A 57,671-nucleotide genomic window follows, 5' to 3' on the forward strand; every position below is an offset into this window, starting at 1 on the left:
AAGTAATGCTCGGTAGTTAACTTCTTTCTGTTATTCTCCAGGGCATAACTGCCCTCCGATATGCACGTTAATATATCATAAGCTTCATAATCAGATCTATTTGAAAAAAACACATCATTCGTTGCCACTAGTGGTATATTGCGCTGATAAGCAAAATCTATTAAAGCTTCTTCAAGCTCTAGCTCTTTATTCAGCCCATGACGCTGCAATTCAACATATAAATGACCATCGAATGCTGAAAGCAGTTTTTCAACCGTTTCTTTGTCTTGCTCCAATAACAGTTGAGCCAAACATCCACCAGTTAAGGCGATTAGACCTGTATTAAAACTTAATAGCTCATCAAAATCAACGTAGGGAATATCGCTGCTATTTTTGCGCTTTTTAAAAGACTCACTCACCAAGGTGACTAAATTAGTGTAGCCTTGTTCATTTTTTGCAAGTAGCAATATTGGTAAATTTTGTTCTGAATGTTTAACTATAATATTGCATCCTACTATTAGCTGTATTCCCTTATTTGCTGCATATTCTGCAAATTCAAGTGAGCCAAATAAGTTGCCTGAATCAGTAACTGCAACTGCCGGCATTTTGTTCTGCAAACAAAGACCAATCAGCTCCTCAATTTTAACCGAACTCTCAAGCAGAGAATAAACGCTATGAACACGTAAGTGTATGAACATAAAAAATTTTAGATTAGCAATAGTTAAGGATAACATTAATTTACTTATAAGGATATGCAATAGAGTCAACTTGACAAACCTCATCAATCTTCTTATCATGACAATAAGAGTGTTTATCCTTGTTTTTAATCTCTGCAGATTTAACAACAAAATTCAGTAAAAAACTCAGGTATATATTGGCAGATTACATAAAATTATAGCGGCTGCATGTCTTTTTTATTTTTTCTACATTCAGCCAAAACGCGCTTTAAATAAGCGTTAGCACATTATTACAATGCCGATTTACATTATTATAGGGTTAAAACTCACTACTGGGGGATTCTTTTGCCTTTTTTTTGCTTGGTAAATTTCTTAATATTTTTGATTGGTTAGGAGTTCTATAGAGATGTCATTTCAGTGCTTCTTATTACCTGTTCTGGATCCCAGTGTCAGCTACTTGGATGACACTGAAGGGGTTACTCGAATGACAAGAATAAGGAGTACTGGGATGACAAGAAAGCACTGGTTTCATATGCACCTGATAAAAAAGATGATGTCATGCAAGTAGCTGACACTGGCATCCAGTTTTTTTGTGCAATTCCGTCAAAAAAAGCGCTTTCGTGTTTACCAACTTAGTTAGATTCCAGTGTCAAGCTACTCGGATGACACCAAAGAGGCTATTTGAATCTAATTTACTATTCACAATCCCGGTTATTAGCTTATTTGAGTTGACTTTTCATCATAATTATGTAATAATTAAACATATTGTTTAATATTGAAGGTAGAATTATGACAGGAAGATATGAGTCACTGGAAAAAGTACTAAAGACGATTGAGGCTGAGAAAGATTTAAATCTCAATAATATAATTGAGAAAATAAAAACAGAACTAGAAAAACAGGATCAAGGTCTATATCAAGAGTGGAAGAAAGGTAAATTTGATGTAAATTATGTATCTTATATTCCCGCATATGAAAAATTGACGTTATTAATGATAGCTGCTAGGAATGGTCACGCAAGTGTAGTAGAGGTTTTACTAGCAAAAGGAGCAAATGTTGATGAGAAAGGTTGGCGTGATGCGACTCCTTTGCATTTCGCTGCTAGGAATGGTCACGCAAGTGTAGTAGAGGTTTTACTCAAAGCAGAAGCAAATGTTAATGCAGTAGATATTGAAGGGTGGACTCCTTTACATTTCGCTGCTCTTCATGGTCGAGCAAATATAGTAGAGGTTTTACTCAAAGAAGAAGAAGCAAATGTTAATGCAGTAAATAGTGAAAGGAGGACTCCTTTACATTTAGCTGCTAAGAATGGTTACGTAGATGTAGTAAAGGTTTTACTCAAAGAAGAAGAAGCAAATGTTAATGCAGTAGATATTGAAGGGTGGACTGTTTTGCATTTAGCTGCTAAGAATGGTTACGTAGATGTAGTAAAGGTTTTACTCGAAAAAGGAGCAAATGTTAATGAGAAAGGTTGGCGTGATGCGACTCCTTTGCATTTCGCTGCTAGGAATGGTCACGCAAGTGTAGTAGAGGTTTTACTCAAAGCAGAAGCAAATGTTAATGCAGTAGGTATTGAAGGGTGGACTCCTTTACATTTCGCTGCTGGGAATGGTCACGTAGATATAGTAAACCTTTTACTAGAAAAAGGAGCAAATGTTAACGCAGTAGATCGATATGGAAAGACTCCTTTAGATTATGCTGAAGGTTATGCTAAGAATCAAGACGTAGTAAAAGCTCTATTAGACGCAAGAGGAGGTTCTTTTGTGAAAGCACGTAATAAGGCAATGATTGCTGGTGGAGTGAATACATTATTAGGCACTGCTATAGCAGTGGCACTTTTTACAACTGGAACAATTACAGCTCAGTTGATACCTATCGTTATAGCAGTGGTTGCAGTTACAGCAGCAGCACTGGTAGTTGGTTGTGCTACATATGAATTACTAAAGCCTAGTACTAAAGTTGATGGAGCAGAAAAACCAATTGTCAACTCAATAAATGAACAGCAGAGAGTTACTAGCATTTCTTCATATTAGAGCGCGTGACGCAGGTTCCTGGATCCCAGTACTGGGATGACAATGAAGGGGCTGCTTGAATAACAACGAAGGGTTATTTGGATAATAGCCGTACTTGATCTGGATCCCAGTGTCTAGGAACTGGGATGACAAGGGGGGATACTAGGATGACAACGAAGGTGCTGGAATGAAAGGAGTGTGAGATAAAGCTACTTGTATAACTGTTGCACATCCATAAACTCTTTCTCGTCTTGCATGCTGATGATAGTGTGAGTGTTGAGAGGTAAAGGGTCATTTCTATGTCCATGTCCTACCCCTTTTATTGTAAATACTGGAAAGTTAACACTTTTTGCAAACCTTTCTTTTACAATTTCAACAAGATTATCATTATAACAGTTAACAAAGTCACCGAATATTACTGCATCTACTCCATCAAAAATATGAGCTTGTTTTAGGTGATCTAGACTTCGCTCAATTGAATATGGATAAACTTTTATGTCTTCTAAAAATAGAATTTTGTTTTTTGCGTTTATTTGCCAAGCAGTTCCTATGCTATTTTCAACCAAAGTCATATTACCACCGATGATTTTAGACTCTAATTTGCCATTTTTTAGTCTAATGCCATTGTCGATCATTTTTAGGTTATCAAATCTGATAGAGTTGCGTTGCTTAAGAATTAACTCTTTTAATTTTTCAACAGAGGTTTCAGCAACAGAGTTATTTACTATCATTTCCAACATGGTACCGTGAAGAGTTTGCCAGTCATATTTAACTTGCAGATAAATATGTAAAGCAGTGATATCACTATAGCCTATAAGAATTTTTTTGTTTTGAGCAATTCTTTCTTTTTTATCATTGGGTAACTTTTCTAGATAGGGAATTAGCCGAGAAGCCCCTTCTCCTCCTCTGATACACCAAATTATTTTGCTATCATCAGTGAGCGCATTAACCAAATCATTCGCTCTAAACTCATCAGAGTTAGAATAAAATGGGTTGTCATTACTGTATATTTTCTCCGAAATGTGAGGATTAAAACCCAAAGTTTTTACGGATTCTTTTATAGTGGGCAGATCCGATTCTTTTCCCTTCGAAGAAGGAGCAATAATATCAACTTGATTTGCAGGATTAGTGAGTAAAAGGCATAGAAAATAAAGAATAAAGGAATACATTAAAATATCTTATGAAACTCTTGCTTTAATATATCATCTAATTCGCAAAGAGAAACTTTTACTCCTAGTTTTTCCATTGATGTAACGCCGTAATCTTTTAGTCCACAAGGAATAATACCCTCATAGTGGGAAAGGTTTGGAGAGACATTAAGCGCTATGCCGTGATAAGTTACCCATTTTCTCAAGCGAATGCCAAAAGCTGCTATTTTTTCTTCTACTCCGTTGTTGTTCACCCAAATGCCTATTCTATCTTCCTTAAATTCCCCAAGTATATTAAAGTGTTTTAAAACATTTATGATCCAATTACTTAGGTCTCTGATATATAGTTTTATGTCACATTTGTTTCTTTTTTTAAGATTTAGCATTAAATATATAATGCGCTGCCCTGGTCCGTGATATGTATATTTACCACCCCTACCTGTTTTATATATAGGAAATAATTTTTCAATAATGTCATCATCTGTTGCACCGATTCCTGCTGTGTAAAGTGGAGGGTGCTGGAGCAGCCATACTAGCTCATCAGACAAATTATTGTAAATTTGTTGAATTTTTGCTTCCATGAATTTTATAGCATGGTTATAATCAGTAAATTGGTTAGAGATTAGCCATTCTGTCATGTTCTATTTCTTTAGGTCTATCAATGTCATTCCAGCGCTTGACACTGGAATCCAGAAATTTAATTGTAGATAGCACACTGAACTGGTGAGCATAGTTGCTTTACGCTAAAAGGAACGTATTTGACTAAATTGTATAAAAAGATGGATCCTAGTGTCAAGCTACTTGGATGACAAATATGGGCTACTTGAATGGCACTATCGCAAACGAACTAGTGTCAGCTACTCAGATGATATCATTCTTGTAACACCAATTGATATAATTCAACTATAATTTTAATCTTTTAACAAATTTAATTTTTCAGGAGGCACATATGAATTTTAACATTTTTCAAAGAAAGAAAAGCAGTGAATACTCTGCTTTGCAACTAATGATGGAACCAAGTTGGAGTAGGCGTGATTATGTAAGTTTTGCTGAGGAAGGTTACATAAAAAATGTTATTGCCTTTCGAGCAATTAATATGATCGCAAGTGCTGCATCTTCGGTACCTTTTATTCTCTGCCAGCTTACTGACCAGGGAAAATCACAACTAAAAGCACATCCGTTACTGAAGTTACTTTATTCTCCTAATCCAATGACATCAAAATCAGAATTTATTGAGGGGATTGTAACTTATCGGTTAGTTAACGGCAATTCTTATATATTGATGATTGAGCTGCAGAACAAACCAACAGAGCTTTATCTTCTGCGCCCTGATAGAGTTGAAATTGTTCCGGGGAGAAGTAACGTTCCTTATGCCTATCGTTATACCGTAAATAACAACAGTTATGACTTTAAAGTTGATAAATTGACTGGGCGTTCAACAGTACTGCATCTTAAAACCTTTAACCCTTTGAATGATTGGTATGGACTTTCACCAATTGAGGCAGCTGCATATAGTATAGATCAGCATAATCAGGCTGGTGCTTGGAATCAGGCAATGCTGCAAAATGGAGCAAGACCAAGTGGTGCAATAGTTGTGAAATCAGAAAAGGATGGAAGCGTTGGAAACTTAAGTCAAGAGCAGTACCAACGCTTAAAAGCGCAGATAAATGATCATTACTCAGGTCCTGTCAACGCTGGAAGACCGATATTACTTGAAGGAGGTTTAGAGTGGAAGGAAATGAGCTTATCACCGAGGGATATGGATTTTATTGAGTCAAAACATAGCTCAGCTCGTGATATTGCGCTAGCTTTTGGCGTTCCGCCGCAGTTGCTTGGCATACCGGGTGATAACACTTACAGTAATTTAGTTGAAGCACGTCTTTCCCTTTGGGAACAGACGATTTTACCAACGCTAGAAAATATTATCTGTCACCTGAATTCTTGGCTAGTGCCCAAGTTTGGCAAAGATTTATGTTTGTCATATGATAAAGACGCGATAGAAATTCTAATGGAGAAAAGACAAAAGATGTGGAAATACGTGCAAAACGCAAGCTTCATGACGCTCAATGAAAAAAGAGAAGCTTTTGGCTTGCAACCGTTACCCGGTGGTGATAAGTTGAATTGATGTTTATATAGTATAGATATTTATACTAAGCTGTAAGAAATTAGAGGTATTTTATGTATCAAGAACAAGAAAATTCAGTAAGTAATTCTCGATTGACTCTTCCTCATATGGAATTATCGTTGAGAGCCAAACAAGATACTAATCCAACAGATAATGAAGGTCTTGTCCCTTTACATTATGCTGCTTGCGGAAATCGCTTAGAGCAAGTGAAATTATTGCTTAAAAACGGAGCAAATGTTAATGCATTGGATAATTATGGTTTTACTCCTTTACATTATGCTGCTTCCATAAATTGTAAAGAGGAGGTGGAATTATTGCTTAAAAACGGAGCAGATATTGATGTAAGAAATCATTTCGGTGCTACTCCTTTATATTTAGCTGTTCAGGGAGGCCATGAGAATGTGGTAAAATTATTGCTTAAAAACGGAGCAAATATTAATATAGCAGATAATTCTAGCAAGACTGTTTTACATTTATCTGTTCTCAAAGGCCACACAGAGATAACAAAGTTATTGCTTGGAGATATGGAGACTCCAAGTACAAGCTGCATCGATATAAGCATTGAAGAGTTACAAGTAACTAGTAAGTCTTATTATTAGAGGGTAGATGAAGTTTACTATCTCCTAAATCGTATCTGTTCAGATTCATGTGAAATCAGTCCTTTTTTTCTTGTCATGAAAGTAGCTGACACTGGGATCCAGTTTGACGAAAGCGCTCTACAACGTTTTTTGTGAAAAAGCCAGTGTCAGGCACTGACCATTTGTTGCTACGTTTTTGTCTATCTTATTTTGCCACCCTGCTGAACGGATACCCTAAATCATGTAGCTAAATGAGTTAACTATTTTTCTTGCTAACTAAGGTGTTGTAAATTTGGTCTACATCAAAACTCATCTTAGGGCACCAAATAGGGCCATCTAAGTGTGCCTCGATATAAAGAGGACTATTATGATTTGGTAGTATGAAAAAGAGTCTGAATATAGAAGTTAAGGAGAACTTAGATAAGATTAAATTAGAAGAGATAGAACCTGATGCTTGATCGATACTAAACTGTGAACTAGTTGAACATACACCACTGTTAATACTTACTTTTCCATTAATATTTTCAAAAAGCGTACTGCCATTATATATATCAACGTAAGCAAGCTTGGAAATTTCAGGTTTATTCTTACTGCTTAACAACTTAGTGATGAATGAATTAAAATCCACATTTGTAAACTCTATTTTCTGTGCTTGAAAGTTTACATTTCCTGATAAGTTACTAGCCCAATCATCAAAGCTTGTCCCTTGAGTTTTGATTTCACCACTTAAGCTTATCTTGCCATTTATGTTATTAACTCCTATAACTTCCTTGGTGTCCAAATTTGCAATAGAAAATTTTATGTGAATTGAGCCTGCTTTTAGATAACCCTGAAAAAACATTTGTCCATGTTCTAGTATGTAACTTATCTTTTTGATAGTGATAGTGCTGTTTCTTATCACTGTATCCAAGTTAAAATCTTTTAAGACGTTTTGCCCAATTTTAAATTCTGTAGTTTTGATTTGCACGTTTGCATCAAAATCTCCTTTCTCATCTAAAAAATTAAGCTGCTTTGTTGACCATTGAATTTGATTTATTTCATTTCTTGAGTTTCTTTTTACCTCTAATAGTTTTGGTAATTTAAAGATATTTCCATTAAATTTATTACCTGTAAGGTTTACGTCTAATAAAGGCTTAGTGTATTTTTGATCCACTAATATTTTTACACTACCGGTAATGTCGAAATTTTCTCCGAATAACTTTATTTTATCTGCAACTAGCTTGTTCTCTTGTATTTTTAATGAAAAATCCAAATCTTCAATTTTTGTACCATTGAATATAGAATCTTTAACACTAGTTCTTATATTTACATCATATTTAATATTTTTCAGCCATTGCACTTTGCTGAATAATGAATAATCATATTTATCTATATTAATGTTATGTATGCTAAATTTACTATCGATCATATTGTGTTTTTTTGTGTGATTTACCTTAATTGATCCTTGCCAAGATTCTTTGTTATTTAGCAATCTGATATCTGAAAGAGATAATATTCTAGGTGCTAAATATAGTTTAGAACTTGCTGTAAATTGACTTTTCTCTCTTTCTTGCATCTTGATAGAAGGTAAAATATGTGAAATGAACGACTCACCCTTTATCAATATATCACCATTAAATTCAGACAAGTTGCCATTGTTTGAAACTTTTCCTGATAAGCGAGATATATTATTGGTTCCAGGAAACTGAAGAAGAGTATCAACGTTTATTTCGCCATTAGCAAATTTTAGCGTAGCATGAAATTTGTCCAATATCCTGTTTTGATATTGAATATTTGAAGCTTCCATATTAAAATCCAAGCTCAGGTTCTTTGGCACAACCTCTCTAAAAGATTCTAAAAGACCCTTCATATCTGTTGTTTTGTGTGAGCCGTTTTTGAGGTCGACTTTACTAAAACTAATATTGATATTAGTATGATCACTTTTTCTATCATTTTGTATTATACCAGTGCCTTGCATGCTTTTGGACTCAATTTTTAAATCAGTTGCCGTAAACTCGCTTTCATTGAGATTGATATTGGATGATATCTCAATATTTTCGCTGGGAATCACATAAGAAAGGAAGCTAAGATTAATGATTTTTGCCAAGCCGCTCATAGAATCAGAATTATTATTAATCGTCAATACTAAATTGCCCTTGAGCTCTTCTTGATTTCTATTACCTTTAAATAGCAAATTTGCAAAATTTGAATCAACACTAATGTGTACATTATTTTTTGTGACATTAACCTTTCCAGAAAAATCGTAATTGTTGTCACCAATCTGTACTTCACCAAAAAACTGCTTATTTTTTTTTATAGCAACTTCCTTGATATTAATAGTATCGGCGTTAAAACTTATTTGGCTGTCCTTTATTAATATATCAACTATATTATCATTGGCTTTCGTATTTATAATATTAAGTAAATTTTCTTTGTTGCTTTTCATGCCCAAAAATGAGATTGACTTTGGTTGCAATGAAAATGAAAACAACGATGGCCTTATTTCAATTTTTTTTGCACTAATTAAATCTGATAATTTTTGCTCCTTGTTTTTGTTGTATTGTACATATACATTGTGAATAGTAAGTTTTGGAGTAATGAGCGAAACTTCAATTTTTCCTCCAACATGTACTTTAGCATCATACGTCTTCTCTAACTCTTTTACGATATATTCTCTGTAGCCACTCCAATCCTTAAAAGTTGCAGCAACGTGCATGAGAATTAATAGCAACGAGATTGATAATATGGCGTATAAAGAAAGTTTCATAATAGACCTCTCATTCCAGCATCCCTTCTCTTCTTGTCATCCCAGTTTGGGATCCAGGAAATTTGATTAGACATTAAGTTAATTAGCAAAAAAGTAGCTATTCTTATGTTAAAGCACAGCATTTTTACATGAGAAGCTGGTCTGATGAGCACTGGGTTCCCAGTGGAAATTGCTCTCAAACCACAACACTTATACAGTTGTGTGTGTGACACTGTGATCCAGTGTGACTTAAATAAGGTTTTCCAGATTATATAATCAACAAAATTTCTGGATCCCAGTGCTTGACACTGGGATGACAGGAATAGGTTATGGGATGAAAGAAGTGGATATTGGAATAGTAGCTGAAATGACATATAGCAATACAAAGGGTGTAATTTACACATATTTCAAATTATTCAAATTTCCTCTAAAAATCAGGTAAAGAGTGCTAGAATAAATAATAACACTCAAAGCTATTAAAGTTACTAAATAAACAATACGAGCTAGCCCTCTATCGAAAAACAACCCTGCTGATAAGTAATTAGAGAGATAAAGAACTATTGACATAACCAATGTTGCAGTGAGAATTTTTACAATATTTAGTAATAATGCTTGGCTAAGCTTATACATCTTATTTATTGTTAAATAATTAATCAATAAAATAGAATTTATCCAAGTGGAAATGGAAGTAGCAATAGCAATTCCTATATGTTGGTATTTGTTCATTAATAGGAGATTTAGTATTACGTTAATTCCAAGGCACGTTAATGAGAACATAGTTGGTATTTTTAGCTTTCCCCTAGCAAAGAATGTGGGTAGCAATACTTTATTTATAATAAATGCGGGTAAAGAAAGAGAAAATGCTACTAATGTAGGAACAGTTTGCTGCACTGCATAATAATCAAATCGGCCGTAAGAAAAAAGCGTAAGTAAAATCATGTCAGGAATAATGATAAAAGCAGCAGTTATTGGCATAATTAATATTAACCCTATATTAAGGGCCTTGTTCTGTATTTTGACTATATTCTCAGTATCATTTATTCGTTTTGAAATCATAGGAAGAAGTACTGTACCAATTGCAGTGCCAATTACTCCTTGCGGTAGTTGATTTAGTCTATCGGCATAATATATATAAGAAACTGCATTTGGTATAAAACTCGCCATGATTGTGTCAATCCATACACTTATTTGTATTACACAATTGTTGATAATTGCAGGTATTACACGCTTGAAAAACAACTTCACTTCGTTACTTAATTCTAAACTAAAAGAAAAGAAAGCCTTTAATTTGTATGCACTAAATATTATTAAAAGTAGCTGCAAAATCCCTCCAATCAGGACGGCTATAGAAAGGTTATGAGCCGGTGTTTCAATGTAAGGTAAAAACAAACTGATGATTAAACAGAGGTTCAAAATGATTGGTGAAATAGCTGTTGAAGCAAAATGCTGTTTTACTTGCAACATTCCACCAATAAGTGATGCGATTGACACGAAGATTATGTAGGGCATCATAATTTTCGACAAAGTTACAGTAAAGGTAAATTTATTTTGGTCAAATCCAGGAGTGAAGATTTTGATCATGTAAGGGAAGAAGGTTTGTGTGATAAGGCAAAAAATTACTAGAATAATAAACGTAATGGATATTACACTACTTGCGAAATTAAATGCCTTTTTATTATCATATGACTCTGCAGAGTATAATGGTATGAATGAGGTAGTAAATGCCCCCTCTGCAAAAAACGATCGAAATAAATTAGCAAAGCGAAACGAGGAAAAGAATATATCTGCAAGAGAGGTTGCACCAATAACCGTAGCAATCAATACATCTCTTATTAGCCCTGAGATTCTTGAAATAGCTGTAAAAAAACTAAATGTGAAAATACTTTTAAACATATCATGGTGTCAATACGATTGAGTATAATGATAAAAGCATGAATGAAAATATTTAAAACCCTCTGCAAAAGGAGGTAACTTAAATAATTAATTGACTATTTGTGCTCGTATGTTAAAAATTTTATATCTTGGCGGGCGTAGCTCAGTTGGTAGAGCGTCAGTTTGTGGTACTGAATGTCGCCAGTTCAATCCTGGTCGCTCGCCCCACTCAAAATTTTCACTTTACATAAATATAAACATTAGATATTTTTGCACGGCCGTTAGCATTCCTTGTTGCTCTAGTATTTAGATGGTGGAGGGGAAGTTTGCAATTTAGAGTAAAAATGATGCCTATTAATTAGTGAGAGGGATTGTATGTATATTTGTTTGTTAGCTTATAGTATAGTGTCAGCACTAGGAATATTAGCTTGGTGGTTGAGTTTTGACACTTCATCACCTTTAGCCATAGGTGCAATTGCTGGTTCTATGGCTCTAGCATTGATTGCGGTTTTGCACGTAGGATGTTTGCTATATAAGTTTTGCAAAAGAGATCCTATTGAGGAAGATCATGGAAAAATAGCAATTTTTTTGGGTATGGCTATACCTATAAGTACTATGATTGGGGCAGTGCTTAATGCAAGTGTGATTGCTGTTCTTCCTAACCCAGTAGTAACAGTGATTATCTTAGTAAGTGCAATAACAGGGCTAATAGCAACAATTATGGGGGTTTATGTAGCCACATCTTTAGTGCATTGTGCAGATGAAGCAGCAATTACATTTGCAGCAAGTGCAACTTCGATTACAGATTCTACATTTGTTAGAATATCTCAGGAAGAAGAAGTGGATGAGCGTATTACCTCTCCTACAGTTGAAAAAGTTTCTTCTGTAAAAGAGACGATAATTTGAGCTAAGTTAGTTTGTAACACTGGAATCTGTAAAATTTGACATCAATCACTGATAGTTGGAATATTATAGATTAGGAATTACTCAAGAAGATGCATAAGTACGACGTAGTGGTAGTAGGTGGCGGTCATGCCGGGTGTGAAGCAGCTACAGCTGCAGCACGTCTTGGTGCAAGCACGCTACTTATAACTCACAAAATTTCAACTATAGGAGAGATGTCTTGTAATCCAGCAATTGGAGGAGTTGCAAAGGGTGTTGTAGTTAGAGAAGTAGACGCCCTTGATGGAATAATGGGGAGAGCTATCGACCGAGCAAGCATACACTCGGTCGTTTTAAATGGCAGCAGAGGCGCAGCAGTATGGGGCCCACGTGCACAAGCAGACCGAAAATTATACAAAAAAGCAATACAGGAAATTATTCTAAATTATAACAACTTGACAGTAAAAGAAGAGTCAGTTGACGATTTTCTTATCGAAAGTGATAGCAATGGAGAATCTTATATAAAAGCTGTAATAACAGACTCAGGTGAACGTATACTGACAAGCAGAGTTGTTTTGACTACAGGGACTTTTTTACGTGGTGTGATTCATATAGGAGAGCAAACAACTCCTTCTGGAAGAATAGGAGATAAACCTGCAATAGAGCTCGCAAACACGCTAAAGAAGTATGATTTTAAACTGGGCAGGTTACGTACCGGAACTCCACCGAGGCTTGATCGTGGCACTATAAACTGGTCGGTATTACAAGAACAAGTGGGTGACAATCCACCTACACCATTTTCTTATCTTACAGAGAAAATTAACCAGCCTCAGGTTTCATGTTTTATTACTCATACTAATGAACATACACACAGAGTAATTCGAGAGAATCTTCACAGATCAGCTTCTTCATATTTAGATAACGTTATTGCACCAAGATACTGCCCATCAATTGAAACTAAAGTTAAAAAATTTGCAGAAAAAAATAATCACCAAATATTTCTAGAACCAGAAGGGATTGATGATAACACTATATATCCAAATGGAATTTCAAATTCATTGCCCATCGAAGTGCAGTATGAAATGATAAAGAGTATAAAAGGGCTTGAAAATGCAGAAATATTAAGACCTGGATATGCAGTTGAATACGATTATATCGATCCACGAGAGCTATTTCATACTCTCGAAACTAAGAAAGTTAAAGGACTATATTTTGCTGGTCAAATTAATGGTACCACTGGATATGAAGAAGCAGCTGGGCAGGGAATTATTGCCGGAATCAATGCAGCACTCTCTTTATCTCAAAAAAGTTTTGTTCTTCATCGTACAGACTCATATATCGGTGTAATGATAGACGACTTGGTCACTAAGGGAATTACCGAGCCTTACAGATTATTTACCTCGCGTGCAGAATATAGACTGGCAATCAGGTCAGATAATGCAGATAGAAGATTGACACAAAAAGGTTATGACATCTCTCTTGTGTCGCATGAGAGATACTCTGTTTTGCAGGGTAAACTTAAATCCATTAAGCAACTTGAGGAGAAATTAGAGAGCCTAACAATTACTCCTGAGCAGCTCAGGTCCTATGGCATTAAAATATCTTATGATGGAATAAGAAAAACAGCATTAGATTTGCTCGGTTATCCAAATATTGACTGGAATAAATTACGAGAAATATGGCCAGAGTTAAACATGGGTTCCAGTGTCAGCTACTTGCATAACGCCAAAGCACCTCTTCCTGTCATCCAAGTAGCTGACACTGGGATCCAGTACTTGAATGATGATGGAATGGATGCAGTTGACACTGAAAAAAATGTAGATTCCAGCGTCATGTGCTGGAATAACACTATAACTGATAGCATAGCCAAGAATGAAATATATGAAGCAGTTGCAATTGAAGCAAAATACAAGCCTTATTTAGTAAGACAAGAAGCAGATATGAAGTTTCTACAAGAGGAAGTTAATACTCAAATTCCAACTAATTTCAACTACTCACAGATTAAAGGCTTGTCAACTGAAGTGATAGAAAAGTTGCAGTCAATAAAGCCAGCAACAATTGGTATTGCGAAGCAAATACAAGGTATCACTCCAGCAGCGATAGTTAGCATATTAGTGTACCTTAGGAATAAGAAAACGAAAATAGCTGCTAATTCTGCGTAACATGTCAAAAATCGAAGAATTTCGCTCTTTTATGCACGAAATAAATGTTGATACATTTATGTTGAATACTAAAGACGAGTATTTAAATGAATATTCAAAAGAGTTAGCAGAGTTATGTGGCTTCACGGGAACAAATGGGCTACTTATCGTTACAAAGAGTAATAAGTGCCCATTTTTTACAGATGGACGCTATATCACACAAGCTCGCAGTCAGCTCGATCAGGGCAGTTTTCGAGTATATAATATACAAGAAGAGGATCCACACAAATGGGTAAAAGCAAACTTAACATTGACTACCTCACTGGGTTACTATCCGCAATATTTTACTATGAAGGACATAAGAAAATATGAAGGCATTTGTAAACTAGTACCATACTTAATTAAAAAAGATAGTAGTCATAAAGCACAAACAATAGTCTCACATGTATCTGGTGAGAGTGGTAAGGATAAATGTGAAAGAGTAGCTAAAAACATAGAGGCTGAAGCAGTGCTTCTGACTGATCCAAATTCAATTTCGTGGTTATTAAATTTAAGAAATGAAAGTTCTGAATATACTCCTTGTATATTGGGTCGTGCTATATTGTATAAAAATGCCAATGTTGATTTATTTATTCAAGATAAAGAACATTCAACTATAGAAGCAAATTTTGATAACCATATAAATGTTTTTGATATTAGTGAGCTAGAAAATTCACTACATAAGTTAAATTTGGTGGTGATAGATCCAAGCACGACTCCAATGAGCATTATGAATGCAATAGATCCCTTGTATAACCATTATTTAAATGAAAAATCAGCTTCGGTGTCATTCCAGTGCTTGACCAGAAATAAAAAAGCATGGATCCCAGTGTCAAGAACTGGGATGACAATAAGTAATGAAAGAGGTCTAATAGAAAATAAGCAGATAATTGAGAAGGAGGATCCTTGTTTGATTCACAAAGCAGTAAAAAATCAAACTGAAATAACTGGAGCTATAAGTGCGCACATCAAAGATGGAGTAGCAGTTATAAATTTTCTATATTGGCTTGAAAACAATATTGACAGTGAAATTACTGAGCTTGAAGCTGAAGAAAAAGTTTTAGAATACAGAAAAGAGCAGAATTTGTTTAAGCAACCGAGTTTTCCAACAATTTCAGCATTCAACGAGAATGGAGCAATCATTCATTACCGTGCAAGCAATAAGACAAATAAAGTCATTCAAGAAGATGGGCTGTATTTAATTGACTCTGGTGGTCAGTACCTTGATGGCACAACCGATGTTACAAGAACTATAGCAATTGGTAGTCCAACCAATGAGCAACGAGCTCACTACACAATAGTATTAAAAGCTCACATTGCGATAGCAAGTGCGGTCTTTCCTTCTGGCACTACTGGTGGAGAATTGGACATATTAGCGCGTATACATTTATGGAAATTTGGAATGGATTACATGCACGGTACAGGACATGGAGTAGGAAGTTACCTTTCGGTACACGAAGGACCGCAAACAATATCAAGAGGAAATAAAGTGGAACTCATTCCAGGCATGATACTTTCTAACGAGCCTGGTTATTATATTCCAGGAAAGTATGGAATAAGAATTGAGAATCTGATGTATATTGAAAGGCGAGAAAACGTCTTTTTAAGCTTTAAACAATTGACCTCTGTTCCTTATGATAAAAAGCTAATAGATATACAAATGCTTACTGAAGATGAAGTTAAATGGATAAATAGCTATCACCAATTTGTTTATAAAAATATAGAAAATGGCATAAAAGATAAGGAATGGTTAAAGAGAGTATGTGAACCTTTAAAATAGTTAATTTGTCATTTAATCAAGTATTAATATAGTTGTTCTTGTATTGTTTTTAATTAAAAACAATATATAATATTAGTTTCAAATAGGTGTAATTATGACAGATAAAGTGCAAGATGATGAATTTATGAAGCAGTACATGGATACTTGCAAAGAGCAAATAGAAAAATTGGCAAGCGACCCTAATTTGCTTCAACAGACCTTAAAGCCATTCATGCAAATGTCTCAGCAACTTATGGCTGGCGGTATGCTAGAAGGAAATATGCCTAGCATGATACCTGATATGGGTGGTATGGATATCAACAAGATGATTGCTCAGATGAAGGAAATGTATGATTACATAAAGAGTAATCACAAAGAGCTCATGAGAAAAGATGCTTCACAAATTCAAGAGCTTGATGATTCCAGCAGAAGATTGAGAGGCTTGGTCAAGAAATTGATAGAGAAAGTTGAAGCTAAGTAGTATTTATTCATATCAAAGAGCTATAGCAGTAGTGAGGTCTTGTTCCTCAAATTTAGTATTACCATAGAGTTAAATATAAACATAAAGGGATGAAGAGATGATTGAACTTAAAAGCCAAGAAATTTGTCCAAATGGAAATAAGAAAAATTTGATTATTTTTTTTCATGGTTGGGGTTCAAGTGGTGATAATTTCGCTCACCTTGCTAAAGTTATGAGCAAATTTTTACCCGATTCATGTTTTGTGGTACCGAATGCTCCGTTTGAGAGGGAAATAGGTGATGGTTATCAGTGGTTTAGTTTAGAGGATCGTAGTGAAGAAGCACTATATAATGGGGTGAAAAATGCTGCATCAATTGTAAATCATTTTATTGATACAAAATTAAAGGAGCTTAATTTAAAAGATACTCAGCTTTCTTTAGTTGGATTTTCTCAAGGGGCAATGCTTGCAATGCATGTAGCTCTTACCCGGCTTCAGTCTTGTGCATCGGTTATTGCATATTCTGGTAGGTTTCTTTCACCTTCAAAAATTGCACCGGAGATCAAATCAAAACCCAGCATATGTGTTATTCATGGTGACGCTGATGATGTGGTACCTTTTTCTTCCCTTGATTTAGCGGTTAAAGCTCTGAAAGAAAATGGAGTAAACGCTCAAGGATACCCAATTCATGGATTAGGCCATATTATTAATGAAGAAGGAATAAGGTTAGGGGTTGAGTTTATCAAGAAGAATTTTGGAAATTAATTTCCATGCACTTGTTTTGCTTTGGTTACGGATATGTAGCTAAATTTCTATCGAAAAAATTGCTAAATTTAGGCTGGAAAGTTAACGGTACATCAAGAAATAAAGATATACAACTTTTTGATTATGAAAAGGTTGATCAAGATCTGCTTAAAAGCGTAACACATGTTTTAGTTTCTATTCCTCCAGACGGCGATGATGTTATGGAGAGATACGGTCATTGTCTGGAGAATATTAAATGGCTTGGTTATCTGTCTGCAACTAATGTTTATGGTGACCACTGTGGTAATTGGGTGAATGAGGAATCTGAAACAAAGCCTATAGAAATTAGAGGAGAAAAGCGCCTTGAGTCTGAAAAGAAGTGGCTAAGTAGCAAATTGCCTGTACATATTTTTCGTTTGGCTGGGATATATGGTCCTGGTAGAAATGCGCTAATTGACCTGCAGCTTGGCAAAGCAAGAAATGTGAAAAAAATTTTTTCTCGTGTTCATGTTGAAAATATATCGAATATTTTATTTTCTTCCATGCAAAATATAAAGCCTTATGAGATATACAATTGTGCAGATGATTTACCTGCTACGCAATCTGAAGTGGTCACGTATGCAGCCGAGCTTCTCAATATTAGCCCTCCAGAGCCAGTTGAGATTTCTTCCGTACCAAATTACGCACGGGGTTTTTATTTAGGGTCAAAAAAAGTAAGCAATACTAAAATTAAAAAAGACCTTGGTGTCTCTCTAGTTTATCCTGATTACAAGGTGGGTTTAAAGAGTTTGTATATATTAGAATAGAGAAAATAGATTGCCAGATGCAAAAAATTTTTCTTGAATGTTCCTTGTTTTGATGTAGTACCACTAGGCATACTATTATATAGAGGTAAATATGTTCAGCACTCAATCGCTCCCGGTTGAAAATATTCTATTACATCAAGCCGCTTATAATGGTAACATAAATGAAGTTAGGTTATTACTTAATGTAAAAACTGATATCAATATCAAGGATAAAAAAGGATTTACAGCCTTGCATTTTGCTGTTTATTCAGGACATTTAGACGTAGTAAAGTTACTAATCAGTAAAGAAGCTAATATTCATGCAAGAACTACTAAAGGCAGTACAGTTTTACACTTTGCTGTTGTAGCTAAAAGCAAAGCTATAGTAGAGGAGTTAATTAAAGCGGGAGCTGATCCCAATATAAAAGACTGTACTGATGGTAAGACACCTTTACATATTGCTGCTCAAAATGGACTTGTAGAAGTTGTAAAGGTGTTACTTAATACTCAAGAAATTGAGATTGATGCTAAAGACAATGAATTTGGTATAACAGCTCTGTACTTAGCCTCTCAGAACGGACATACTGAAATAGTTGAACTATTAATTAGCACAAAAAATGCTGATGTTAACATAGTAGATAAAAAAAATAATGTCACACCCTTGTATCTAGCTGCTCAGAATGGGCATGCAGCAGTAGTTAAGTTGCTTCTTGATAATGGTGCTAAAGTCAATGGCTGTGATACCAGTATGAATCCTTTGTGTGTAGCTATTGATAATGGCCATGACGAGGTAGCTCAATTATTACTTAGTGTAGAAGGGGTGGATGTCAATATTGGCAATCAGCTTGGCAATACACCTCTACATATAGCAGCTATGAAAGGTAATGAAAAAATGGCAAGATTACTGCTAGAAAAAGGTGCTGATCCTAATATTAAAAACCTTTCAGGAGATACTTCCTTACAAGCTGCTGAATACGTAAGAAAAATTAGCTGGCATGATAATCCTCCAAATGTACAAGGAGGATTCTTCGTGTTAGTTGGCTCGAATGGAATATATTCATTTCAGCAATTTTATGAGCAAAAAAAAATTATGGAGCTTTTGGTACAACATATAAAGGACAGCAGACCTAGCTCATCAGTAGATGAAATTGACGTATCTGTTCAGCAGAGTAGCAAAATAAGATAGATGAGAAAACTAGTTTGTGACATTGGCGTCCAGTTAAATTTACATGGATTCCAGTGTCAAGCACTGGAATGACATTATGGAAGCCGTGATGACAAGGAAGGAAGCACTAGAAAGAAATGGTGTCACGCACTGGGATGACATTATGGGAACTGAGATACAAGAAAAGAAACACTGGTTTGACATGCATCTGTCTCAGTGATGTAAATTCGACTTTACCCCATTTGCAACCATCAGGGTTCTTTGACTATAGACCTAACAATTCTTTTCTAATTTCTTCTTTAATTGTATCAATAATCTTTTGATCAAGTTTATTTATTAAGGAATCATCAATACCTGTGATGTCATCTGGATTTTGTATCATTTTTTCAATAGCATCATCTATTTTTTTTACTCTTTTTTCATTAATTTCCTCAAATATAGGTTTAATTTTCACATAACCAGGAGCGCCCTTGCTATAACTTTTGCTTCTTTCGTTGATACAACCACCAGCACCATATGTTTTATTCACGTAGTTTTTACTACATTTTGTTACATCTTTATACCCAATCTCACCATTTTCTATATATGCTATTTTATTATCTTTACTAGAGTTTAGCTTGTCCCCTTTCTTAATTTCTTCTTTTAATTTTAAACTTTGTTCATGAATTATTGTATCTTTGTAATTCTTTCCCCCATAGGTTCTGTATGTACCTCCGCCTGCAACAGTAATTAAATCTTTACAAATTGTTTCTGAAGAGTCTCTGCACATTTTTATTAAAGTTGGTCCCCCATCCTTGTTAGATTTATCATTTTCTTGTCCACCACCTCCTTCTGTTACTTTTACTTTAATATATGGATAACTAGGGTTGACTCTCAGTTTAGCTTTAATGTAATCACCTGGCATTCCTAGTCTACTTACAGTAGACTGAGCTTTACCATCTATATGACCAGCTTCACCACCTCCCCATGCTTCTATTTCAACGTAATCATACATTGACAGATCATCTGTATAGCCATCTCCAAGCTCATAAAGTTTTTGATCCCTGTCTTCAATAATCTTCTTCTTATGTTTCAATTGTGCTATTATTATTTCACGTAATCTCTTTTTTAAACCCTCTAAATCGAACCTACACAATTTATCAGCATAAAAGACTTCTGTTCTATTTGCTTTAATCGGTTGATTTTTTAATTGTGTGCACTTTTGTATTTCACCTTTCTCGTTTTTTACTGTTTTACCATCCTTATCCTTGCAATCCACTTCCTCATATCTTAAGTAAAATAGTTTATCATTCTTATCTACATACTGTGTTGAGCGACTACATACTCCATCAAAGCAGAGGCAACCATCATCACCGTGATTACAGTTTTTTTCTTCATACTTTCCATCTGTTAACTCATATACTATTTTGCATTTGTCACAATTTTGTTTTGTATCTACCTCTTTATCCTTTTTTTCCATGCAGTTATCTCTAGACTTATTTTCAGCAGGAATGGAAATATATCCTTTTTTATTAAATATTATTTCATTCAGTGCATCTTGTGGCTTTGCTAAAACATCAACTAATTCAATAATTCCCCCTTTTTTGCAAGGAAAATAATAAGATTGATTTGATTCTTTCGAGTAAACAGTATTGTGTTTAGCATAGCTTGCTCTCATTGACTTCAGTGATATTAGCTCACTTCCTTTTTCAAGAACGAATTCCTCCGGTTCTGGCTGCCAACCAGAAAGGCATAGCATTTTACTTTTAGGATTTTCTTTATATTTTATTTCTACTTTTGGATATCCTGAGCCATCTAGTTTGCACTTACCATTCTGAAGCTCTTTACATTCTGTTTCAATATCGGGAACATATCCATATTTTTCTAGAACTTCAAATTGCGAATTATTTTTTAATATACCTTCTATTATGTTATCGATATCGCTTTTTATGTTACCGGTACCAGTTGTTTTTTCTACTATTGCCGGCTTTACTACTTTTAAGAATAGAGGGCCGACTTCTATAGAGCGACTGGTGTCAGCATTAACATTAAAAGTACAGACTCCATTATTGTGAGTTCCACGTGCCCTCTCAGTACAAACTCTCTCATCCATCTTCATTTTTACCTCTAGCGTATTTTCATTTATTACCTTTATTTCCTCAGGCTTTGGAGCAGTTGGTGATGGAAAACAACGGGCAGGAAATTGTAATTTTCTTTTTGATTCTTCTTTTTCAGTACCATAATATTCAGCGCAGAGCTGACCTTTTTTTCTATAAGTTTTAAAGTGATGGTGGGTATCTTTATCTGGAATAGAGTATGTAGCACTTTGAATGTTTTTATTACTTGAAATAACGCGTGGAAAAGGTAGCTCTCTTCTTTCCTTCAGCTCACCAATAATGACTCCAACTCTTGGATGGAAATAATCATTTTCTTCATTTGTTATAGGGACAATTCTAACTTGTGGTGGTGACATCGCAAGTTGTTCACAAAATGCAGGTGGGCCAGGTGCAAGTTGCACAGGGGCACACTTTACTTTTGTTTGATAGCATGTATCACAAACTTTTTCCATCTCTCCAGGACGAAAAATATTTTCCCCAGAAAATACTCTAGAGCCCCATGAAGAAATTCCTGACATACAAGCCCCTTTTTGACTACAAGCACATATCTTAGGAGAATTAGCAAATTTTACTTTTTCTTCATCAGTAACACCATCTGCCCATTCCCATCCAAGACCTTGGGCAATTTCTCCTCCAGCTTTTGTTTTATCTCCTTCCCAATCTATAAAAGCTGCTGCAGAAACTCCAGCTCCTGTACTCTGCGTTCCATATATCTGGCGGCAGAATGTTCCACTGGATAATATATAACAGTTGTCGTTCCCTTCGTAATCGCAGACCTTAATCTTTGGATCGAAGTAACCTTCTGGTTCCTGATTATTTACTGCTGTAACTTTAATAAATTGCAATAATTTTTCGTCAAAATCTAAATCGCTCCACTTGCCTTTAAAAAAATTCGCAATACCTTTTCCTGCTTTACTTCCTGTAGCTTCAATTTCAGTATTACTTTTTACAAATGTTGGACAATCAGCATATCCTTGATAAGAAAGACAAAATATCAAGGAGAATATCAATAAAAAATTAAGCTTTACATTTTTCATAGAACGCCGGTAACCACTTACTCACTTTTTCGCCTTTTTCCTTTATTGCTTCATACATATACTTTATAGTCTCTTTATTAGCTGAAAGTACATGTATTTCTTTCATATTCTTCAAATCTAGATTTAAAGTTACTAAACCTTTGTATTGCTTTATCAAAAATAAACCTTCCTGTGTTGGTGTTTGCAAAATAACATTCAGTTCCTCTTTCGACAGAGAAAATGCTTTCATGTATAACCTGTTTGCATTTATGTTCGGCATCAGGATTCTCGTATCGACATGCTTATCTAAATATTGAGTAAACTTGCTAGCAAATGCTAGGTTTAAGTTTTCAGTACTTAGAATTACTACAACATTTAACTTTGTCATTCTTTGCATCCAGTCGTCAAACTCTCCCTCTGTAGGAAAAATATTACTTATCTCCCATGCTTCATCCAAAACAAGTATTGCAGGTGAGCCATCACATTTTGCTTCGAAAGAGTATAAGAAATAGTAAAGTATCACGGACATACATTCTTTTTGCTTAGTGAGATTTGCAGTATTGAGGGATATAGTTTTTGTTCCCCAGTCAATGTCTGACTCATCACCATCTTGGAATAAGTAAGCAAATTCACCTTCACCACACCATTTACTTATTTTGCCTCCAAGAAGTAAAAGCACTTCAGAAATTTGAGAAATAGATCGCGATTCTCTTGGTATAGCAAATATAGAATCTACAATTTTTTTTGTCTTTTCTTCTACGTCTACCAAACTTGCATCTGCAACCATCCTTTTGATCAATTCAACAAGCATATTGCGATTAGAAGCACTATCTTCAATGTTCAGTGGGTTAAATTTTAGACTTTTATCTTTATATTTTGGATCAATTATGTAATATTGGCCGCTTACTGCTTTAGTAAATATTATTGATTTTCCAGTATTATCCAATATAACAATCCTAGGGTTAAATTTTCTTGATTCCGAAAGTAAGAAATTGATCAGTGAGGTTCTACCTGAATTTGGAGCTCCAAGTATTGTGGTATGACCATTATTTTTCTTTCCATGAAAGTTAAAAAAGTAAGGACTGCCTTTTTTTGAAAAAAAAACTGTTACTGCTTCTTTCCATCTTCCTCCTTTTAACGTACCTGATGTAAAATCATGCAACATAGCAAAGCTGCAAGCATATTTTTCTAATATATTTTTTGGTTGTGTAACAAAAGCAAAGTTTCCAGGAAGCTGTGCCCAAAAATGATTTTCCATGTGCAGATCAGTCCTAAACATCATCAACCCGATTAACGACATTACAGAGGATAAATCACTGATATTTTTAGCTAACCTATTCTTATCATCTGCAAAGATTGTAACAATAATTTTCTGTTGACAAAAATCCATAGCAGAAATTTTTTCAAGCTCTATTATTTCATTTATTCCTGAGTTTTGAAGTAAGGTATTGTCCTCACTGATTTGCAGTATATTAATTTGTTTTTTGAATTCTTTTACTGCTTTATTATTACTAGTAAATATTATTATTTCTGTGATGATAAGCTCAGAGTCAAGTTGCAAACACCTATCTATATTTTCTAAGGGGATTTCTCGATATTCCTTTATGCAAAAAATAGAACCAAACTTCTGTTGACCTTCAAACGATGTTTGAAATTTATTGAAACCAAAAGCTACTTTTAAATTTTTAACATGCTGCGATAGATCCCTTTCACATATTGGATAATCTTTGTGCGTTAATGTAATAATGTAATGGAGAAATTCCATCATTTGAGAATATATTTTGCCTTCACTAGACCTAAGGCCCAGTTTTTTAGCTCCAAAAGGTTCTAAATCTTTTTGAATCAGGTCAGTTATTTTTTGTAATTCTTGATGATTTTTTTGTAAAAATAACTTGTGCCTATTCTTTATCCTGCCAAAAAAAAATGCATTATTAATATGTTTGCCAAAATCACTAAGTAACACCACAATGTATAACTCATTTATATACTGTAGTTTACTATCAACTAGTTTATTAAACCACGTTGAGTGTAGCTGATCGGAAAAGTCTGCAGTTTTATTCCACTGTAAGCTCAGTTTATTGCGCTTACGGACAGTGTGAATCCAAACTGTAAAATATAAACTCTGGATATTTTTTGATATACTTTTTCTAATTTCAGTTCTAAGATCACCATAGTTATCAACTGAAGAATAGTCTTCTAACTTGATTATTTTTAACAATTCCCCCTGTTTTGTTAGTATAGTTTCTTCATCGTAGTGGCAAGCATAAGGGATAAAATCTAAATTAATACTTTCTAGTAACGCTAAATTGTTCTTTTTTTCAGAATTAGAGCTAGTGGCCGGTACTTTTGGTTGCATACAACATTATGTGTATTCAATAAAAAGATAATTAAAAAACATAAAAATACTATCTTAATTTTTATCTTTTTTTTCGCTGTCGGGCTGTAATTTTATATCTTTTGCAAAGTTGAATTTTTCTTTCAAGTAATCTGTTGCTTTTTCTGTACTCCCAAACATCATGATCAGTACACCAAACAGTATCATGAAGAAAATTAGACCTCTGAACACTACTGCAAGTATCACTGTAGCTATACATAACCCTATAATTGTCGAAGGATTCATATTTTCCATAGTATCTTTAACTGAAAATGAAGAAATAAGTTCTTTCAACGTTCCTGGTATATTTTTCAATTCATCACTTGCTTTGCTAGAACATGACATGAAGATAAAACTTAACAGGGCTACAATAGCAAAAACTCTACCCAATTGAATACGCATCAGCTAAATACCTTTAAGATACTCCTTAACTGTAACAATTTTTACATCAATAGGCAAGAACCGAATTCACTTGCTCACCATAAGTAACTCATATTTAACTTTTATCACCGTGTTAGCTCTTTATTATCAACAAGAGGACTCACACTAATGGATGTCAATTTACTTGACAGAAAGTTTGAACACAATTCAGCAGCAGCTGCTGTAGCAAACACCGCAGCCACCACAAACAGTCCTGCTCCTACTAATCCTGATGTCATTGCTCCTGCAACAATGCACCCTATTGCTAAGAGAGCAGAACTTGTTACAAGTGCGACGTGAAGATTTTTGTTTTTACTATTATTTTCATAATTATTGGATTGCATTGTATCTTTTACCTTACTGCCTGTCACTGAGATCACACAATGAGGCCCTTCTTCAGTCTTCTTATAATGTTTAGAAGGGGATATTCTTCCGCTTGGGCCTTTGGGCCTTGTTTTGTTCGGATGTGCTAATTTTGTTTTTCCTTCATCTTCTAGTTGCAAACTATTATCTTTCTCAGCAGGGTTTAATTTTAAGTGTACACTTTCCTCAGATGAAATGCTTGTTACTGAAGTTAAGCTGTTCCTTCTGCTACTTGATGCCAAGCTAGATGAATTTATTCCACTATCTAAGTCACTGCTACTACTGAGTTTAGAAGTATTTGCACCGCTTGGCACTTCTACAGCATTCACAGTTATATTAGGCTTTTCATTTTTTAAATCTTTACTATCAATCGAAAGATCAGATTGACTATTCAATTGTGATTGTGCGATCTCCTTTCTTGCTTGCGATTGTTTTGATGTAGGATGTGCTGAAGCACCATAATAACCTGAATTTCTCAAGGAATTATATGTTCCAGAGATTCCTATTCCACTTACACCCTTAGCTAAAGAATCCTTTTCCAGAGGATTAATACCTGAATTTTTGGGAATTTCAACTTCACCAGAAAGACTTTTTTTGTTAAATAGTTCCATAGTATTATTTTGTCTATTTGCTTGATTACTTCTAAGACTTTTCTGATTTTGAATAGTGCTACTAGAATGATCTTTGTCACTACTTTTATTAGTAATCCCTGTAATCTCTGAAATTATTCCTAATATTTTTCCTCTTCTTGTTGGTGATCTTTGTGATGATTTTTCTTCATTGTTAAGTACTGAAGGTTTCATTAATTCCTCTGACTCTATCACTTCTTTTTCCAATGCTGGAAGAAATTTCTCGGTGTAATAATTATAATATTTTTCTTGCTCTCTCAGTAATTTTGCTAATTTAATTAATATGTTAGGATCAGCTTCTTTGTTGAACAATTCTATGCATTCTGTGATAGTCCCATCTCCCTTTTTTGGACTTTCATTATTATGTGTTTTTTTTGTGACCTTTTTGTATATAGCATTGTACAATTGTTGATTAATATCTTCTTTACTCTTCTGATGTTTTGCAAAACGACTTAGCATAACATTTCTCCATACATAACAAAATGTATGAATACCTCTTTAGCGTTAATTTTACATTAAAACTGGGCAGTTATGCCTTATTGCGGATAATTATAGCAATTTGCTAACTATTTTCTTTGCTGATTACTGATTTTACATTTCAACATAATTGCTTGCCTGTTGAACTAACATATCTATCACTTCTTTTACAGGCTTTTCTCTATCAACCATGCCAACACTTTGACCAGCCATTAAAGATCCTGTTTCAACATCTCCATCAATTACTGCCCTTCTTAAGGCTCCAGCCCAGAACTTTTCTATTTCAAGCTGCCCATTTTCTTTTGAGATTTCTCCATTTTGATATTTATCAATAATGTCTCTTTGATGCTCCATAAAATCGTCACTTGCTTTGTTGGCTATAGCCCTTACTGGAATTACAGGGAAATCAGCACTAATCTGCACAGAAGATACAGCATTACGCGCAGCTGATTTGATGAATACTTCTTTAAAATTTTTGTGGGCAATTGACTCATTTGTGCAGACAAATAATGTACCTATTTGACAGCCACTTGCTCCCATTTCTAGATAGTTCACTATCATTTCGCCTCTTCCTATTCCACCTGCGACAAACACTGGTATTTGTTCATTTTTAAAATGAGGCAATATCTCTTGTGCGAGAACAGAAGTGCTAACTGGACCTATGTGCCCACCTGCTTCCATTCCTTCTATTATTAACGCATCTACTCCCATTTTTACTAACCTTTTCGCGAGGCTTAATGCTGGTGCAAAACACATAACTTCAATGCCCGCACTCTTGATTTTTTCTATATTAGGCTTCGTTGGTAGTCCACCGGCAAGCACTATATGGCTTACTTTCGTTTCAATGCACACATCTATCAACTCACTCAACTTTGGGTGCATAGTAATTAGATTTACACCAAATGGTTTGTTAGTTAATTTCTGTGTCTCTATGATTTCTTTTTTCAGTAAGTCTGGAAACATTGCACCGCAAGCAATCACGCCAAATCCACCAGCATTTGAGATTGCTGAAACTAAATTTCTCTCTGAAACCCAGCTCATAGCGCCACCCATTATGGCAAACTCACTACCGAGAAAATTTGTTCCTTTTTTCCAGAGGCTACTTAACATACAACCTATATCATACGTTTAAAAATGTTTTGTTTATCTATAAATGTGTGTTTTAAAGCACCAATTATATGCAAGGCTATAAAGAGTATCATAAAATATGCAAGTATCGAGTGTAACTGATTAGCTGCACTAGCTAGATCTTCATTATGGTTAATTAATAAAGGGATATGAAAAAAATATTTGATCTCTTTGCTAGAAGCAGAAGACATGACATAACCAGATAGTGGCATTAGCACCATCAAAGCATATAAACCAAAGTGTATCGTTTTGCTCGCATTGATTACAAATCGAGAAAAATTGGCTGGTAATGGCGGAACATAAGTAAAGACGCGAAAAAATATACGTACTATAATTAATCCAAGAACGGTGATACCACAAGCCTTATGAATAGCGTATATGCTGAATTTAATTTCACTGCTAATCGGCAAATTTTTCATGTATAGTCCAGAACAAAGCATGCCAATAATAAAAGCAGACATTAACCAATGAATGATCCTTAAACCTAAACTATATTTATTGTCTTTCATTAATTTTGATTACTCTAAAGTAGAATTTATATAGTAGAAAAACTATTTCTCAATCAAAATTATCTATACATAATTTCGCTGCCTTGATCAACATAAGTGCAATAATTGTATGTGACACATAAACATTGTCTATCAGATCATGAAGAAGTGGTGAAGTTTTTGAGAGTTTTTCTATTGTAACGATGAGTTATAGCTTGTACAAGAAGCCTATTGACTTTAAGCACATTTTACCCTATACAATTCCAATACCTTAAGCTACCAAAGCATGCCTGATCTAAAGACAATGATGCTAAATTTTGGTCCTCAGCACCCAGCTGCACATGGGGTGCTACGACTTGTTTTAGAGATGGATGGTGAAGTGATCGAGAGAGCAGATCCCCATATTGGGCTTTTGCACCGTGGCACTGAAAAATTGATAGAACATAAAACATATCTTCAAGCTCTGCCTTATTTTGACCGCCTTGATTATGTGTCGCCAATGTCACAAGAGCATGCATATTCGTTGTGTGTAGAGAAATTGTTGCAATGTGAAATTCCAATTAGAGCAAAATATTTGCGTGTTTTGTTTTGTGAGCTGACAAGAATACTAAATCATTTACTAAATATCTCTTCTCAAGCACTTGATGTTGGGGCGATGACTCCTCTTTTATGGCTCTTTGAAGAGAGAGAAAAAATACTCGAGTTCTATGAAAGGGCCTCAGGTGCAAGATTTCACGCAGCTTATATAAGGCCAGGTGGACTTGCAGCAGATATCCCAGAAGGTTTGATTGAAGATATTGCAAAATTTATAGAGCAATTTCCAAAGTATATAGATGATGTTGATGAACTTTTAACGGAAAATAGGATATGGAAGCAACGCACTGTAGGAATTAGTGAAATATCAATAAAACAGGCGCTTGATTGGGGCTTTAGTGGACCAATGCTCCGTGCTGCTGGACTTGCTTGGGACTTGCGAAAAAGCCAGCCATATGAGATATATGATCAGTTAGATTTTGATATACCTATCGGCCAAAATGGTGACTGTTATGATCGTTATTTAGTAAGAATGGCAGAGATTAGGCAGTCTGTTAGCTTGGTGAAGCAATGCATAGAGAAGATGCCTGAAGGGTCAATAAAAACTGAAGATAGAAAAATTTCTCCACCGCCAAGAGCAGAAATGAAAGAATCCATGGAGGCTATGATTCATCATTTTAAGCTTTATTCAGAAGGATATCATGTGCCAGAAGGTGAGGCTTATGTGGCTGTTGAAGCGCCAAAAGGCGAGTTTGGAGTATATATAGTTTCAGATGGTACCAATAGACCTTATAGATGTCGAATAAGAGCACCTGGCTTTGCGCATTTACAGGCCTTAGATTTCATGGCAAAAGGACACATGCTTGCTGACATTGCAGCAATTATCGGTTCACTCGATATAGTCTTTGGTGAGATTGATAGGTAATTATTGTAAAATAGTAACTCAACTAATGGTCAATACATCCTCTATTAAAAACTGCACAAATTCATTGCCATTCCAGTAATTCATAGAGATTTTACCCAAAATGGCTTTAACATTACCCTGCATAATAGCAGAGCCAAGCTCAGTATTTGCACAGCGAAACGCAATAGCTTTGACCATAACATTATCGTCAGCAATAAAACATTTTATATGGTCAACTCCTATAACTTCCGGCTTTCTTATCTTTGCTCCTTGAATGATGAATCTCGGTTCAGGATTGCCAACACCAAATGGCTCTAAGCGTTGCAATTGATTCCACAAGGATAAGTTTATTGCTTTAGCTGTTACTATACCATCAGCCTTTATGATTTTGTCATTTGTAGAGTTTGCAAATCTTTCAGTAAAGAAATCATGTAGATCACTTATTTTATCTTCTTCAATCGAAAATCCTGCTGCCATACTGTGACCACCACCTTCAATGATTAGGTTGGTAAATTTTGCAGAAAGAACCGCAGCACCAATATCTACTCCAGAAATTGACCTACAGCTTGCTTTTCCTATTCCATTGTTTAAAGATATCACTATCGTTGGTAAGTGAAACTGCTCTTTTAGTCTTGATGCAATGATACCAATTATTCCCTGGTGCCAATTACCACTTACCATTATAAAATTTACACCTAAGTGGGCAAAATTTTCCGCTTGTGTTGTGGCTTCCAAAATAGCCTCATTTTCTAGCATTTTTCTTGCATTATTCAAATCTATTAGTTTTAGCGCGATTGAATGTGCATCATCATCATCATCGGTGGAAAGCAACCTTGCACCGAGCGATGCTTCTCCAATTCTTCCTCCGGCATTTATACATGGCCCAATACTAAACCCTAATCGTGAAACACTTGGTTTTTCAAGGATTCCCAAAGCGTCAAACAAAACACGTAAGCCAACATTTTTTCTTGCTGACATAACTTTTAATCCTTGTAAAACAAAAGCCCTATTTAGGCCTGTAATCTGCATAACATCGCAAACAGTTCCAAGAGCAACCAAATCCAGTAGATCAAATAAATCTGGTTCTTTTTTGTTGGTAAAAAATCCTTGCTCACGTAGGATTCTGTTAAGAGCAACAATTAGCAGAAATGACACTCCAACTGCTGCTAAGTTATTATAAGGAGAGCTCTCATCAAGGCGGTTGGGATTAACAACTGCTACAGCACTTGGTAATTTTTCTGTTCCAAGGTGATGGTCGACAACTATAATATCAAGTCCAAAGACTTTTGCATCTTCTATTGGTTGATATGCAAGCGTACCGCAATCAACAGAAATACATAAATCAATACCATTCTTTTTAAGTTGTAATAAAGCATCTGTGTTCAATCCATAGCCCTCATCAACACGATCTGGAATATAGATTATAGAGTGTGTCCCAATCGCTCTTAGGTACCTATTAATCAATGCTGATGACGTTGCACCATCAACATCGTAATCACCAAATATTGCAATATTCTCATTATTGTTTATTGCTTTTACTATGTGAGAAACAGCTTTATCCATATCAAGGAGGTGAAAGGGATCTGGTAATAGCGATCTGATTAGTGGGTGTAAGAAGTCATGTGCATTTTCTATGTTAACACCACGAGCAACTAATATTCTTGCTAATATTTCTGGCAACTCAAATCTCTGTATAAGAGTAAAAATCTCCCTTTGATCTGCTTCTTGTAACTTCCACAGTGCATTTGTTATGCTGCGTTTTTCAATATCAAGTAGCATATTTTTTGTAAATAAAACTACTTTACCAGAACTTTTACGCTTGTTCTATAATTGTGTTAGACTTCTGTATAACCTAAAGAAAGATATAGGAGAGTGTCACTCGAAAGGAATCACATTTATTTTGACAAAGAGCATCTGTAAAATCTGATACTTCTTCTTGCATAACATGCTCTTTAATTAGTATTATATCTATATTAGCATATAAGTGTGAATATTATATTAGTGTAATTACTTTTTGGTATACATAACAAATTTATGCCTGGAAACAGTTTTTGGTTACTCAAACCTTTTCTACCTTTATTTCATATTCTTTAAAGTATTTTTTGCACTTTCTTTATAAAAACCATAGGTACCAATCGGTTTTTAGCTTAAGAATAAAGGTTAAGTATCTGGAATTCTGGACATAAAATCCTCCTGAAAGATTAGAAAGAAAATGCAGCGCATATACAACAGAATTTGAACACGTGCTGAAGAAGATACACTACGTTTTTTTTTGAAAAATTGACTGAAAAGTCTGCAGACGAAGATAGATTTTTGAGCTCTTAAAATACCTCTACTGTTAGAGTAAGGAAAGCGAGAAGGTTTGTCAAGCAATCTTTATTGGCTGTTGTACTAGAATTCAGTTTTTCGTATAATTTGCTAGAATTTGTGTGAAGAATTTTAAATATGAAAGGCCTATATATTAAAACTTACGGCTGTCAGATGAACGTTTATGACTCCATTTTAATGGAGAATATAGTTAAGCCTTTAGGGTTCAACGTTGTTAGTGATGTAGAACAAGCTGATTTGGTGATATTAAATACTTGTCATATTAGAGAAAAGGCAGCAGAAAAGCTTTACTCAGAGCTTGGAAGAATCCATTCATCACAAAAAAATAAGGAAATGACCATAGTGGTGGCTGGATGTGTAGCGCAAGCAGAGGGAGAAGAAGTGTTCAGAAGGGCTCCTTTTGTTGATATTGTTGTTGGTCCGCAGAGTATCGCTGTTTTACCGGAGCTGATAGTCAAAGCAAGCAGAAGTAAAGGTCATGTAATAAATACTGATTTTCCAGAAGTTGCGAAGTTTGATAAATTGCCAGATGAATGCTATGGCAATAGCCAGGGGTCTTCTGCGTTTCTTGCCATACAAGAAGGTTGTGATAAATTTTGTACGTTTTGTGTGGTACCATATACACGCGGGGCTGAGTATTCACGACCAGTAAATGAAATATTCCGTGAAACATTGAAGTTAGTTGCAAATGGGGCAAGGGAAATCAATTTGCTCGGTCAAAATGTTAATGCTTATCATGGAGAGTGCGAAGGAGAGGTGTGGGATTTAGGAAAATTAATTAGTCACATTGCTAAAATTGAAAAGCTAGAAAGAATCCGCTACACAACTTCTCATCCAAGAGATATGCACGAATCTCTCTACTTGGTACATGCGGAGGAATCAAAACTCATGCCGTTTGTTCACCTACCTGTGCAGTCAGGTTCGAATAAAATATTGCATGCAATGAACAGGAAACACACTGCAGAGGAGTATTTGGAAATAATAGACAGATTGCGCAAATTGAAACCTGAAATCGAATTTTCTTCTGATTTTATTGTTGGGTTTCCTGGAGAAACTGAAAAAGATTTTGAGGAAACTATGAAGTTAGTAGAAAAAGTAAAGTACGCTCAGGCTTATAGTTTTAAATATAGCCCAAGGCCAGGAACGCCAGGGGCGGAAAGAAAAGATCAAGTACCAGAAGAGGTTAAAACAGAGCGTCTTCTTCGTTTACAGGAATTAATTAGCAAGCAACAACTTGAATTTAATCAGAGTATGATAGGAAAAACTATTCCTGTTCTATTCAGTGATAAAAAAGGTAAACACCAAAATCAAATTATTGGTAAAAGCCCATACATCCAATCAGTATGCGTTGATGATCCTGACGACAAATACAAAAATAAAATAGTAAATGTAAGGATATTGGAAGCTAGGCAAAATAGTTTGTTGGGATGCGCTGCCTAATTAGAGAAAAGTGTTCCCATGGTCTCATGTAGAAGCACTTTGTGTGTTTTTATAAGTTTATAAGCTATCTAGATTTAATCCTTAAGGGACTACAACTCTCTGTTACGCAATCATATGAGACTTGATATAATAGATTTGCGGGATTTTTTTTCTTTTCCCACTTATAGTGTACCTTTTTAATCTTTCCAGAATTATTATATTCATAGGAAACTGATTCCCAAACAAAGCTGCTTTTACTATTATTTTTGTTAGCATCATGAAATTTCTGATAAGGCCAACTTCTATTGTCTTTATTCATCTTTAACTTAAGTAAATAAGTCTGATTTATTAATATGCTGTATAATAATGTCAATACCTATCTATGTTTATAGAAACAGAGTTTTTGAATTTGTAATTTTCTGGAAAGCTCTATATTCTTTGATTTTATCCAGTTAAAATGAATATGAAGTATTATCCTGATACAAGCAGCAGTCCTGATTTTTCATTGCTAGAAAAGGAAATCATAAAATTTTGGCAGGAAAATAAAATTTTTGAGCAGTCAGTCGAGAAACGTTCCAAGGATCATTGTTTTGTATTTTATGATGGGCCTCCGTTTGCAAATGGACTTCCGCATTACGGACACTTGCTTACTGGTTTTATAAAAGATGCATTTGCAAGATATCAAACTATGCTGCAAAAAAGGGTTGAACGCAGATTTGGTTGGGATTGCCATGGGCTACCGGCTGAGATGGGCGCGGAAAAGGAACTTAGAATATCTGGTAGAACTGAGATAGAGAAATTTGGCATTGAAAAATTCAATAATCATTGCCGTACTTCTGTGATGAAATTTTCATCAGAATGGGAGAAGTATGTAAATAGACAAGCAAGATGGGTAGATTTTCACAATGACTATAAGACTATGGATAAGTCATTCATGGAGTCGGTCATGTGGGCATTTAAGCAGCTTTATGATAAAGGTCTGGTGTATGAATCAATACGCGTTGTTCCCTATAGCTGGGCGTGCGAAACTCCACTCTCTAATTTTGAAACAAGGCTTGATAATGCATATAGAGAAAAAATTAGCAAAGCTGTAACTGTTGCTTTTGAACTTTTAGAAAATCCAAAGCAATTTAAACAAAAATGTAGATTACTTGCTTGGACTACAACGCCTTGGACGTTGCCGAGCAATCTTGCACTGGCAGTAGGGGAGGATATTGAGTATTGTATGGTGTTAGTAAATGGTGAAGTCTGCATCTTTGCTGAAAGTTATTTAGAGAAATTTGTCAGCCACTGTGAACAAAGCAATATTCAATATGAAAACTGTAATACAAAACTTAAAGCGAGTGATCTTGCAGGTCTTTCCTATAAACCACTGTTTGATTACTTTAAAGATACAAAGAATGCGTTCCGTGTTTTCATTGCTGATTATGTTACAGGAGAAGATGGTACTGGTGTTGTGCACACTGCTCCTGGATTTGGTGAAGAAGATTTTTACCTTTGCCAAAGCCATGATATTCGAGCTGTTTGTCCAGTTGATAACGCTGGAAAATTTACTACTGAAGTTTCAGATTTGGCAGGAGTTCATGTTTTTGATGCCAATGATACAGTAATCAAGAAATTAAAAAGGCAGGGGAGCTGGTTTAAAACTGAGCAATATATTCACAATTATCCACACTGCTGGAGAACTGACACTCCTTTAATCTACCGCACTATGCCTTCTTGGTATGTTGCTGTGACAAAGTTTAAGGGAAGAATGACAGAGCTAAATAAGAGAGTTAATTGGATGCCAAATCATATAAGAGATGGTCAATTTGGAAAATGGCTTGAAGGAGCGCACGACTGGTCTATTTCACGCAATCGATTCTGGGGTACTCCAATTCCTGTGTGGAAATCAGACGATGCAAAATATCCAAGAGTGGATGTGTATGGCTCAATAGCAGAACTAGAGCGAGACTTTAATGTTAAGATAGATGACTTGCACAGACCGTTTATCGATACTTTGACGAGACCAAATCCTGATGATCCAACAGGAAAATCAGTTATGCGTCGTGTGCCTGATGTGTTTGATTGTTGGTTTGAGTCTGGCTCGATGCCGTTCGCGCAAGTTCACTATCCGTTTGAAAATAAAGAATGGTTCGAGAAAAATTTCCCTGCGGATTTTATCACTGAATATATAGCACAAACAAGAGGATGGTTCTATACGCTTTTTGTGCTTTCCACTGCTTTATTTGACAGTGAGCCATTTAAGAACTGCATATGCCACGGTGTGGTTCTTGATGTGAAAGGGCAGAAATTATCCAAACGTCTGAATAATTATGCGGACCCAATGGAAGTGTTTGACAAATATGGTTCTGATGCGCTGCGTTTTCTTATGCTATCTGGTTCCATTGTTTGCGGTGGTAATTTACTACTCGACAAAGAAGGAAATTTAGTGCGTGATGTTCTAAAAAACGTAATAAAACCTATTTGGAACAGTTATCACTTTTTTACTATGTATGCAAATGCAGATGGAATTAAAGCTGAGATTTGTCAAGATTATCAAAGTACTATTGATCGCTACATGATTTCAAAATGTTTTGAAGCTGTGGAAGGCATCCAAGCTTCTATGAACAACTATAACTCTCAGGAAGCTTGCAAAATCTTGACAGATTTTTTTGAAGTGCTAAATAATTGGTATATTCGTCGTAGTCGTGAGCGTTTTTGGAAAAATGATTTAGATCAAGACAAAACTGATGCTTATAATGTTCTATACACAGTTTTTTATTACATACTACGGGCTGCAGCTCCTTTGTTGCCACTCATAACAGAGACTATATGGCAAGGGCTTGAGTACAAAGAAACATCTGTTCATTTGGCTGATTTTCCACAATCAGATAGATATGACAGTGAACTCATTGCCAAGATGGATTTGGTAAGAGAGATATGTAACTCTGCATTATCCATCAGAAATACGTTTAATATACGCATCAGGCAGCCACTTGGCAGTATGACCATTTATCATAGGTCTTCCTGCGATTTCCTTGAAAATGAATATCAAGAGATAATAAGAGATGAGGTGAATGTAAAAGAACTAGAAATAGTAAGTGAGTTGAAAGAAGTTGCGTCACTAGAGCTAAAACTAAATTTTCCGCTACTTGGTAAGAAGATTCCAGATAAAATCAAGAAACTAGTTCAATATGTCAAAGAAGAAAAGTGGAAGCAAATTGAGAATGAGCAAATATTTCTGGGGGATGAAACAGAGAACTATACTATAGAAAAAGGTGAATATGAACTATTGTTAAAAGCAAACAGTGAATATTCTTCTGTATTTGATGACAATAAAGGGGTTGTTATTCTGAGCACTGAGCTCAATGACGAACTAATTCTAGAAGGACTCGCAAGAGATGTTGTGAGGCTTATTCAAGAAACTAGAAAGCAGGCTGATTTCCATATATCAGATAGAATCAGAGTAATAATCAAAGCAGAAGATGAGAAAGTTAAAGAGGCAATAAACAGGTGGGATGAGTATATAAAAGAGCAGACCCTTGCCTTATCTTTGGACACTAATAAAGAGATCGAGGCCGATTTCTATTCTAAGGAATACCAAGGTTTGACAGTTGGTATTAAGTTAATAAAGTTGCAAAGTTAGTAATGTTTATGCTATACTTAAATTGCTTTAAGTAGGGTGGTGATATGAATCAAGTTGTTGCAGATGGTCATAGAGAAGTTATTGATTTAAATAACAACAGTGATGGTTCAGGTAAAGTAGAATCTATTTCCAATGTTGCTTTGGAAGAGGAAGAAGAGTTTTTTGATGCTATGGAAGATGTTTCTAATGTAGAAGAAGGGAATGATTTAGGTCTTGCTAATTCAGAAGAGGAAGAAGAGTTTTTTGATGCTGTAAGTAAGCAGGATTGGTTAATTAAACAAATAGCTGCTTTTAATGTTCCGCTCAGTATATTCCATTATAAGGATTATGACTCTGACTTTTTTACCTCTTGGTATAATATGTCAAGCGAAATATTGAAAGAGATAAACAGAGCTTGCCCAGAGAAGAAAGTATTAAATTTAGCTCTGTCAGTTTTAATGCTTCCTTATATTGCTTTTACTGCAATGGGGTTAGTCATATATAGTAGATTTAAAGCAGACAGCAAGACACAAGAAGGTGTAGTGGAAGATAAGATAAAAAAGAGTGAAACAGGTGTGCCAAAAAGATTGGCATATGGCGTTCTTGCTGCAATAGCAATTTTTGTTAATGTGGCTGTGCTAACAGCCTTAGTTATTCCTGCAACAGTTGCTTTGGCTACTTTTTATCTTTTAAATAGAGAGTTAGTCCATTCTTTAGTTACTGTTCTTAAAATAAGTACGGGGCAGTATTCTAATAAGCACCACAATATTGAGGTATCTTTTCATGAAACAGAAGTTCCTGAGCCAAGCATTGAATATGATATGGAAATAAAGTTTCCACCGCAATTTAAACAATTACTTAGAGATTTATGCGATAATGAAAATAATCAGTGGTTTAGTGTAACGCCGGATTCAGAGCGCAATATCGTACTGAAATTGTCAACTAACATCAATTTAAAAAATGGTCTTAAGCCCTTACATAGTGAAATCAAGAATGTGCTTGCAACTTCGATTCAAGAATGCGCAAGAACTATGGAAGAGCTGGTGAATCTAGAAAAGAAAGATATTACACATGATAAACTGAAGGAATTATTGAGTAAATTCAGGCTGAAAGTGGTGAGTAGCATAGATTCTAAGTTGACAACTCACTTAATAGAAAATGCTTATCAAGTTGCTTTTATACAAGCAATTAAGTTTCAGCAAAATAGACGGGGAAAAGATTTTTCACTGGAGGATGAGCTAAAAAATACTTTAGTGAAACAGAAATTAGAAAGTCAAGGTAAGGAATTACCAAATGAGAAAGAAGTGATAATCAAAGATTTGAAAGAACTAAAAATAAAGGAGTTACTTAATTTGACTGATGAAGATGATCGGCTAGAGTCCCTTATGAAAGTAGATGATATAAGTGATGATGCACTTCCTGTATTTAAAGCAAAATGGAAACAGCTTATAAAAGAAGGGAAAATAGCTGAAAGGACAATAATTAATACTTATGAAGATATGTACCCTCAAGAAACAAAGAAAGCTCTAGATAATGCTGAAAGAGAGATTGAGGATTTAAGAGAAATAGTACAGATAAGATATAATGGTGAAAAATTAAAAGAGATGCATAAAAATAGGAAAAACGGTAACTTAAAAGATGGTGCTTTAAAAAGGAAATTAGAAGATTTTTTTAAATGTGAATATGATGGTCAAAAAGTTGAGGAAATGCTAATAGAATCGAGAATAAGGACTATTCAAACTCTACCGAATAAGTCAGATAAAAAAATAAAGCAATGTGAATTAAATGAAATAAGGATTTCGGGTAAAGTGAATGATTTTGTAGAAAATGTGTATTTAGAAATAACAAGATGTAGAATTCAAGAGTTATTTGAAAAGCAAGGGGAAAGTATAAAGAATGTAGAAGATAATAAGGACAGGCTATTCAATGGAGAAGATGAAAAACGTCTAGTAAACAAGATTGTTTCTTATCGAAAAGAAATTGGAGAATATTTTACGCAACCTACAAGACTGAAGGAAATAATAGGAAAGCAGAATGAGGATTTGGATGTTGAGAAAAATAGTAAAGAAGAGAAATCTTCAAGTATGGAGTTAATAGAGTTATGCTTGCGAAATAACCAAGAAATTCTAAAAACATTAGAACAGTTGAAATTGGAAGAAAAAGGATTATTGATAAATGAAAAAACAATAAATGATTATAGAGAAGAACTAGAATCTCGTGAAAAAATAAAATTTGCAATAATAGAAGATGATTTACTGAAGGCGTTCGAGCATGAAACTTTTAACGAAGAAGCAATTAAGAAGTTACTAGAGAGAGCAGAACTTGAGTACTATTTGGCAGAAAAGTGCATAAAAAGTCCTGTGATTAAGACAAAAGACAATATCAAACATTTTTGTCAAGATTTATTGTCTCCTTTAATAAATAGGTTGGTGGAAAATATAGTAAATAATGTACCAAAAAGTGATAAGAGTTCATGGCTGCAGCCTATAAAAGCTATTAGGACAGGCTTGGGATATATTCAAACAGGTCTTGCCGTTGCAATGCGTGGGGATAAGAGCACAGAAGGAAAAGCGTTGAGTGTGGCACATGATACTCATAAGGAAGTAGAAACATTTCTTCAACATTTTCAATCAAGTTATGAGGAAGTAGGAGTTTTTTTTGGTAATTTATTTTCTGATGATGGAACGACATTTAAAAATGATGTATGGCCTAAAGTAGAAGAGCATTTGCATGGAATGTGGGATAGGTTTTTCAAGGATATTGAATTCAAGATAGGAAATAAATTGGATGAAGTAAACGTGACACAGCAAAATCAGGAAACGGCGATTACGGCTTAATGATGAGCTCTCAAAGTTCCTTCAGTATTTTCACACACTAAGTTGACTATCATATTTGATTCTTTTTGGATTTCCTCTTCAGTTAAAGTGTGAGTTGGAGAGCAGAAAGTAACTGAAAATGCTATAGACATCTTATTCGATTCTATATTGTTTCCATGATATACATCAAATATCAAAACTTCTGTGATGAGCTCTGAGCTTTTTTTCACCATATTGATTATACTGCCTGCTGCTACATCTTTATTTACAATAAATGCAAAGTCGCGTTTTACACTTTGATATTTATAATCGATAAATTTTTTTCTACTTATAGGTAAATTTTCGATATTTTCTAATATCAACTCAAAGCCTACAATTTTTTGTTTGATGTTAAAAAAATCCAATATACTCGGATGCAATTCTCCAAAATAACCAACTATTTTACTTCTAAAAGATAAGGAGCCTGATTTTCCTGGGTGATAATATTCTTTTTCTGCTCTCTCTATTGCTAAATTATCACAATTGACATTAAAAAGTTCCAAAGCTGTTATGAGGTCAGCCTTTGCGTCAAAAATATCTATTTTTCTATCAGTGTTATAGTGGTTTTTCGGCGAATTATTTCCTGATCTAATTCCACTTAAAACGTACTTAGACTGAGCCTCACCATTATAAATTGGTCCAATTTCAAAAATTGCGAGATCAGATATCCCGTGAGCAATATTATCTGCAGTGACTTGCAACAAATTTGGTATGACACTTGGCCTCATTATATTGAAGTTATTATTAAATGGATTGTCGATAATGAATAACTTATTCAAGTAACCAAACTTTTCAGCTATTGATTCACTCATAAAAGACCAAGTTATCACTTCATGAAATCCTCTGCTTGTCATTAAAATGCGCAAATCATCTTGTGTCTCTTCTTCTACTGTAACGTCTTCTGCTAGTTGCTCTTCCTTTATTTTATCATAGCCGTATATTCTTACTGCCTCTTCAACTAGGTCAGCAGGTATTTTTATGTCTGGTCTCCAGCTTGGTACTTGTATATTCCAATTACCTTCGGTTTTTTTATCGATACTAAACCCTAGCTTTGTTAAAATATCGAATAGCTCATTAGGTGATGCAGATACACTTCCAAGTTTGTTTGCATCTTGATAATCAAAATTTATCTTGGTATCAGCCTTATTCAAATTGCCAGCAGACACTATGCTTGACACTTCTCCGCCACATAAATCCAAAATCATTTTGGCTGCAAGATTGAGTCCATCAAGGGTAAATTCAGGGTCAATTGAACGTGCAAATCTGTAACTTGAGTCTGTGGAGATGCCTAGCTGCCTTGAAGATTTAGTGATGGAGATGGGGTCAAACCAAGCAGACTCTAAAAAGATATCAGTAGTTTTAAGTGTACATTCGCTATACTTGCTGCCCATAATTCCAGCAATTCCATGAACATTTTTATCATCAGAAATAACGCTTATGTCTTTGTTTAATAAGTACTCTTTATCATTTAAACCAATAAATTTTTCTTCGTCATTTGCTTTGCGTACTATGAGCTCTCCTTCTATTTTTTTTGCATCATACGCGTGCATCGGGCGCCCGAAAGATATCATAATGTAATTAGTAATATCAACTATTGCAGAAATGGAGCGCATTCCTATCGATTCCAATTTATCTTTTAGCCATTTTGGACTCTCTTTATTTTTTACATTAGTGATATATACTCCACTAATAAAACTCTCCCCATCGATGACTTTGACGTTTATTAGTGAGTTCATAGAAGCGGTAAGTTGTGGAATGATTAAAGTCTTTAACGTTCCAATTCCAGTTGCTGCTAGATCACGTGCTATTCCATAAACACCTAAGCAATCTCCACGGTTTGGAGTGATGTTTATGTCAATTACAGGATCGCAATTGAAAAATTTATCTCCTGTTTTATAATCATCAGAAAGCTCGATTATTCCTTCACTTTCATCTTGAGTCAGCGAAAGCTCAGAGGCAGAGCAGAGCATCCCTTCACTTAGCACTCCTCTTATTTTTGTAGGCTTAATTGTAAAGTTGCTTTCTGGCAATGTGCTACCAAGAGATGCAAGTACAGTCTTCATGCCTTCTTTAACATTTTTTGCTCCGCAGACTATCTGCAGAACTTTACTTCCATCATTTACTCTACATAATTTTAATTTATCAGCATTTGGATGAGGTGCGACTTCTGATACTTCTGCAACAACAAACCCGGCCAATCTGGAATTGTCGATCACATTCTCTACTTCCAACCCTATGTGAGTTAATTTATCAATAATTTCCTCTAAACTAGCATTGGTTTCTAAGTACTCTAATAACCAAGATAATGTGAACTTCATTTATTTAACAGAAAATAAAAAAGTTATTGTAATGTAAAATATAATGATTTTAAAGCTTGTTGTAGTGAGTAGCTTCTCTAATTGTAAAAAACGAAGGAGAAGCCTACTTTTTCTACAAAGAAAGAATTTTCTTTATATCACCTTTGCAGTCCATTTCCATGCAGAGTTGAATGTTCATATTGTGATCATCTATATGGAAATTATAAATGTAAGCATCACCAGTGAAATTTCCTATAACATCATGGCTTTCATTTAGCATTTCACCTGCCATGTGGAAAAGACCAGTGTCTGAGTTAGAAGAATAATCTGTAAACTTGATGTACCCGTTACCACATTCCTGTTCTAAATTTAAAGGTGGATTAGTAAAATCTATTTCGTTCATAATTGCCTCATATTAAAATTAAATTATAGTTAAAATAAGATGTTAAGTCAAGAATTTAGAATAAGATTGGTAGCTGACTATAATTTGCATTTTAATTGTATATTTTGTTAATATATTAATGCTATAATAATACAGAGCTCCTTATATTAATTCTTGACTTTATTCTATAAAATTTATACTTTATTTACTGCTGCAGTTTAAGTATACAGGGTCAAAATGGCGTTAAATCCGCTAGAACAATTTAAAGTATATACAATAATAGAACTACCAAAATTATTTGGGTATGACATAAACTTTACCAACTCATCTCTTTTTATGATGATCTCGGTGATATTAATGGTACTGTTTTTGCTCCTTGGAATAAGAAAAGGTGCAGTAATACCAGGATATTTGCAAGCTGCAGTTGAATATGTATATGATTTTGTTGTTTCAATAATAGAAAGTAACACTGGAAGCAAAGGTTTGGAGCACATTCCTTTGATATTTACAGTATTTATTTTCATTTTATCGTGTAATTTAGTTGGTGTTCTTCCTTATAGTTTCACAGTTACAAGTCATGTGATAGTTACCTTCGCTTTATCAATGGTGGTTTTTACTTATATAACGATTGTTGGGTTTAAAGAAAGAGGAGTAGAATTTTTACGCATATTGCTACCAAAAGGAACTCCTTCGTGGCTTGCACCTATAATCATCATTATTAAATTATTTGCTTATTTAGTAAGACCGATTAGTTTATCAATAAGGCTTGCAGCAAATATGATTGCGGGTCATACAATCATCAAAGTGATAGCAGGATTCGTCATAAATATGAACATATTTTTTACACCTGCACCTTTTTTGTTTATAATTGCACTAATAGGATTTGAAGTATTTGTTGCAGTTTTGCAAGCTTATATATTTACTATATTAACATGTGTATATTTGTCAGATGCAGTAAAGTAATTGACTTCCTTGCAGAATATTTTACAATTATATTATAAAGAAATAGTTAAAGGTAATATATGGATTTAGTGGCTTTAAAATTTATAGCAATTGGTTTGGCTGTATTTGGAATGCTCGGTGCTGGTTTAGGTATAGCTAATATCTTCTCTGCTATGTTAAATGGGATTGCGAGAAATCCTGAGTCAGAAGGTAAAATGAAAAGTTACGTTTATATTGGTGCTGCCATGGTTGAAATCATGGGGTTGCTTGCGTTTGTACTTGCAATGTTATTAATATTTGCTGCTTAACAGATGCCACAGCTTGATGTTTCAACTTTCTCTTCTCAAATTTTTTGGTTTTTAATTTTTTTCTCTTCACTTTTTTTTGTAGTCAGTTGTTTGTTTTTACCGAAGTTAGATGAAATAATAAGCACTAGAAGTAAAGAAGTGTTAGATTCATTTAATAGTTCTATTCACCTTTTAAGACTTACAGAAGAGCAAATTGCCAAGTATAATGCAGCTTTAAATCAAGCTAGAGTACGGGCAAAAAAAATCATAGATGATGCATTTGCTCAAGTAGAAGAAATGAGAGCGAATGTTAAGGATATATTGGAAGAGGAAGACAAGAAGATGATTAAACTTGTTGAAGAAAAGGTAGTACAATTTAAATCTAAGTATATTAGTGAATTAAAACAAATGGCTACTAGTATTGCTTTGATTTACTATACTAAGTTAACTAATTCTGAGATTGAAGAGGAATTTGTTGCTGACTTGGTGTCAAAAGAATTTTAGGGTTTTTATGTCTACATTACTAGTTATAAGCCTTGCTTTTTTAGTAGGTTTTATCCTCTCATATAAATTGCTAAGGAAGGTAATAAAAAACGCGCTTAACAATAAACGTAACAAAAGCAAGTTTTCAAGTGAAGAAACTGAAAAATTCAGAAAAGATATATTGGAGTATTACAAAAAATCTTCTGAAAAATACAAAAAATTAGATGCAGAAGTTAACAAAATGATGAATGAAGCACTTGATAAGGCTAATAGTATTATTAAGCATAATAGACAGCAACTCGATCAAACGTTAGATGAAAATGCCCATTCTAATTTGAAGAAAGTTACTGACCAAGTTGAAAAAGCTCTTGGGGATTTACAAGCTAACACAGCGAGTATAGCTGCTGATGCTGTAAAAAAAATAATGCATGAACGTAAAGATGATAAGCGTAGTAGTGAGGTTATATCTTCGTTTTCACGTGACTTGAGCAAAAAGTTGCATTAAGTTTAATGCCTGTACTTCAAACTGATAATGTAGAAAAAATTAAATTTGATTCTAGTTTATGCAAAGAACAAGAGAAACTTTTCTACTATAGGTTTAATATAATTCCTTGGCAAAAATTAAATGATACTACTTTTTTTATGGTTGAAGACATAAGCCAAGATATCAACCTTTGGGTCGAATCTCATTACGGTATTGAATATGTATTGATAAAAGTAGATAGCAAACAGATTTTAAATCTTCTTAACTCACACTTTGGTATTTCAGAATTCGCAAGTAACTACCTATATTATAAGAATCCTAATTTTTCAGCTAAAAGCATTAGGCTGAGTTCAATCTTTTTTTCCTCTTTCTTTGTTATGATTTCGACTTTAACACTGACAAAAAAATATGCATATTTTGCTTTGGTGTTGATATTTATAATCGGATGTTCTAGTTCTTTATTCAAATTTGTAACTAAAATTTTTGGCTTGCGTAAAATTTCTAACCAAAAAGCAGATTATGATAAGATGAATGAACCTATATATACTATTTTATTGCCTGCTTTTAAAGAGAATGCGGTTATAAAGCAATTGATTAAGAGCATTGAAAGTTTGGATTATCCAAAATCAAAATTAGATGTAAAGCTTGTGATAGAGAGCGATGATCAAGAAATGTTGGCAGCTATAGAAAAATGCACTTTACCACAGTATTTTGAAGTAATAAAAGTGCCTCATTCTCTGCCTAGAACAAAAGCTAAGTCATGCAATTATGCTATGAGCTTTGCTAGAGGAAAGTATGTGGTAATATATGATGCAGATGACAAGCCAGATCCGTTGCAGTTAAAAAAAGCACTAATTGAATTTAATAAGGGCGACGAAAAGTTGGCTTGTGTACAGGCGAAATTAAATTACTATAACTTTGGTTGCAATTTTCTTACAAAATTCTTTTCTCTTGAGTATATGAACTGGTTTCAATATTTTTTGCCTGGATTTCAAAAAATGAACATGCCAATACCTTTGGGTGGTAGCAGTAACCATTTTTCAGTGGAAATTTTAAAGAAAGTGCTTTTTTGGGATGCTTACAATGTCACTGAAGACGCTGACCTTGGTTTGAGACTTGCGCAAATGGGATATAAAACCAGGATTATTGATTCAGAAACATTGGAAGAATCACCAACTACTGTGTTTGCTTGGATCAAACAAAGAGCACGCTGGATTAAAGGTTATATGCAAACTTATATCGTTCATTTAAAAAATATAAAATTACTTTTTAAGCACACTGGGCTTAAGGGAGTTTTGCTATTAAACCTTTTTGTTGGTTCCTCAGCTTTTATATTTTTCACGACTCCTTTTTTGTTACTTTCATTGGTGCTGACTCAAATTTTGAATGAATTATTCTTATATTATTTTATAATAGTATACGGTATTAACTTGATTTTTTTGATAATAGCTATCAGACAACAAAAAATGCCTTTTTATTTTTATATAGTATCAATATTTTTTCCCGTCTATAGTCTACTACATAGCGTTGCAGCTTTTCTCGCTTTGTGGGAATTTGTTATTCACCCTCAGCAATGGAATAAAACTCAGCATGGATTATGGAAGCAAAACCTGTAGCTATTTGGCTTTTTCTCTGCTCTCTCATGGTGATTTGCATGGTGGGAATTGGTGGATTTACCAGACTTTCAAAAGCAGGATTGTCAATCACGGAATGGAAACCAATTACCGGAACATTGCCACCGCTGAGTGAACAAGACTGGCTAAAAGAAAAATCAAAATATGAAGCTACACCTGAATATAAAGCATTTAATTATGGTATGAGTATGGAAGAGTTTCGCACCATATACTTAATAGAATATGTGCACAGGTTAATTGCAAGGCTGACAGGTTTAGTTTTTATCTTACCATTTATATACTTTACACTAAAAAAAAGAATACCTAAAAATGCAGTAATAAGGTTATCTACAGCACTATTATTTGGAATTTTACAAGCTTTTGCCGGTTGGTATATGGTTAAAAGCGGTTTGGTATCTAATCCTCATGTTAGTCACTATAAGCTCGCACTTCACTTACTGCTTGCGTTGGTTATCTTTGCATTATTGTCATATCAATTTTTTGATTACCAAATCAAACCAAAACAGATAATTAAAATTAATAGCAACATTACATGTTACATATGGATAATTTTAATCCTAGTGACAGTACAAATAATCTTCGGTGCATTTGTTGCAGGGCTAAATGCTGGTTTAATTTATAATACCTTTCCACTAATGGATGGACAAATTGTTCCGGAAGATTTATTTTACTTACAGCCTGCTTGGCTAAATATCTTTGAAAATAGAGTAACAGTGCAATTCATACACCGGGCATTGGCATTGCTGATATTAGTTCTGACAGCAATACTCACAATAAAAAATGCCAGTATAAAACCATTATATGTTATGCTATTCTCCGTCATCATTCAGGTAATTCTAGGAATAGTCACTTTGTTGCTGCATATACCAATGGCTATTGCTATAGCCCATCAAATGTTTTCATTTATCTTATTTGGATCAGGTTTATACTGCTTGCGTTATTTAAGAAATCAGATCTAATACCAAATCACCAGCATGTATATTTTTTCCTTCTTTAACAGGGATATTTTTTATCACCATTTCTGATTCAGCACATATTATATTTTCCATTTTCATTGCCTCCACAACAAAGAGAGGTTGTCCTACCTCTACCTGATCTCCAGCATTGACGTGTAATTTAACCAATAAACCGGATATTGGAGATTTTACAGCGTCTACTGAAATCCCTTCTGTTTTGTTGTTTAGCATTAATTTGCTTAGTTCAGCTACATGAGGTTTCAATACACAACATTTAGCTTTCATACCTGCGTGTCTTATAAAGTATTTGCTACCTTGTCTTTCTATTTTAAGTGCTATATTGGTATCATCATTAATTGTGATATATAGTAATCTGTAACTTGATTTCCATTTACCCACCACGGAGTATTTATTGTGGTTATATACTGTTGTTAATGTGTTATCTTGATACTTTGCATTTACGGAGTACTCATTGTCATCTATTTTCACTATGAATGCTTCGTCTGTTGACTTACTGTAATACTTTCCCTCATTTTCTAAGTGAACATACAGTGCAGCAAAAATAAATATTTTAATATATTCCTCTGTGATAAAATCGCCTTGAAACCCACTAGGATAATGGTCTGGAATGAATCTTGTGTGGAGTTTTGCTGCAATAAAGTTTGGATGATGGAAAATGGATTCTAGAAATTCTATATTATTTGTTACTCCTTCTATATAACATTCAGACAATGCTTTTTGCATTCTGCTGATTGCTTCTATTCTATCTTTTCCATAGGTTATAATTTTTGCAATCATTGAGTCGTAGAACATGCTGATTTCTGAACCGCTAGCTACTCCATCATCTATTCTTACATCATCTGGTTTGTCGTAATATTTGATTCTTCCGCTGGAAGGAAAAAATCTCTTTGATGGATCTTCAGCGCAAATTCTGCTTTCTATTGCAGAGCCAATAAGTTTAATATCATTCTGACCAAATCTTAATTTTTCTCCGCAAGAAATTCTGATCATCTCTTCCACTATATCTATTCCAGTGACAAATTCTGTTACTGGATGCTCAACTTGTAATCTCGTATTTACCTCAAGAAAATAGAAGTTTTGGTTCTTATCTACAACAAACTCGACAGTACCTGCTGAAAAATAATCAACTTGCTTTGCCAAAGAAACACATTGAGCATACATTTTTTGTCTTACTTCTTCACTAATAAATGGGCTTGGTGTTTCTTCTATTATTTTCTGGTTATTCCTCTGTACCGAGCACTCTCTCTCCCCAAGACACACTATATTGCCGTATTTATCTGCTATGATTTGTATTTCAATGTGTCTTGGCAGCTCTATATATTTCTCTATAAAAATACTGCCATCTTTAAAACTTTTCTCTGCTTCATTTGTTGCTGATGTAAATGCTAGTTCAATTTCTTTTTTGGAATATACAATTCGCATTCCTTTGCCACCACCACCTGATGCAGCTTTGAGCATAACGGGAAAACCAATCTCTTCAGCAACGATGGCTGCGTGGGCAGCATCTTCGATCTTACCCATATATCCTGGCACTACATTTACTCCAGCTTTTCTTGCCTCTTCTTTTGCCGTTATTTTATTGGCTGTAACTTCTATTGTTTCTGCACTTGGACCAATGAAATCTATGTTATGTTTTTCCAGAGCACGGGGAAAATCTGGATTTTCTGCTAAAAACCCATAGCCAGGATGAACCGCCTCGGCACCTGTTTCAACTGCTACTTCGCATATTTTTTCGATATTTAAGTAACTAAGATAAGCAGGCGAAGGGCCAATGTGCCTTGACTCATCTGCTTGCTTTACATGCACAGAATTTGCATCTGCATCTGAGTACACAGACACACAAGATATGCCCATCTTGTGCGCAGTTTTGATTATTCTGCAGGCAATCTCCCCTCTGTTCGCTACTAAAATCTTACTATACTTCTTTCTTATCATCTTATAAGTATACTTTCTTAAGTTAAGAAAGTAAATTTCTATATTACTACCTGCAAATACTTCACACTGGGGCTAAACCACTATCTAAAAGTTGCATAACATCAGGATCTGTCACTATAGTACTTTCGTTATAGAGGCCATATACTTCATTACATGCCTTAAATAACAGATATGAAGATCCTCCAGAAGCTATTGTTGCTATTGAAGCCAATGCAAGAGATTGAGAAGCCGAAAATAGAAGATACAAAGATACACACATAGCGGTAGCACACACTATAGCTCCTACTATATATAAGCATATATGAAACTTCTTATTACATATAAAGCCACATTTTATATCTGCAATTTGCTTAACTTCCTTCTGCTCTGAAGGATCCAAGAAGTAAAGAGGTGATACTGCCTTATTATCCTTAATATAGCTTTTATCGAGGAGTGCTTCCTTAATATATTTCTTATTATTCTTAAGTTCCTTTTCTAATCTTTTTACTTCTTCCCAGTCTTTTGCTTTTTCAACCTCAACCCTGGTACTTTCTTCTAAATCCTTTATGATCTTCTGTAACGCAGATAATAGAAACCCTTTACTTGCTGCTATATGAAATGGGTTTCCATTTTCATCAATTCTATGCTTAGCTACACAAGCAACTCTTTCCTTGCAAGAATCGACAAATTTATCCACATCCCCTTTTCTTGCAATTTCAAATAAATTATCCATATATACACCTCACTGCATTCACTAATATTAAATTATACAATGCAGTTTGTTAAAAATAAATGTAAATTGATCTTTCAAATTTACTATAGTTCCACGTTGTTGCAAGTACAAATTTTAGTTATCATCGGTTACGTTATCACAATAGACAAATATGCCAGGTATAGTCACTAGATTCGCTCCATCACCAACAGGATTTTTACATATTGGAGGAGCTCGCACAGCTTTGTTTAATTGGCTCTATGCGCAGCGTCATGGTGGCCAGTTTTTACTAAGGATTGAGGATACCGACAGAAAACGTTCAACACAAGAAGCAATTGATGCAATAATGGATGGGCTAAAATGGCTTGGAATAAACTATGATGGAGAAATAGTATATCAATCAAAAAGAATAGATAGACATATTGAAGTTGCAAATCTTTTAGTTGAAAAGGGTAGGGCGTATCATTGTTACTGCCCCGAGAATGAAGTTGCGGAGAAGAAAATAAGAGCAAGGGAAGAAGGAAAAATATATAAGCATAAGTGTACTCATTCAACATCAAATGCAGAGCCTGTTGTTCGCTTCAAAGTGCCAGACTCAGAAGATATTGTTGTTGACGATAAAATATACGGCCAAGTTACAATAAGGAGCGACCAGCTTGATGACATAGTAATCTTGCGCTCTGACAATACTCCAACATATATTTTTGCTGTAGTGGTTGATGACCATGATGCTGGAATAACCGATATTATACGTGGCTCTGATCATCTCACTAATACCTTCAAGCAATTACTAATATACCAAGCTCTTGATTTTGATGTCCCACGCTTTGCACACGTACCGCTTATTCATGGAGAAGACGGGAATAAGTTATCTAAAAGGCATGGTGCAACAAGTGTTTGCGATTATGAAAAGATGGGAATATTGCCACAGGCAATGCGTAATTACTTGCTAAGACTTGGCTGGAGTCATGGCAACGATGAGATTATTAGCGATGAGCAAGCAATAGAGTGGTTTAATTTAGAAAGCATCGGTCGCTCACCTGCACGGCTCGATTTCAAAAAACTGGAGCATTTGAATAACCACTATATTAGTAATATGAGCAATGAAGATATTCTGACTCTAATGCTTAGAGAAAATACTCTAACTGACAAAAAAAAGGGCTATTTACTGCAGGGACTGACAGAGCTGAAAAAAAGAGCAAACTATCTGACCGAATTATTGGACTTAGCAAAATTTTATATTCAAGTTGATTTAAGTGAAGAAGCTCAGCAAATTGTCAAATCTAACCTCAATGTAATTAAGTTACTTGCATCATTTCTTTCGAGTGTAGGTAGTGAAGATTGGAATAAGAATTTTTTATCTTCTCAGATTAAGGAATTTTCAAAATTACATAATATAAAAATGAGCGATATATACCACTCATTACGCGCTCCAATAACTGGAATAATGGATGCGCCTGGAATCATCGATATCATGGTAATTCTTGGTAAAGATGAGTGTATAAAAAGATTGCAAGCAATTTAAATAAAAAATTGCTTGACAGACTCTAGTAGCTTCATTATAGTGGAGAATGAAGATTTTTTAGGATCCAAAATCTATCTTCACCTGCAGGTTTTTTCACCAAATAATCAAATTTCAGCAAAAAATATATAAGTTTATTTTTGCTAGCTCTTTATTCATATAGGAGGGTTTATGTCTAGAATTCCTGATACTTGACTTTTATTTTTAAGTTAAAAAAACAATTGGCGCCTATGGTTTTCACATTAAATCATTTTAAATTGTTAAAGTTAATACGGGCTTTTTTTGCCTTTTTTTATTGGTATTTTTTTCATATTTTATTATATCATTATACTGTGGTACCATATAGACTTCAGTTTCATGATAAGGGGAGCAGGCTCCGTCTCAGCTATGGAATTAAAAAATGACTATGCATAAGATCTAATGGTGTGTCTAATCTATAGATAATTTTTTGTATTGCTAAGTTAATATTTTACATATCTGTTCAGTAAAGTGGCAAAAAAGACAACTAAATGAGTGTCATGAAAGTAGCTTACACGTAGCTGTAGGAATTTCATTTTTTAAGGTAAATTACACAGCAAATATTGTCATTCAAGTACTGTAATTCCAGCTTCTATAATGTCATGCCAGTGCTCGACACTGGCATCGAGCAAAATTTATCACAAACAAGACAACATTTTCAATTAAAAAATCAGTGTCTGGGTGCTAAGATGACACCTTCATAAGGGAGCCAGCATCAGCTACTTTCATGACACTCATTTAGTTGTCTTTTCTCGTTTACCTTATTTTGCCACTCTGCTGAACAGATATTAAAATAGCAAGCCTCAAGGTCAGAAGCCTGCTATTACTTACTGATTACTTTACATCAATTTTCTTGATGTGTTTCTCTGATTTAGGTATGGTTACATGCAATACCCCATCTAAAAAGTTGGCAGATACCTTATCTTGCTCTACATTTGTTGGAAGTTGAATAGATCTATAGAAAGAACCATAGTACCTTTCTTTGTGGTAAAACTGCTTATCTTTTGATTCATTATCACATGTTTTTTCACCCTTCACTATTAAGTTATCGCCAGATATACTAATGTCTATGCTTTCTTTAGGAATACCTGGTAACTCTAATGATAGGCAATAGCTTTCCTTTGTTTCATAAAGGTCACAAACTGGTAGTAGGCTACTGCCTCTTTTAGAAAGCTCTGGGTTCCATCCTGTAAAGAAGCTATCAAATATGTCATCAACGGCTCTTTGTAACCCTCTTACACTAAAATTATCACGATTATTGTTTTTATTTAAATGAACTATATTACTCATGTTGTACCTCCTTTTACTAATACATGCATTACATAATCACTCCACTTATTAATTTCAATCCTAAATCTAAAATTTTTTAGATGCGAAAAATTTTCCCCGTTTACTATAACTTGATTATGAGAAAAAATCTTATTTGGATTACCACGAGTAGTTCTATAAACTAGATTAACTGTAAAAAAGGGCAAGTGTATGCAAATTTATTACTTCTCTTTCCACTTCCACAATCAAACAATTTTGAATGTTTCTTATTTGACTTGCCAACAATGAGAATTGGTATAACTGCTAGCTCCGTCTTTCAGCTATGGCATTAAACAATGACATGCATAAGATCTAATAATATGTATAATTTATAAATAATTTTTGAGGTAAATTGTGAAATTGGGCGTTAATATTGATCACGTTGCAACCCTTCGCAACGCACGTGGAGCTTCTTATCCAGATCCATTAAAAGCAGCAAAAATAGCTATTGATGCTGGAGCAGATTTTATCACCGTACACTTACGAGAAGACAGAAGGCATATCAGAGATGAGGATGTATTCAATCTAAAACAAAACATTAGCACTGAGTTGAACCTTGAAATTGCAGCTACGGAAGAAATGCTCAAAATAGCAAAAGAAGTAAAACCCTATTCGATTTGTATAGTACCAGAAAAAAGAGAAGAATTAACAACCGAAGGTGGCCTGAATATCGTGAATATGCACAGTAAACTTTCTGGTATAATAGAGGAAATGCATAGCTTTGACATAAAAGTCTCACTGTTTATCGATCCAAATATTAATCAACTAAAATATCTTGAGAAGCTAGAAAGAAAGCCTGACATAATAGAAATTCACACAGGGGATTACTGTGATAATCCATCAGAAGAAAAATTAAAACTTATTACTAACTCTGCAGAATACATTAATAAGCTAGGAGTAGAATGCCACGCAGGGCATGGCATAAATTATAAACATGCTAAAAGAATAAAAGAAATACCTCACATCTCAGCTCTTAATATAGGCCATTCTTTAATCAGCGAGGCTATATTTCATGGCTTACATAGTGTAACTAAAAAGATGAAAATGACAATATCTAAGTAGCTTATACTTTCTCTTTGATATTTAAAGTACTTGAAAGAGCTTGACTTGCTTTAAACCTTACTCTTTTCTTTTCAGGAACGGTCATAATCTCACCATTTTGAGGATTACGGCATTGTCTTTCCTTACTTATAGCAGTAGAGAATGTCCCTATTCCATGCAAACGTATTTCACCTTTACGATTTAGATCGTTCTTGATTGTTTCCATAAAAATATCATGAATCTTACTCAAACTAGCTTTTGTTATATCTATACCTTGACTAGAGCACTCTTGACTCAGTTGGTTTACTATATCTTCTTTACTCATAAATTACCTTAATATTGAAAAATTACATAAACAGCATATTATGCTAATACCAATAGTCAACTAAATTCGTCATAAAAAGAGAAAATGTCATAAAACCTTGTAAGAACTTGTATAATATTTACAAAAAAATACCATTATGAAACAATTATCTCTTAGAAAACTGACATTTTTTCCGAGCTTTATGTTGACCATATTTCTTACGCTCAACAACACGTGAATCTCTAGTTAGGAATCCACCCTTACGTAATATAGAGTGTAGATCTTGACTTATACTACTTAAAGCTCTGCTTATTCCATGAGCTAAGGCACCTGCTTGGCCAGATAGTCCTCCACCTTTTACAGTTGCAAACACATCATACCTATCTAACATAGAAGTTACTATGAATGGCGCTTTAATCATTTGACACACTGATTCTCTTTTAAAATAAGAAATTAAATCATCTTTTTTATTAACACTAAATTTTCCACTTCCTGGCTTTATCCATACTCTTGCTACAGATTCTTTCCTTCGACCTGTGGCATATGAACGACCAAGTGAGTCAATCATTGCCTTTTTTGGCTGATCATTATTATTTATTTTCACTTTTTACTCCATTATTTCTTATTTTTACGATTTAAAGAGGCAAAATCTATTTTTTCAGGTTGCTGTCCTTGATGCTTATGTTCTGAACCAGAATAAACATACAAATTTTCAAACCGTCTACGTGCCATAGGACCATCATCAAGCATTCTTTTTACTGCCATTTTTATCACACGCTCAGGGAATTTACCATTTAAAATATTATCTGGAGTAGTTTTCTTTAAACCACCAGAATAACCTGTATGCCTATAGTAGATTTTATCTTTAAGTTTCTTTCCGGTAAAATGTACCTTTTCTGCATTAACAATAATTACATTATCTCCACAATCCATATGAGGTGTGTATTCAGGCTTATGCTTTCCACGCAATAGCGCTGCTACAAACGCTGCAAGCCTTCCTACTACTAATCCTTCTGCATCTATAACAAGCCATTTTTTATCGACTTGTTTCTCTTTTAAGAAAAAAGTTTTCATATATCAATACATAACAGTAGATTATGATACACTGAGTTGCTTGATAGTGTCAACAACATTAGTTACAACATTAGTTATTGATTATTAAAGTAATTTATGCTAATAACTTAAACAACATGCTAGAAAGCAAAATGTTTCGATTGATTATTATACTTATAATTGCTTTTGGTACTATAGGTTGCTATGCAATCGATTTGGAAGAAGCCATAAGCAAAGCTATCAAAAACAGCTCAAAAATAAAGTCTCAGTTTTACCAATATAAGAGTGCTGAAAAACAGCTGAAATCTTCTGGATTGGCTGGATTTTTACCTGACATTAATTTACAATATAATTTCGATAGTAATTTTAATATTATTAACGATCGACAAAACTCTGGAAAGCGTCTAACATTAAGCCAAAGAATAATAGACGGTGGGGGCACTTTTGCTACATTTAGCCGATCAAGTCATCTTCTTAAAGCAGCAAAAATTAGATTTCAGCAGTCAAAGCAAGAAGTTGCACTCAGCGCTGTGAAAGCATATGTTAATGTTTTACAAAAGGCAGAAATATTAAAACTGAGAGAACATAAAGAACGTGTTTCTTTAGAACATTTGTCAGCTATGAAAAAACGCTTTTCTCTTGGAGAAGTTACTAATGCTGAGGTTTTATTCGCAAAAGCAAAATTTTCATCTTCTATATCCAAAAGAGTTGATGCTGAAGGTGAATTAAAGCTCGCTAATATTGCTTACTATCATTTAATTGGTGAAGATGCTGATAATCTTCACGAGACTAATGGTAAACTACCTTCTATACCAGAATTAAATGAATGTTTACAATTAGCAAAAACTAATAACTTGTCCCTAAAAGCAGCAGTTTATCAAAAAAGAGCAGCCGGAATGGAAGTGATCGCTGAAACTTCCAAGTGGCTTCCTTCTTTGAATCTAAGCGCAAGTAAAAATTTTGGAAAGGACAATATAAAATTGGACACGTTACTAGAAAATGTGAATGTTGTCTTTACTCTTGATATTCCGATCTTTAAAAGAGGAGTTAATGTTTTTGGTGTTAGTAGAGCTAAAATGGATGCAAAACAATCCACTTACGATTATTACGAAGCAGTAAAAAATATAGAACAAGCAGTTATAAATGCTTGGAATAACGTGCTGACAGCAAAAGCTATTATTAAAGCAAGTCAAGAAGCAGAAAAAGCAGCAGCTTTAGCATTGGAAGGAGTTGCGCAAGAAGTAAACTTAAATTTAAAGAGCACAATTGATCTTTTGGATACTGAAGATGAACTATTTAAAGCACGTTCCGATCTAATTCAGGCAAAAAGCAATTATGTAATTAGTGTTTACAACTTGCTTTTTATGATAAATAGTATAAACCTTTAAATTTAATGGTATGAGCGATAATCAATCTGTAAAAGATATACTAGAAGATATAAAAAAAGCTATATCGGGTAAAAATCCAAGTGGTGATAGAGCAGAAATAATAGATGAAGATGATGACGTATTATGCCTTGAAGAGGAGTATCCAGAAGACATCGAAGAAAAAGAAAATAGTGAAGAAGAGAATAATTGCCAAAGTGAGAAAATGAATAACCAATTTAATAGTTACAACTCAGAAGAGAAAAATTTGTATGATAATATCCAAATGAGTAATAACAAAGTGAGCTATCAAGAACAAAGTAACGAGCATTTAGTTTTAAAAGAAAATATGGAGGAAATTAAAACATTGCTTGAAAAGATGCAAAGCGAACTACGGCATAAACAACAAAAAAGAGCGGATCTTACTGTTGAAGAATTAGTTGTATCTCTTTTAAAACCTCAGCTTTCAGAGTGGCTGAATAAGTATCTACATGCATTGGTAAAAGAAGTAGTTGAAAAAGAGCTCAAAGATATAATCAATGATAAGTAGGTTATTAGTATAAAGACCAGAGTAAAAACAGCTAGAGGTAGAAAGTTATCTTCAACAAGATGGCTACATCGCCATTTGAATGATCAGTATGTGCAAAAAACCAATAAGGACGGTTATAGATCGCGCTCGGCATATAAGTTAATAGAAATAGACGATAAATTTAAACTACTCCAACAAGGGCAAAAAATTATTGATCTTGGCGCTTTTCCTGGTGGATGGTCACAAGTTGCATCTAAGAAAGGAGCGAGTGTGATTGCTGTTGACATAAAACCAATAAACGCAATTAGTGGAGTAGAGTGTATACAGTGTGATATTATCAGCGAACTTGAAATTTTAAGAGAAAAATTCAAGGATCACAAATTTGATGTAATTTTATCTGATATGGCACCAGAATCTTGCGGTTTAAAATCGTTAGATCATATCAGAATTATGCTTTTATGCGAAGCAGCGCTCAATTTTGCAAAGCATTTTTTGAATCATGATGGCAAATTTGTAGTAAAAATTTTTCAAGGAGAGTCTGATAAAGATTTCTGCAATGAGCTAAAAAAAATGTTTAAAACAGTAAGATACTTCAAACCAAAGTCAAGTAGATCTGAATCTACAGAAATGTATTTAGTAAGTTTAGGCTTTATTGGTGGCAACTATTCTGTATAGCAGGTACTTACAGAAATGTT

Annotated in this window: 46 protein-coding genes and 1 tRNA gene (1 of these 47 running past the window's edge); 26 read left to right on the plus strand and 21 right to left on the minus strand. The window is 34.4% G+C overall.

The features are described 5' to 3' along the window. Window positions 1-677 carry the 5' end (the start) of a DNA polymerase III subunit alpha gene (gene dnaE, locus OPR35_RS00825; protein ID WP_265024879.1) on the minus strand. It extends 2,644 nt beyond the left edge of the window, so 677 of the gene's 3,321 nt are visible here — the first part of the coding sequence; its start codon is at window positions 675-677; its stop codon lies off the left edge, out of view. A gap of 768 nt (window positions 678-1,445) precedes the next feature. On the opposite strand from dnaE, the gene OPR35_RS00830 reads away from it, so the two are divergent. Continuing rightward, the gene (locus OPR35_RS00830; protein WP_265024880.1) at window positions 1,446-2,687 is read left to right on the plus strand and encodes an ankyrin repeat domain-containing protein; all 1,242 of its coding nucleotides are present in this window, start codon (window positions 1,446-1,448) and stop codon (window positions 2,685-2,687) included. A 188-nt stretch (window positions 2,688-2,875) separates the two neighbouring features. On the opposite strand, the gene OPR35_RS00835 is transcribed toward OPR35_RS00830, so the two are convergent. Both OPR35_RS00835 and lipB read right to left on the minus strand, forming a co-directional pair. Then, window positions 2,876-3,835, minus strand: a complete 960-nt coding sequence (locus tag OPR35_RS00835; protein WP_052264793.1) for an LD-carboxypeptidase — start codon at window positions 3,833-3,835, stop codon at window positions 2,876-2,878. Then, complete coding sequence (gene lipB, locus OPR35_RS00840; protein WP_052264792.1) at window positions 3,835-4,452, minus strand: lipoyl(octanoyl) transferase LipB; 618 nt, start codon at window positions 4,450-4,452, stop codon at window positions 3,835-3,837. The genes OPR35_RS00835 and lipB overlap by 1 nt, the downstream gene beginning before the upstream one ends. Window positions 4,453-4,763: 311 nt before the next feature. Between lipB and OPR35_RS00845 the strand changes: the two genes are divergently transcribed. After that, window positions 4,764-5,939, plus strand: a complete 1,176-nt coding sequence (locus OPR35_RS00845; RefSeq protein WP_007302071.1) for a phage portal protein — start codon at window positions 4,764-4,766, stop codon at window positions 5,937-5,939. Window positions 5,940-5,992: 53 nt separating this feature from the next. Then, on the plus strand, window positions 5,993-6,538 hold the full coding sequence (locus OPR35_RS00850) for an ankyrin repeat domain-containing protein (RefSeq protein ID WP_007302070.1): 546 nt from the start codon (window positions 5,993-5,995) through the stop codon (window positions 6,536-6,538). 235 nt (window positions 6,539-6,773) lie between these two features. On the opposite strand, the gene OPR35_RS00855 is transcribed toward OPR35_RS00850, so the two are convergent. Continuing rightward, window positions 6,774-9,263: an AsmA family protein gene (locus tag OPR35_RS00855; protein ID WP_007302069.1), complete on the minus strand. Its 2,490-nt coding sequence runs from the start codon at window positions 9,261-9,263 to the stop codon at window positions 6,774-6,776. Window positions 9,264-9,638: 375 nt separating this feature from the next. Beyond that, the gene (murJ, locus tag OPR35_RS00860; RefSeq protein ID WP_026097235.1) at window positions 9,639-11,135 is read right to left on the minus strand and encodes a murein biosynthesis integral membrane protein MurJ; all 1,497 of its coding nucleotides are present in this window, start codon (window positions 11,133-11,135) and stop codon (window positions 9,639-9,641) included. A 131-nt stretch (window positions 11,136-11,266) separates the two neighbouring features. On the opposite strand from murJ, the gene OPR35_RS00865 reads away from it, so the two are divergent. From OPR35_RS00865 to OPR35_RS00900, 8 genes are all read left to right on the plus strand, one after another. Then, window positions 11,267-11,342, plus strand: a tRNA-His gene (locus OPR35_RS00865). A 147-nt stretch (window positions 11,343-11,489) separates the two neighbouring features. Then, on the plus strand, window positions 11,490-12,020 hold the full coding sequence (locus OPR35_RS00870; RefSeq protein ID WP_007302066.1) for a hypothetical protein: 531 nt from the start codon (window positions 11,490-11,492) through the stop codon (window positions 12,018-12,020). A gap of 89 nt (window positions 12,021-12,109) precedes the next feature. Next, window positions 12,110-14,158, plus strand: coding sequence for a tRNA uridine-5-carboxymethylaminomethyl(34) synthesis enzyme MnmG (gene mnmG / locus OPR35_RS00875; RefSeq protein ID WP_007302065.1), 2,049 nt, complete (start codon window positions 12,110-12,112; stop codon window positions 14,156-14,158). A gap of 1 nt (window position 14,159) precedes the next feature. Next, window positions 14,160-15,956 (plus strand): aminopeptidase P family protein, encoded by a 1,797-nt coding sequence (locus tag OPR35_RS00880; protein WP_264376616.1) that lies wholly within the window; start codon window positions 14,160-14,162, stop codon window positions 15,954-15,956. 94 nt (window positions 15,957-16,050) lie between these two features. Then, window positions 16,051-16,416, plus strand: coding sequence for a hypothetical protein (locus OPR35_RS00885; RefSeq protein WP_006014880.1), 366 nt, complete (start codon window positions 16,051-16,053; stop codon window positions 16,414-16,416). 97 nt (window positions 16,417-16,513) lie between these two features. Then, window positions 16,514-17,158: an alpha/beta hydrolase gene (locus OPR35_RS00890; RefSeq protein ID WP_007302063.1), complete on the plus strand. Its 645-nt coding sequence runs from the start codon at window positions 16,514-16,516 to the stop codon at window positions 17,156-17,158. A 5-nt stretch (window positions 17,159-17,163) separates the two neighbouring features. Beyond that, complete coding sequence (locus tag OPR35_RS00895; protein WP_265024881.1) at window positions 17,164-17,943, plus strand: SDR family oxidoreductase; 780 nt, start codon at window positions 17,164-17,166, stop codon at window positions 17,941-17,943. Window positions 17,944-18,034: 91 nt separating this feature from the next. After that, window positions 18,035-19,108 carry an ankyrin repeat domain-containing protein gene (locus tag OPR35_RS00900; protein WP_007302061.1) on the plus strand — a complete coding sequence of 358 codons (1,074 nt, stop codon included), beginning with the start codon at window positions 18,035-18,037 and terminating at the stop codon, window positions 19,106-19,108. Window positions 19,109-19,352: 244 nt separating this feature from the next. On the opposite strand, the gene OPR35_RS00905 is transcribed toward OPR35_RS00900, so the two are convergent. The 6 genes from OPR35_RS00905 to OPR35_RS00930 all read right to left on the minus strand — a co-directional run bounded on the left by OPR35_RS00905 (window position 19,353) and on the right by OPR35_RS00930 (window position 28,099). Continuing rightward, window positions 19,353-22,220: a hypothetical protein gene (locus tag OPR35_RS00905; protein ID WP_265024882.1), complete on the minus strand. Its 2,868-nt coding sequence runs from the start codon at window positions 22,218-22,220 to the stop codon at window positions 19,353-19,355. Next, window positions 22,201-24,555, minus strand: a complete 2,355-nt coding sequence (locus OPR35_RS00910) for a VirB4 family type IV secretion/conjugal transfer ATPase (protein WP_264375800.1) — start codon at window positions 24,553-24,555, stop codon at window positions 22,201-22,203. Before OPR35_RS00910 ends, OPR35_RS00905 begins: the two co-directional genes overlap by 20 nt. 54 nt (window positions 24,556-24,609) lie before the next feature. Continuing rightward, window positions 24,610-24,975, minus strand: a complete 366-nt coding sequence (locus OPR35_RS00915; protein WP_010402638.1) for a hypothetical protein — start codon at window positions 24,973-24,975, stop codon at window positions 24,610-24,612. Between the two features lie 104 nt (window positions 24,976-25,079). Beyond that, the gene (locus OPR35_RS00920) at window positions 25,080-26,444 is read right to left on the minus strand and encodes a DUF350 domain-containing protein (protein ID WP_096097206.1); all 1,365 of its coding nucleotides are present in this window, start codon (window positions 26,442-26,444) and stop codon (window positions 25,080-25,082) included. 132 nt (window positions 26,445-26,576) lie between these two features. After that, window positions 26,577-27,572, minus strand: coding sequence for an NAD(P)H-dependent flavin oxidoreductase (locus tag OPR35_RS00925; RefSeq protein WP_265024883.1), 996 nt, complete (start codon window positions 27,570-27,572; stop codon window positions 26,577-26,579). A gap of 5 nt (window positions 27,573-27,577) precedes the next feature. After that, window positions 27,578-28,099 carry a cytochrome b gene (locus OPR35_RS00930; protein ID WP_265024884.1) on the minus strand — a complete coding sequence of 174 codons (522 nt, stop codon included), beginning with the start codon at window positions 28,097-28,099 and terminating at the stop codon, window positions 27,578-27,580. Between the two features lie 265 nt (window positions 28,100-28,364). Between OPR35_RS00930 and OPR35_RS00935 the strand changes: the two genes are divergently transcribed. Further along, on the plus strand, window positions 28,365-29,537 hold the full coding sequence (locus tag OPR35_RS00935; RefSeq protein ID WP_265024885.1) for an NADH-quinone oxidoreductase subunit D: 1,173 nt from the start codon (window positions 28,365-28,367) through the stop codon (window positions 29,535-29,537). 18 nt (window positions 29,538-29,555) lie between these two features. On the opposite strand, the gene recJ is transcribed toward OPR35_RS00935, so the two are convergent. After that, window positions 29,556-31,295 (minus strand): single-stranded-DNA-specific exonuclease RecJ, encoded by a 1,740-nt coding sequence (recJ, locus tag OPR35_RS00940; RefSeq protein WP_254229516.1) that lies wholly within the window; start codon window positions 31,293-31,295, stop codon window positions 29,556-29,558. 666 nt (window positions 31,296-31,961) lie between these two features. On the opposite strand from recJ, the gene miaB reads away from it, so the two are divergent. Continuing rightward, the gene (gene miaB / locus OPR35_RS00945; protein WP_265024886.1) at window positions 31,962-33,284 is read left to right on the plus strand and encodes a tRNA (N6-isopentenyl adenosine(37)-C2)-methylthiotransferase MiaB; all 1,323 of its coding nucleotides are present in this window, start codon (window positions 31,962-31,964) and stop codon (window positions 33,282-33,284) included. A gap of 64 nt (window positions 33,285-33,348) precedes the next feature. On the opposite strand, the gene OPR35_RS00950 is transcribed toward miaB, so the two are convergent. Beyond that, window positions 33,349-33,582: a hypothetical protein gene (locus tag OPR35_RS00950; RefSeq protein ID WP_246485242.1), complete on the minus strand. Its 234-nt coding sequence runs from the start codon at window positions 33,580-33,582 to the stop codon at window positions 33,349-33,351. Window positions 33,583-33,720: 138 nt separating this feature from the next. On the opposite strand from OPR35_RS00950, the gene ileS reads away from it, so the two are divergent. Beyond that, entirely contained in the window at window positions 33,721-36,891 is a 3,171-nt protein-coding gene (gene ileS / locus OPR35_RS00955) for an isoleucine--tRNA ligase (protein WP_265024887.1), read from the plus strand. Between the two features lie 44 nt (window positions 36,892-36,935). Beyond that, window positions 36,936-39,707, plus strand: a complete 2,772-nt coding sequence (locus OPR35_RS00960; protein ID WP_265024888.1) for a hypothetical protein — start codon at window positions 36,936-36,938, stop codon at window positions 39,705-39,707. Here OPR35_RS00960 and pheT read toward each other — a convergent pair. Together pheT and OPR35_RS00970 are read right to left on the minus strand one after the other, a co-directional pair. Next, on the minus strand, window positions 39,704-42,043 hold the full coding sequence (gene pheT, locus OPR35_RS00965; RefSeq protein WP_265024889.1) for a phenylalanine--tRNA ligase subunit beta: 2,340 nt from the start codon (window positions 42,041-42,043) through the stop codon (window positions 39,704-39,706). The two genes, OPR35_RS00960 and pheT, sit on opposite strands and share 4 nt — an antisense overlap. 112 nt (window positions 42,044-42,155) lie before the next feature. Beyond that, window positions 42,156-42,425, minus strand: coding sequence for a hypothetical protein (locus OPR35_RS00970; RefSeq protein WP_010402566.1), 270 nt, complete (start codon window positions 42,423-42,425; stop codon window positions 42,156-42,158). A gap of 216 nt (window positions 42,426-42,641) precedes the next feature. Here OPR35_RS00970 and OPR35_RS00975 point away from each other — a divergent pair, with 216 nt between their 5' ends. The 6 genes from OPR35_RS00975 to OPR35_RS01000 are packed head-to-tail and all read left to right on the plus strand — an operon-like array spanning window position 42,642 to window position 47,193. After that, window positions 42,642-43,367, plus strand: coding sequence for a F0F1 ATP synthase subunit A (locus tag OPR35_RS00975; protein WP_007302047.1), 726 nt, complete (start codon window positions 42,642-42,644; stop codon window positions 43,365-43,367). Between the two features lie 59 nt (window positions 43,368-43,426). Continuing rightward, entirely contained in the window at window positions 43,427-43,654 is a 228-nt protein-coding gene (locus OPR35_RS00980; protein WP_006014985.1) for a F0F1 ATP synthase subunit C, read from the plus strand. Window positions 43,655-43,657: 3 nt separating this feature from the next. Beyond that, the gene (locus tag OPR35_RS00985; protein WP_007302046.1) at window positions 43,658-44,137 is read left to right on the plus strand and encodes a F0F1 ATP synthase subunit B family protein; all 480 of its coding nucleotides are present in this window, start codon (window positions 43,658-43,660) and stop codon (window positions 44,135-44,137) included. Between the two features lie 7 nt (window positions 44,138-44,144). Next, window positions 44,145-44,621, plus strand: coding sequence for a F0F1 ATP synthase subunit B family protein (locus OPR35_RS00990; RefSeq protein WP_019236676.1), 477 nt, complete (start codon window positions 44,145-44,147; stop codon window positions 44,619-44,621). Window positions 44,622-44,626: 5 nt separating this feature from the next. Further along, entirely contained in the window at window positions 44,627-46,216 is a 1,590-nt protein-coding gene (locus OPR35_RS00995; protein WP_052264898.1) for a glycosyltransferase family 2 protein, read from the plus strand. Further along, window positions 46,198-47,193 carry a COX15/CtaA family protein gene (locus OPR35_RS01000; RefSeq protein WP_012481867.1) on the plus strand — a complete coding sequence of 332 codons (996 nt, stop codon included), beginning with the start codon at window positions 46,198-46,200 and terminating at the stop codon, window positions 47,191-47,193. Before OPR35_RS00995 ends, OPR35_RS01000 begins: the two co-directional genes overlap by 19 nt. Here the strand turns inward: OPR35_RS01000 and OPR35_RS01005 are convergent. Next, complete coding sequence (locus tag OPR35_RS01005; RefSeq protein WP_012481866.1) at window positions 47,176-49,146, minus strand: acetyl-CoA carboxylase biotin carboxylase subunit; 1,971 nt, start codon at window positions 49,144-49,146, stop codon at window positions 47,176-47,178. The two genes, OPR35_RS01000 and OPR35_RS01005, sit on opposite strands and share 18 nt — an antisense overlap. Before the next feature lie 61 nt (window positions 49,147-49,207). Next, the gene (locus tag OPR35_RS01010; RefSeq protein ID WP_265024891.1) at window positions 49,208-49,858 is read right to left on the minus strand and encodes an ankyrin repeat domain-containing protein; all 651 of its coding nucleotides are present in this window, start codon (window positions 49,856-49,858) and stop codon (window positions 49,208-49,210) included. A 151-nt stretch (window positions 49,859-50,009) separates the two neighbouring features. Here OPR35_RS01010 and gltX point away from each other — a divergent pair, with 151 nt between their 5' ends. Continuing rightward, window positions 50,010-51,362, plus strand: coding sequence for a glutamate--tRNA ligase (gene gltX / locus OPR35_RS01015; protein ID WP_265024892.1), 1,353 nt, complete (start codon window positions 50,010-50,012; stop codon window positions 51,360-51,362). Between the two features lie 849 nt (window positions 51,363-52,211). Here gltX and OPR35_RS01020 read toward each other — a convergent pair. Further along, the gene (locus OPR35_RS01020) at window positions 52,212-52,667 is read right to left on the minus strand and encodes an Hsp20/alpha crystallin family protein (protein WP_007302039.1); all 456 of its coding nucleotides are present in this window, start codon (window positions 52,665-52,667) and stop codon (window positions 52,212-52,214) included. A 372-nt stretch (window positions 52,668-53,039) separates the two neighbouring features. On the opposite strand from OPR35_RS01020, the gene OPR35_RS01025 reads away from it, so the two are divergent. After that, window positions 53,040-53,747 (plus strand): pyridoxine 5'-phosphate synthase, encoded by a 708-nt coding sequence (locus OPR35_RS01025; RefSeq protein ID WP_019236674.1) that lies wholly within the window; start codon window positions 53,040-53,042, stop codon window positions 53,745-53,747. A gap of 1 nt (window position 53,748) precedes the next feature. On the opposite strand, the gene OPR35_RS01030 is transcribed toward OPR35_RS01025, so the two are convergent. From OPR35_RS01030 to rplM, 3 genes are all read right to left on the minus strand, one after another. Next, on the minus strand, window positions 53,749-54,051 hold the full coding sequence (locus OPR35_RS01030; RefSeq protein ID WP_052264861.1) for an HU family DNA-binding protein: 303 nt from the start codon (window positions 54,049-54,051) through the stop codon (window positions 53,749-53,751). Between the two features lie 145 nt (window positions 54,052-54,196). Further along, window positions 54,197-54,598 (minus strand): 30S ribosomal protein S9, encoded by a 402-nt coding sequence (rpsI, locus tag OPR35_RS01035; protein ID WP_052264863.1) that lies wholly within the window; start codon window positions 54,596-54,598, stop codon window positions 54,197-54,199. 47 nt (window positions 54,599-54,645) lie between these two features. Further along, entirely contained in the window at window positions 54,646-55,104 is a 459-nt protein-coding gene (gene rplM, locus OPR35_RS01040; RefSeq protein WP_006014941.1) for a 50S ribosomal protein L13, read from the minus strand. Window positions 55,105-55,220: 116 nt separating this feature from the next. Here rplM and OPR35_RS01045 point away from each other — a divergent pair, with 116 nt between their 5' ends. The 3 genes from OPR35_RS01045 to OPR35_RS01055 all read left to right on the plus strand — a co-directional run bounded on the left by OPR35_RS01045 (window position 55,221) and on the right by OPR35_RS01055 (window position 57,651). Continuing rightward, the gene (locus tag OPR35_RS01045) at window positions 55,221-56,471 is read left to right on the plus strand and encodes a TolC family protein (RefSeq protein ID WP_019236672.1); all 1,251 of its coding nucleotides are present in this window, start codon (window positions 55,221-55,223) and stop codon (window positions 56,469-56,471) included. A gap of 10 nt (window positions 56,472-56,481) precedes the next feature. After that, a complete protein-coding gene (locus OPR35_RS01050; protein ID WP_265024893.1) occupies window positions 56,482-56,997 on the plus strand; it encodes a PopZ family protein in 516 nt (171 codons plus the stop codon). 75 nt (window positions 56,998-57,072) lie between these two features. After that, complete coding sequence (locus OPR35_RS01055) at window positions 57,073-57,651, plus strand: RlmE family RNA methyltransferase (RefSeq protein WP_007302033.1); 579 nt, start codon at window positions 57,073-57,075, stop codon at window positions 57,649-57,651. Window positions 57,652-57,671: the final 20 nt, after the last annotated feature.

This window comes from Wolbachia endosymbiont (group B) of Protocalliphora azurea, assembly GCF_947251865.1.
Classification (GTDB): domain Bacteria; phylum Pseudomonadota; class Alphaproteobacteria; order Rickettsiales; family Anaplasmataceae; genus Wolbachia.

What these genes read in the sequence shown, in the direction of transcription:
- OPR35_RS00830 (WP_265024880.1), top strand. Translation starts at nt 1,446, where the DNA reads ATGACAGGAAGATATGAGTCACTGGAAAAAGTACTAAAGACGATTGAG.
- OPR35_RS00835 (WP_052264793.1), bottom strand. Translation starts at nt 3,835, where the DNA reads ATGTATTCCTTTATTCTTTATTTTCTATGCCTTTTACTCACTAATCCT.
- lipB (WP_052264792.1), bottom strand. Translation starts at nt 4,452, where the DNA reads ATGACAGAATGGCTAATCTCTAACCAATTTACTGATTATAACCATGCT.
- OPR35_RS00845 (WP_007302071.1), top strand. Translation starts at nt 4,764, where the DNA reads ATGAATTTTAACATTTTTCAAAGAAAGAAAAGCAGTGAATACTCTGCT.
- OPR35_RS00850 (WP_007302070.1), top strand. Translation starts at nt 5,993, where the DNA reads ATGTATCAAGAACAAGAAAATTCAGTAAGTAATTCTCGATTGACTCTT.
- OPR35_RS00855 (WP_007302069.1), bottom strand. Translation starts at nt 9,263, where the DNA reads ATGAAACTTTCTTTATACGCCATATTATCAATCTCGTTGCTATTAATT.
- murJ (WP_026097235.1), bottom strand. Translation starts at nt 11,135, where the DNA reads ATGTTTAAAAGTATTTTCACATTTAGTTTTTTTACAGCTATTTCAAGA.
- OPR35_RS00870 (WP_007302066.1), top strand. Translation starts at nt 11,490, where the DNA reads ATGTATATTTGTTTGTTAGCTTATAGTATAGTGTCAGCACTAGGAATA.
- mnmG (WP_007302065.1), top strand. Translation starts at nt 12,110, where the DNA reads ATGCATAAGTACGACGTAGTGGTAGTAGGTGGCGGTCATGCCGGGTGT.
- OPR35_RS00880 (WP_264376616.1), top strand. Translation starts at nt 14,160, where the DNA reads ATGTCAAAAATCGAAGAATTTCGCTCTTTTATGCACGAAATAAATGTT.
- OPR35_RS00885 (WP_006014880.1), top strand. Translation starts at nt 16,051, where the DNA reads ATGACAGATAAAGTGCAAGATGATGAATTTATGAAGCAGTACATGGAT.
- OPR35_RS00890 (WP_007302063.1), top strand. Translation starts at nt 16,514, where the DNA reads ATGATTGAACTTAAAAGCCAAGAAATTTGTCCAAATGGAAATAAGAAA.
- OPR35_RS00895 (WP_265024881.1), top strand. Translation starts at nt 17,164, where the DNA reads ATGCACTTGTTTTGCTTTGGTTACGGATATGTAGCTAAATTTCTATCG.
- OPR35_RS00900 (WP_007302061.1), top strand. Translation starts at nt 18,035, where the DNA reads ATGTTCAGCACTCAATCGCTCCCGGTTGAAAATATTCTATTACATCAA.
- OPR35_RS00905 (WP_265024882.1), bottom strand. Translation starts at nt 22,220, where the DNA reads ATGAAAAATGTAAAGCTTAATTTTTTATTGATATTCTCCTTGATATTT.
- OPR35_RS00910 (WP_264375800.1), bottom strand. Translation starts at nt 24,555, where the DNA reads ATGCAACCAAAAGTACCGGCCACTAGCTCTAATTCTGAAAAAAAGAAC.
- OPR35_RS00915 (WP_010402638.1), bottom strand. Translation starts at nt 24,975, where the DNA reads ATGCGTATTCAATTGGGTAGAGTTTTTGCTATTGTAGCCCTGTTAAGT.
- OPR35_RS00920 (WP_096097206.1), bottom strand. Translation starts at nt 26,444, where the DNA reads ATGCTAAGTCGTTTTGCAAAACATCAGAAGAGTAAAGAAGATATTAAT.
- OPR35_RS00925 (WP_265024883.1), bottom strand. Translation starts at nt 27,572, where the DNA reads ATGTTAAGTAGCCTCTGGAAAAAAGGAACAAATTTTCTCGGTAGTGAG.
- OPR35_RS00930 (WP_265024884.1), bottom strand. Translation starts at nt 28,099, where the DNA reads ATGAAAGACAATAAATATAGTTTAGGTTTAAGGATCATTCATTGGTTA.
- OPR35_RS00935 (WP_265024885.1), top strand. Translation starts at nt 28,365, where the DNA reads ATGCCTGATCTAAAGACAATGATGCTAAATTTTGGTCCTCAGCACCCA.
- recJ (WP_254229516.1), bottom strand. Translation starts at nt 31,295, where the DNA reads ATGCTACTTGATATTGAAAAACGCAGCATAACAAATGCACTGTGGAAG.
- miaB (WP_265024886.1), top strand. Translation starts at nt 31,962, where the DNA reads ATGAAAGGCCTATATATTAAAACTTACGGCTGTCAGATGAACGTTTAT.
- OPR35_RS00950 (WP_246485242.1), bottom strand. Translation starts at nt 33,582, where the DNA reads ATGAATAAAGACAATAGAAGTTGGCCTTATCAGAAATTTCATGATGCT.
- ileS (WP_265024887.1), top strand. Translation starts at nt 33,721, where the DNA reads ATGAATATGAAGTATTATCCTGATACAAGCAGCAGTCCTGATTTTTCA.
- OPR35_RS00960 (WP_265024888.1), top strand. Translation starts at nt 36,936, where the DNA reads ATGAATCAAGTTGTTGCAGATGGTCATAGAGAAGTTATTGATTTAAAT.
- pheT (WP_265024889.1), bottom strand. Translation starts at nt 42,043, where the DNA reads ATGAAGTTCACATTATCTTGGTTATTAGAGTACTTAGAAACCAATGCT.
- OPR35_RS00970 (WP_010402566.1), bottom strand. Translation starts at nt 42,425, where the DNA reads ATGAACGAAATAGATTTTACTAATCCACCTTTAAATTTAGAACAGGAA.
- OPR35_RS00975 (WP_007302047.1), top strand. Translation starts at nt 42,642, where the DNA reads ATGGCGTTAAATCCGCTAGAACAATTTAAAGTATATACAATAATAGAA.
- OPR35_RS00980 (WP_006014985.1), top strand. Translation starts at nt 43,427, where the DNA reads ATGGATTTAGTGGCTTTAAAATTTATAGCAATTGGTTTGGCTGTATTT.
- OPR35_RS00985 (WP_007302046.1), top strand. Translation starts at nt 43,658, where the DNA reads ATGCCACAGCTTGATGTTTCAACTTTCTCTTCTCAAATTTTTTGGTTT.
- OPR35_RS00990 (WP_019236676.1), top strand. Translation starts at nt 44,145, where the DNA reads ATGTCTACATTACTAGTTATAAGCCTTGCTTTTTTAGTAGGTTTTATC.
- OPR35_RS00995 (WP_052264898.1), top strand. Translation starts at nt 44,627, where the DNA reads ATGCCTGTACTTCAAACTGATAATGTAGAAAAAATTAAATTTGATTCT.
- OPR35_RS01000 (WP_012481867.1), top strand. Translation starts at nt 46,198, where the DNA reads ATGGAAGCAAAACCTGTAGCTATTTGGCTTTTTCTCTGCTCTCTCATG.
- OPR35_RS01005 (WP_012481866.1), bottom strand. Translation starts at nt 49,146, where the DNA reads ATGATAAGAAAGAAGTATAGTAAGATTTTAGTAGCGAACAGAGGGGAG.
- OPR35_RS01010 (WP_265024891.1), bottom strand. Translation starts at nt 49,858, where the DNA reads ATGGATAATTTATTTGAAATTGCAAGAAAAGGGGATGTGGATAAATTT.
- gltX (WP_265024892.1), top strand. Translation starts at nt 50,010, where the DNA reads ATGCCAGGTATAGTCACTAGATTCGCTCCATCACCAACAGGATTTTTA.
- OPR35_RS01020 (WP_007302039.1), bottom strand. Translation starts at nt 52,667, where the DNA reads ATGAGTAATATAGTTCATTTAAATAAAAACAATAATCGTGATAATTTT.
- OPR35_RS01030 (WP_052264861.1), bottom strand. Translation starts at nt 54,051, where the DNA reads ATGAGTAAAGAAGATATAGTAAACCAACTGAGTCAAGAGTGCTCTAGT.
- rpsI (WP_052264863.1), bottom strand. Translation starts at nt 54,598, where the DNA reads ATGATTGACTCACTTGGTCGTTCATATGCCACAGGTCGAAGGAAAGAA.
- rplM (WP_006014941.1), bottom strand. Translation starts at nt 55,104, where the DNA reads ATGAAAACTTTTTTCTTAAAAGAGAAACAAGTCGATAAAAAATGGCTT.
- OPR35_RS01045 (WP_019236672.1), top strand. Translation starts at nt 55,221, where the DNA reads ATGCTAGAAAGCAAAATGTTTCGATTGATTATTATACTTATAATTGCT.
- OPR35_RS01050 (WP_265024893.1), top strand. Translation starts at nt 56,482, where the DNA reads ATGAGCGATAATCAATCTGTAAAAGATATACTAGAAGATATAAAAAAA.